This is a genomic window from Streptomyces sp. NPDC056361 (assembly GCF_042262805.1).
Classification (GTDB): domain Bacteria; phylum Actinomycetota; class Actinomycetes; order Streptomycetales; family Streptomycetaceae; genus Streptomyces.
In genome coordinates this window covers 53,770-109,935 of sequence record NZ_JBHJQI010000005.1, presented here as the reverse complement: position 1 = coordinate 109,935, position 56,166 = coordinate 53,770, and the positions used below count along the sequence as shown (strand labels likewise).

Genomic DNA, 56,166 nt, shown 5'->3' with positions numbered 1-56,166 from the left:
GCCGGGGTGACCATCGCAAGAATCGCTCGTTCTGCTGAACGTGAGCACCCAGGATCTCGTTCCCTCGCCCGTGGGCCCCGTCGACGTCGAGCAGGCCGAGGCCGCGCTCGTCGAGCGCTATCCGCGTCTCGTGCGCATCGCCTACCTCGTGTTGCCGCCGTCGCTGGGCCGCAACCGCCGGGTGCTGACCGCGCACGCGCTCGTCCAGCGCTCGCTGCCGCGCCGCCGCGTGCCGGGCCCCGCCTCCGTGCCCGGGCCGCGGCGGGCCGAGGACGCGGTCGATCCCGGGTACGCGTACGTACGGGGCGAGGTGCTCCGGCAGGCGCTCGTCGCCGGACTGCCGCTGCGGCGGCTCGCGCTGCCGCGCCGGGCGCAGTTCCCGCCGCTGCTCCCGCACGTGTGGGGCCTGCGGCTCTTCCCCCGGGTCGGCGGCGCCGACGAACTCGCCCTGGACCAGCACCTGTCCCGCCTCTCCGGCCCCGGCCGCGCGGCCTACGTCCTGCGCGGTCTGGAACGCCAGGGCGATCCCGAGGTCCTGCGCGTCCTCGCCTCGGTCGGCGTCGACGACCCCAAGGCCGCCCTGGCCGAGGCGGATGCCCTGGACGCGCTGGAGGCCCTGGACGCGCCGGACTCCGCGGCCGACGTCCCTGCCGGTCCTCCCGGGCCGACCGGAACCGTCACCCCCGGTGGATCCGGCGAGCGGGTCGGCGAACAGGCCGGCCCCGGACGGGGCCGCGGCCGGGACCGAACCGGCGGGCCTGGCGGGCACCAAGGGCACGCCGGGCCTGGCGGGCGCGGCGAGGGAAACCCACTCCGGGCGGGCCTCGACGGCGGAGCGGACCCGGACGCCGGCGGTGCGGGTCCCCACGGGGCCGGTGACACTGCTCCCTTCGGCGCCGGTGACACCGCTTCCTTCGGGGCCGGCGGTGCCGGCTCTCGCGGGTCCCGTGGCGTCGCCGGTGGTGCGGCGGCCGGGCCGTTCGGGGGCGGGCGGGGCGGGCGGGTGAGCGGGGCGGCGCTGCTGGAGTCGGACGAGTTCGATCCGTGCGCGCTGCAGGCGCGGCCGACGGATCTGATGCGGCGGCGGCAGCACGGGCGGGCGGCGCTGGTGGCGGTGGCGGCGCTGGCGGTCTGCGGGATGCTGCTGGGGCTGCCCGGGGACGGGTGGGGAAGAAACGGTGCTGCGGCACCGTCGTACGCGCGCAATCCGGCGGCCGAGGCGGCGCTCGACCCGGGGGCGGTGAAGCGGGTGGATCCGGCCGCGTGGCCGGGTTCGACGCGGCAGGACTTCTCGGTGTGGCCCGCGCGCGGTGGCCTGCTCGGGGACGGGGCGCTGGTGCGGCGGGCGCTCGCCGTGTGGGCGCGGCCCGGGCTCTCGGTGCGGTCGTCGGCGACGCCGGGGACGCCGGTGGGGCCGCCGATGGGGCCGCCGCAACTGCTGTTCGCGGGGGTGGTGGACGGGGCCCGGGTGGTGCTCTTCCACGACGGGCTGCGGGTGGTGCGCTACGCGGAGCCGATGCGGGAGGGGGCGGGGGCCGCGCTGGACTTCGCGCGGACGGACGGGGCCGACACGGTCGGTTCGGCGGCGCTCGTCCTGTCCAGGGCCTCGGGCAACGTCCGCTATCTGACGGCCCCCTGGGTGCGGGAGGCGGCGGTGCGCGATCTGCTGGCGCCCGCGAAGGAGCCGTGGCCGCTGGCCCGGGACACGTACGGGGTGACGGAGCCGGTGCCGAGTCCGGCGGAGGCGAAGGGCTGCGTCCGCTGGAACACCCTCCAGGTGCGGGACGGTTCGGGGGTGCGGCTCCTGTCGGACCTCGGCGAACTGGCGCCCGCGCGGCTCCTGTGGGGCCCGCCGGCGGCGCCGGTGGACGCGACGGGCCGCGAGGCGCGGGAGGCGTGGGCGCGGACGGCGTGCCAGCTGACGGCGGTGCGGGCGCACGGGGTGCGGTCGGTGAACGCCTGGCGGTTCGCGCGGCAGCAGCTGCCCGAGGGCGCCGGGCGGGGCACCTGGCTGTGCACGCGCGCGGAGACCTGGCGGGGTACGGGCGCCCGGGCCCTCGCCCAGTTCCTGGTCCCGTCGGCGAAGGTGCCGGCGGCGCTCGCGGCGCGTTCCGAGGGGTCGCCCGCGTGCGGGGTGCGGGATCCGCGGGTCCTGGCGGGCGTGTTGTGGCAGGCGCCGCGCGGCGGCTGGTACGTCCTCGCGGCGGGCAGTCCGGAGTTCACCGCCCTGGAGCTGTCGGGCGGGGTGAAGGGGCGTTCGGCCGGCCCGGTGCTCGCGGTGCGGGCGAAGGCGGGGGCTCGGGCGGATCTGGACGGGACGCTGGGGGACGGCACGCGGCGCGCCGCCCTGCGGTGACCCGGCCGTCCTGGGCGGAGCCCCGACCGAGGGCGCGCGCGGGCCGGGGCCGAGGGCACGCGCGCGAGTCGAGACCGTGGCAGGGGGCACGCGCGGGGCGGGGGCCGGAAAAAGGCGGTGCAGGGGCCTGTTGCCCGGACCTACCCCTCAGTACATTGACGTCATGTCTAATACGCAGCCTGCCCCGGTGGCGTCGGAACACGTCGAGCTCAAGGCCCGAAAGGTCTCCTTCGACTGGGAGGAGACCCCGCTCCACTGGGTCCCCGGCGACCCCTTCACCACGCACACCATCAACGTGCTGCACCTGCTGCTCCCGGCCGGTGAGCGCTGGTTCGTGCACGTCTACAAGCAGGTGCTGCCGTACGTCACCGACGACCGGCTGCGCGAGGACGTCATCGGCTTCATCGGCCAGGAGGCCGTCCACTCCCAGGCCCACGACGACGTCCTCCCCCACCTGCGGAAGCTGGGCCTCGACCCCACGCCGTACACCGCGCAGGTCGACTGGTTCTTCGAGAAGCTGCTCGGGGACCGGACGCTGCCGCCCGGCCGGCCGCGCCGCTGGTGGCTGATGGAGCGGGTCGCGATGATCGCCGCGATCGAGCACTACACCGCGTTCCTGGGCAACTGGGTGCTCAACGCCGACGAGCTCGACCGGGTCGGCGCCGACCCCGTGATGCTGGACCTGCTGCGCTGGCACGGGGCGGAGGAGGTCGAGCACCGCTCGGTCGCCTTCGAACTGTTCATGCACCTCGACGGCGGCTACCGGCGCCGCGCCCGCACCTGGGCGCTCGCCTTCTCCGCGCTGGTCTTCCTGTGGCAGCGGGGCATCCGCTTCTTCATGGAGAACGACCCGAGCCTGCTCGACCCGAAGGCCTCCTTCGCGGACTTCGTGCGCAGGGGCCGCAAGGGCGTGCTGCCCTCGGCCCCCGACATGCTGCGCTCCGTCCCCCGCTACCTCTCCCGCGCCTACCACCCCTCGCAGGAGGGCGACACCGCGCAGGCGATGGCCTACCTGGCCTCCTCCCCCGGCGCCAACGGAGGTCGCTGATGCCCCGGTTCACCACCGTCGTCCTGGCCGTGGGGGCCGCGCTGCTCGTCCGCCGCGCCGTCCGCAGCCGCATGTCCACGGCACCGCTCTGGCCGATGCCCGCCCTCGACGAGCCCGTCTCCGGGTACGGCCGGGGCAGCACCGTCCCCCGCAAGGTGCTCGTGACCGGCCGGGCCACGCCGGCCGAGGGGGTCGTCGAACTGCGCCTGGAGGGTGCGGGACTGCCCGGCTGGCAGCCCGGCGCGCACATCGACCTCGTCCTGCCATCGGGCCTCGTGCGGCAGTACTCGCTCTGCGGCGACCCGGCCGACGCCGGCGCGTACACGGTGGCGACCCGCCTCGTCGACGAGGGGCAGGGCGGCCGGGGCGGCTCGCGCGAGGTCCACGAGCAGCTCCACGAGGGCGTGGAGGTCGAGATCCGGGGACCCCGCAACCGCTTCCCGCTGGTCGACGCCCCCGCGTACGTCTTCGTCGCCGGCGGCATCGGCGTCACCCCGGTCCTGCCGATGGTGCGCGCCGCCGAGGCGGCCGGGGCGGACTGGCGGCTCGTGTACTGCGGGCGGAGCCGGGCCACCATGCCGTACCTGGAGGAGGTCGAGCGGTTCGGCACGGACCGCGTGACGGTCGTCGCCGAGGACGAGTCCGGCTTCCCCGACCTGGGTGTGCTCGGCGGGCTGCCCGAGGGGACCGTCGTCTACTGCTGCGGCCCCGACGGGCTGATGGACGCGGTGGCCGCGGCGATGCCGGAGGGCCGGGCGGCGCGCTTCGAGCGCTTCTCTGCGGCGGCCACGACCGGCGGCACGGCCTTCGAGGTCGAACTCCGCCGGTCCGGACGCACGTTGACGGTGGCGGCCGACCGGTCGGTCCTGGAGGCGGTCCGCGAGGAGCTGCCGGGGATCACGTACTCCTGCCGGCAGGGCTTCTGCGGGACCTGCCGGCAGCGGGTCCTGGAGGGCGAGATCGAGCACCGGGACGAGCTGCTCACGGATGCCGAGCGGGACGACTCGATGCTGATCTGCGTCTCGCGCTGCGCGGGGAAGCGGCTCGTCCTGGACCTCTGAGCGGGGTGCTACGGGAGGATCAGCCAGTCGAAGGCGAGCGCGGCGGCCAGGCCTCCCACCAGAAGCCATGTGGCCAGCCGCGTACGGCCGTTGCGGGAGAGTTCGATCACGACGCCGCACAGGATCATCGCGAGGCCGTACACGCCGACGACCAGGACGGACGTACGGCTCGCGAGGCGGATCACCAGGACCACGGCGAGGGTGACGAGCAGGACGGACGCGGCGGCGACGCGGAGTCGCCGCGCCTGCTTGGGGGTGAGGCCCTCTCCGGGGACCGCTTCGTCGCCGTCCTCGCCGTCCTCGTCGACCTCGTCGGCCTCTTCGTCTTCGGCGGACTCGTCGAGTGCGTCGGCCCGGTCCGCCTCGTCGGCCTCCTCGGCGGCGTCCTCGGCGATGTCGTCGACGTCGGCGTTCCCGCCGCTGTCGTCGACGTCGTCGGGCTCGGGGGCCTCGTCGGTCTCCGTGGCCTTGGCCGCCTTGGTGTCCTGGTCGGAAGCGCTCATGAAGCAGGAGCGTAACGGACCCCGTTAGGCTGTTCGTATGACGACCGGGGTACGCCGCAGGATGGGCGTCGAGGAGCGCAAGCAGCAGCTGATCGGGGTGGCACTCGAACTCTTCAGCCACCGCTCTCCCGACGAGGTGTCCATCGACGAGATCGCCGCGGCCGCGGGGATCTCGCGGCCGTTGGTCTACCACTACTTCCCCGGCAAGCAGAGCCTGTACGAGGCGGCGCTGCGGCGGGCGGCCGACGAGCTCGCGGCCCGGTTCGTGGAGCCCCCGCGGGGCCCGCTGGGGGCGCGACTGCTGCGGGTGATGGGTCGGTTCTTCGACTTCGTGGACGAGCACGGGCCGGGGTTCGCGGCGCTGATGCGGGGCGGCCCCGCGGTGGGTTCGTCGACGACGAACGCGATGATCGACGAGGTGCGGCAGGCCGCGTACGAGCAGATCCTCGCGCACCTGGAGGTCGAGAAGCCGTCGGCGCGCCTGGAGTTGGTCGTCCGGTCCTGGGTGTCGCTCGCCGAGTCGACGGCGCTGCTGTGGCTGGACGGCCGCCGCGTCCCGCGCGCGGAGCTGGAGTTGCAGCTCGTGCACGACTTCGCGGCGCTCGCCGCGGTGAGTGCCGCGTACGACCCGGACATGGCGGGGATCCTGGTCGGGATCCTGGCCGACGAGCCGGCCGACGGCCCCTTCGCGGACCTGGTGGCCCGGCTCGTCGCGCTGGTGCCCTCCGTCGGGGCGGCTCCGGTCGTGCCCGATCAGCGACTGCGGTAGGACGGGTCGAGGTCGCGGACCTCGACGATGAGGCGGACGGCTTCCGTCTCCTTGAGGTAGGTCGGCAGCAGTGCGAGGACGGCCTCCGAGAGCCGCGCCTTGAGCGCGTCCGGACGGCCGGGCAGCAGGCCGATCTCGACGTGCACGACGACGTCGTCGGCGGCCCCGTCGCCGACGACCAGTTCCTCGACCTCCCGGAAGCGGGTCTTGCAGGCCTCGACGGTGGTGTCGACGGTCTCGGCGACGAGCGGGTGCAGGGCGAGCGCGAAGCCGCGCCGGTCGAGGGGTGCGGAGTAGTCGACGATGATCTGCGGCATGAGGGTCACTCCAGGCCAGAGGGTTACGGATGTCGGATGACTGGCCACACCCTTACGGTGATCGCCATGACGACACAAGTGGCCTTCCGGCGGGCGGACGCACGCGACCTGGACGTTCTGGTGGGGCTGTTCGACGGGGTGGCGCGCTGGATGGTGCGGAACGGGATCGACCAGTGGAAACCGGGCGGGAAGGGCGCGGAGCACTTCCGGGCGCGGATCGCCGGGGGCGAGGTGTGGCTGGCGTCCCACGGGGACCGGGTGGTCGGCGCGTACGAGCTGTGGTGGGAGGACCCGGAGGTCTGGGGGCCGCAGCCGCCGGTGGCGGGGTACGTGCACCGGCTGATGACCGACCGGGAGGCGGCGCCCGCGGGCGCGGGACGGGAGCTGCTCGCGCACGCGGAGGAGCGGATCGCGGCCTCGGGACGGACGCTGGCCCGGCTGGACTGCGAGGCGCGCAACCCGCGCCTGGGGACGTACTACGAGGGCGCCGGGTACGCGGCCGTCGGCCCGCACCTGGAGAAGGTCGGCGCCGACGGCCGCCGGTACGCGGTGACGCTGATGGAGAAGGCCCTGGCGTGACGGGAGTGTCACGCCAGGGCCCTGGTCGGCCGGAGGTCAGCTCGCGGCCTTGAACACCGCCACCGAGCGCGCCGGGACCGTGAAGGCGCCCGAGGCGGTCTCGTAGGAGGCGGACTTCACGACGGTGTCGGATCCGGCGGCCTGGACGGGGTGCAGGGCGTAGCCCTTGCCGGCCAGGTCGGCGACCTTCTGCGTGGTGCTCCGCGGGGTCGCGTTGAGGACGACGACGAGGTCGCCGAGGCGCATGGTGATCACGCCCGGGGTCTCGTCGGTGCCGGAGAGCGGGAAGCTCAGGGCCGACTGGACCTGTCCGGCCGTGGCCAGCGAGAACACCGGCTCGGTGGTGCGGATCTCCTGCAGGTCCCGGTAGGCGGCGGAGGTGCCGTCGATCTGCTCGCAGCCGACCGTCAGGGCCGGGTTCACGAGCAGCGGCTTGCCGTAGGACCACTTGGCCTTGTTGTCGGCGGCCGGCGGCAGGCCGCGGCCGAAGCCGTTGCCGTCGCGGCAGTCCCAGTGGATGGCGTTGAACCAGTCGCCGCTGTCGAAGGAGTTGCGGTCGAGGGACTTGGAGCGCAGCAGGTCCGAGCCGGCCTGGGAGAGCGCCGGTCCCTGCGAGAGGGTGGCCGTCGCCATGGCGAGGACCTGCATGCGGGCGCGGTCGGCCGGGGAGGTGCCCGCCGGGAGCTTGAACGCGAGCGCGTCGTACAGGCTCTCGTTGTCGTGGGCGTCGACGTAGGCGAGGGCGTCGCCGGGTGCGGCGGCGTAGCCGGCCGGGGCGCCGTTGTAGTCGACGTCGGAGCCCTTGACCGTGCGCCCGGAGGTGTCGGTGAAGGTGTAGGCGGCGAGGTTGCCGCTCAGGCCGACCTTGATGAGGTCCTGGTAGTGCAGGAGGCGGGCCTTCTGCTGCTCCGGGGTGCCGTTGGCGGTGGAGGTGTTGGGGTCGGTGTAGAGGCCGGAGGCGAAGCCCTGGATGCCGGGGTCCCCGTCGAAGGGGCCGCCGCCGCGGACGGCGTCGCGGGCCCGGTCGGAGAAGGTGGCGATGCCGGTGCCGGCCATGTTCCGCTGGGTGGCCTGGACGAAGCGGGCGTCGTCGGCGACCTCGCCGAAGTTCCAGCCCTCGCCGTAGAGGACGATCGCCTTGCCGTCGACGCCGTCCTTCTCGACGGTCAGGGCGTCGAGGGCCTTGCGGACGGCGAGGATGTTCTCCTTCGGGTGGTGGCCCATGAGGTCGAAGCGGAAGCCGTCCACCTTGTAGTCGCGCGCCCAGGTGACGACCGAGTCGACGACGAGCTTGCCCATCATGGCGTTCTCGGTGGCGGTGTTGGCGCAGCAGGTGGAGGTGGCGACGGAGCCGTCGGCCTGGAGGCGCTGGTAGTAGCCGGGCACGATCTTGTCGAGGACGGACTTGTCGGACTGTCCGGCGGCGACGGTGTGGTTGTAGACGACGTCCATGACCGTGCGCAGGCCGTCGCCGTTGAGGGCCTGGACCATCTGCCGGAACTCGACCGTGCGGCGGGTGCCTTCGGGGTCGGTGGCGTAGGAGCCCTCGGGGACGGTGTAGTGCAGCGGGTCGTAGCCCCAGTTGTAGGCGTCCTTCGCCGCTGCGGCGGTGACGCAGGCCTGCTGCTCCTCGGAGTCGGGGGCGTAGACCTTCAGGTCGCAGGCGGGTTCGGTCCGGTCCGACTTCTTCTCGGGGACGGTGCCGAGGTCGAAGGCGGGCAGGAGGTGGACGTAGGAGGTGCCGGAGGCGGCGAGGGCCTTGAGGTGCCGCGAGCCCTTGCTGTCCTTGTCGGTGAAGGCGAGGTAGGTGCCGCGGTGGTCGGCCTTCGCCGTGGTGTCCGCGACGGAGAAGTCGCGGATGTGGAGTTCCTGGATCTGGGCGTCCCGCAGCGGGACGGCTGCGGGCTTCCTCAGGTCCCGCCAGCCCTGGGGGGCGAGCTTCGGGTCGGTGAGGTCGACGGCGAGGCTGCGGGCGGAGTCGGTGGTGAGGGCGGTGGAGTAGGGGTCGGTGACCTTGTTGACGACGACCTCGCGGACGCTCGGGGCCCAGACCTTCACCACGTACCGGTACGGCTTCCCCGTCCAGGACTTCGGGCCGGTGGCGGACCAGACGCCGGAGGTGTCGTCGCGCCGCATGGGCACGGTCTTTCCGTCGAGTTCGAGGGCCACGGTCTGCGCGGTGGGGGCCCAGAGGGAGAGGGTGGTGCGGCCGCCGGTGAAGACCGGGCCGAGGTGCGCCTTCGTGGCCTCGGCCGCGTAGAGGTCGTCGAGGACGCCGGCGGTCTGGACGCCGGTGGCGGCGAGGAGGGCGCCGTTGGCGGCGCGCTGGGTGGCGATCAGCTGGCCGCGCAGGGAGGCGCGGACGCGGTCGGCGTCACGCGGGTCGACGGTGAAGGCCGGGTACGCCGCGAGGTGCGGGTACTTCGCCTTCTGGGCGTCGCTGAGGGAGGAGGGGGTGAGCCGGAGCCACTGGCCCTCGGTGTTCAGGGCGCCGTCGGTGACGGTGAGGCCGCCGTCCTTCGCGTACACCAGCTGCTGGCTGGTGGCGTCGGTGGGCTTGACCTTCCAGACGACGGTGTTCCGGTCGATCCACTGGGCCTCGGACGTGCCGAGGTCGAGGGCGGGGGCGCCGCCGACGGTCGGGAGCAGGTACTTCTGCTGTGCGGAGAGCGCCCAGATCTCGTGGCCGTAGGTGGCGAGGTCGAGGGACTGGTCGGTGGGCAGGTCCTTCTGGTCGCCCTTGTGGAGGATGTACGAGAGGGAGGTGGCTCCGTCGGTGAGGGGCACCTCGTACACCGCGCCGTACGCGTCGAAGCGCACCGGCATGAGCGGCTTGGACCAGTCGGTGGGCTGGGCGGCGCCGGTCCAGGTGTGCAGGCCCCAGCCGTCGTAGTTCCCGTCGGGCCGCTGGTAGTGGATGACGGCCTTGGTCTTGTCCGGGGTGGCGGGGGCCGGGTTCGTGTCCGACTGGCCGTCGGCGCCCTGCGTGATCCAGACCTCGCCGGTCCGGCCGAGGTTGATGCTGCGCTGCGGGCCGTCGGCGGCGCCGTCCTTCTCGACGGTGTAGGCGACGGTGGAGGCGCCTTCGGGGACCTTGACCCAGGCGAAGGCGCCGTGGGCGTCGCGGCCGGTGAACGCGGCCTCCTGGCCGGCGGCCTTCAGCTTCCAGCCGTCGTAGTTCCCGTCCTCGCGGCGGTAGTGGACGACGGCGTGGGTCCGGTCGACGGCGACCGGCTTCTCGGGCGCCGGGGGCGCTCCGGCCGTGGTGGCGGCGGTGGCGGCGGCGGTGCGTCCGGCGGAGTCGACGACGACGGCCTTGTAGCGCAGGGCGGTGCCGGCGGGGGCGGTCACGTGCTGGGTGACCTTGTAGGGGGCGTGGTCGGCGGTGCCGAGGGTCTGCCAGCGGCCGTTGCCGACCTGGGCGGCGAAGACGACCCGGTTCAGCTGTCCGCCGGTGACGTCGGCGGTGAGCTCGACGGTGCCGGTGGCTCCGGCGGCCGGTGCCTTGAGGCCCACGGCCGGCTCGGCGGCGGGGGCGGGGAGGGCCTTGTCCGCCTTGAGGACCAGGGAGGAGAGGGCCGGGACGGTGACGGTGATCTTGCCGTCCTGCGCGGCGACCGCGCCCTGACCCCCGTACAGGGCACGGAAGTTCGCGGAGTCGACGGGGAGGGTGACGGTCTTCGCGGTGGTGGCGCCGTTGGTGGCGACGAGGTACTCGGTGCGCGTCCTGGCGTCGGTGCGGGAGAAGGCGTAGACGGAGCCTTCGGCGTACCGCTCCTGCTGGACGCCGTCGCGGAGGGCCGGGTTCTCTCGGGTGAGCTTCGAGAGCGCGGCGATCGACCGGTACACCGGGTGGGTGGTGTCGTAGGCGTCGGTGGCGTGGGTGCGGTCGGTGCCGATCTGGTCGTCGTCGAGGTAGTCGGCGGTCTGGGAGGCGAAGAGGGGCTGGCGGGCGTCCTTGTCGCCGCCGGCGCCGGTGAAGCCCTGCTCGTCGCCGGAGTAGATCACCGGGTTGCCGCGGGTGAGGAACATCAGCTCGTTGGCGAGCCGGCTGCGGTCGAGGAGTTCGGCGTCGGTGGCGTTCGGGTTGTCCTGCTTGAGGAAGGTGCCGAACCGGCCCATGTCGTGGTTGCCGAGGAAGGTGACCTGCTCGTAGGCGTTGGCCTTGTCGGTGGTGTAGCGGTAGTCCTCGGCGAAGACCTTGGCGAGCCGGTCGGCGCCGGCGCCCTGGGAGGCGAAGGCGCGGGCCGCGTCCTGGAAGGGGAAGTCGAGGGTGGCGTCGAGCCGGCCGCGGGTGACGTAGGGGGCGGTGACGGTGGTGTCGGCGGAGTAGACCTCGCCGAACATGAAGAAGTCCTCGCGGCCCTGCTTCCGGGCGTACGCGTCGAGGGCGGTGGCCCACTGGGTCCAGAAGTCCAGGTCGACGTGTTTGACGGTGTCGATGCGGAAGCCGTCGATGTCGAAGTCGCGGACCCACTTCTCGTAGATCCTCTTCATGCCCTCGACGACCTCGGGGCGCTCGGTCCACAGGTCGTCGAGGCCGACGAAGTCGCCGTACTCGGCGGACTCGCCGACCCAGGTGGAGTCGCCCCGGTTGTGGTACATCGTCGGGTCGTTGAGCCAGGACGGGACCTTGGTGTTCGCCTTCTCGACGGGGGTGTACGGGAAGGAGTCGGCGTCGACCCCGCCGATCGCGGTCCGGTCGTCGAAGGGGCGGCCGTCCTTGTCGAGGTACGGGTAGGCACCCTTGGGGCGGTAGCCGTACTTCTGCTCGGCGTAGTCGACGGTGTCGGCGGTGTGGTTGGCGATGACGTCGAAGAAGACCTTCATGCCCTTGGCGTGGGCGGCGGCGATCAGCTTCTCCAGGTCCTCGTTGGTCCCGAAGTGCGGGTCGACCTGGGTGAAGTCGGTGATCCAGTAGCCGTGGTAGCCGGCCGACGCGTCCTTGCCGGTGCCCTGCACGGGCCGGTTCTTGAAGATGGGCGCCATCCAGATGGCGGTGGTGCCGAGGCCCTTGATGTAGTCGAGGCGCCGGGTGAGGCCCTTGAGGTCGCCGCCCTGGTAGAAGCCCTTGTCGGTGGGGTCGAAGCCGGTCTGCGTACGGCTGCCGGTGAGGCCGCCCCGGTCGTTGGAGGCGTCGCCGTTGGCGAAGCGGTCCGGCAGGACGAAGTAGAACTGCTCGCGGGTGAGGTCCTGGCGGGACGGCTGGGCCGCGAGCGAGCGGTCGGACGGCGGGGCGGGGGGCCGGGGCGCGGCGGCGGCGGGGACGGCGGGCACGAGGGCCGCGCACAGGGCGGCTGCCAGTGCGACCGCCGTTCTCTTGCGTGTCACGGGGGTGCTCCCTGGAGGTACGGGAAGAGAGGGCCGCCCCGGCGGGGCGGCCCTGGTGCGTGCGGGGAGGCTCAGCTGCGGAAGGTGTCGTTCAGGACGACCTGGCCCGAGGCGGGGACGGTCGCGGTGCGGTTGGCGCCGGACTCCCAGGTGACGTTGCCGGCCGCGTCCTTGCGGACGTACTTGTACTCGAAGGACGTTCCGGCGGGCAGGGAGACCGTCAGCTTCCACACGGGGTAGGCGGCCGGGTCGAGCTTGAGGGCGGAGGCCGGGGCCCAGTTGCCGAGCTCGGCGCGGTTGCCGGTGACGTAGATGTTCTGGCCGACGACCGTGGTGGCGTTGACGTTGAACGACGCGCCCGCGGTGGCGGGCGGCGGGGTCGTCGGCGGCGTGGTGGGGGTGGTCCCGCCGCAGTTGGTGGCGTTCACGTGCAGGGCGACCGCGGTGTCGGCGGCGAGGGTGGCCGTGAACTGGCCGGAGGCGTTGACCGTCACGGCCGTGTTGCTCTGCACGTCGCAGTAGGCGCCGGCGGGCAGGGAGGTCTGGAAGGTGCGGGTGAGCGCCGAGGACTCGTGGTTGATCGCCACGTAGGCCTTGGAGCCGCGGCCGAACGCGATGGCGTTGCCGCCGTTGTCCCACCAGCCGGTGACGGCCTGGCCGCGCGCGGTGTTGCGGAAGGCGACCATGGAGGAGATCTCGCGCCAGGCGTGCTGGCACTTCCAGCCGTCGGTGTAACAGGCGTTCACCTGGCCGCCGTTGGGCGGGCCGGCGTCCTTGTCGGTCCACTCGTAGCCGGAGTGGACGTCCGGGGAGCCGTAGGGCCAGGCGAGCATGAAGACGGAGGCGAGGGTGTAGTCGGCGCCGTCCTTGTAGGACAGGGTGTCGCCGCCGCGCTCGGTGTCGTGGTTGTCGACGAAGACGCCGGACTGGGCGGAGGGCATGTAGCCCCAGGCCTCGCCGAAGTTCTTGAGGTAGGAGAGCTTCTCGTTCTGCAGGACGCGCTTGAGGTCGCGGGCGTAGCGGAACTCCTGGACGTCGCCGGTGCCGAGGTACTCGCTCGGGGAGACGGCCTCGCCGGCGCCGTGGATGGCCTCCTGCTTCCAGTAGGCGTTCGGGTTCGTCAGCCGGGACTTGATGTTGGCGAGGTCGGCGGCCGGCATGTGCTTGGCGGCGTCGATGCGGAGTCCGTCGACGCCGAGCGAGAGGAGGTCGTTGAGGTAGCCGGCTATCTTGCCGCGGACGTAGTCCTCGCCCGTGTCGAGGTCGGGGAGCTGGACCAGTTCGCAGTTCTGGACGTTGGCGCGGTCCTGGTAGTTGGTGATCGAGGAGCGGCAGTCGTCCATGTCGGAGCCGGAGTAGAGGCCCGGGTAGTCGTACTTGGAGAACGGGGTCCCGCCCGTTCCCGTACCGGAGCCGTTCGCCATGTGGTTGACGACGGAGTCGGCGACGACCTTCACACCGGCCGCGTGGCAGGTGTCGATCATGCTCTTGAAGGCGGTGCGGTCGCCGAGGCGTCCGGCGATCTTGTAGCTGACCGGCTGGTACGAGGTCCACCACTGGCCGCCCTGGAGGTGTTCCTGGGGCGGGGAGACCTGGACGTATCCGTATCCGGCGGGGCCGAGGCGGTCGGTGCACTCACGGGCCACCGAGGCGAAGTTCCATTCGAACATCACCGCGGTGACGTCCTTCTCGCCGGGCGGGGTGGCCTGCGCCGGGGCGTTTCCCGTGACGGCCACAGCGGCAGCTCCCGCCACGAGGGCGAGTGCAGCGGCCACGGTTCTTCTGGCCATGCTTCCTCCTGTACGACATCAGTGTCGCAAGAAGTTGCCGAAAACTTCAGCAACTGTTTTCAGCCGTGACCGTACGAGTGCCCCGGCGCCCGGTCAACCCTCCGGACACCACTGCGCAAGTTGTTACGAAAGGCCTTGCAGACCCCTGGGAGGCTGCGCCGTGGAGCCGCGCACCACCAGCTCCGGCTGGAACACGAACTCCGTGCGCTGCACCGGATTTCCCTCGATCTCCTCCAGGAGCGCGCCGACGGCGGCCGTCGCCATCGCCTGCACCGGCTGGCGCACGGTGGACAGCGGCGGGCTGGTGAAGGCGATCAGCGGGGAGTCGTCGAAGCCCACGACGGAGACGTCGTCGGGCACTTCGAGCCCCCGGGCGCGGACCGCGCGGATCACGCCGAGCGCCATCAGGTCGGAGGCGCAGACGATGCCCGTGCACCCCTCGCGCAGCAGGATCTCGGCGGCCGCGTGGCCGCCCTCGACGCCGAAGAGCGTGGGCCTGATGAACCGTTCGGCGTCCGCCCGCTCGACGCCGAGGAGCTCGTACAGCTCGGCGGCGAAGCCCTCGGCCTTGCGGCGCGAGGGCACGTAGCGGGTGGGGCCGATGGCGAGCCCGATCCTCTCGTGCCCCAGCTCGACCAGGTGCCGGACGGCCATCCGGGCCGCGGCCCGGTCGTCGGGCGAGACGAAGTTGGCGTCGATGTGCTCGTTGTAGCCGTTGATGAGGACGTACGGCACGCCCCGGGCGCTCAGCCGCGCGTAGCGGGCCGGGTCGGCGGTGGCGTCCGCGTGCAGCCCGGAGAGGAAGACGATGCCGGCCACCCCGCGCTCCACGAGCTGCTCGACGAGCTCGTCCTCGGTGGCGCCGCCGGGCATCTGGGTGCAGAGCACCGGCGTGTAGCCGTGCCCGGCGAGGACCTGTTCGACGACCTGCGCGAAGGCCGGGAAGATCGGGTTGGTCAGCTCGGGCACCACGAGCCCGACGAGGCCCGCGCTGCGGCGTTTGAGCCGTACGGGACGCTCGTAGCCGAGCACGTCGAGCGCCGCGAGCACCTTGTGCCGGGTCGCGCCGGCCACCCCCGCCTTGCCGTTGAGGACGCGGCTGACGGTGGCCTCGCTGACGCCGGACTGGGCCGCGATGTCCGCGAGCCGCGGGGCGCCGTTCCCGGCACCCCGCGGCAGGGGGATCGTCACACCGCCCACCAGACGGTGGTGTCGGCGGGCACTTCCGCCTCGTCGTCGACGATCCGGACGTCCTCGTTGGAGAGGAGGTACCGGCCGGGCAGCGGGACGGAGATGGCCCGGCCGGTGGTGTTGGCGGTGCAGACGAAGCCGTCGCGGCGGAAGGAGAGCACACCCTCGGGTGCCTCCAGCCACTCGACGTCCTCGCCCGCACCGAGTTCGGGGCGCTCGCGGCGCACGGCGAGCGCGCTGCGGTACAGCTCCAGGGTGGAGCCGGGGTCGCCGGTCTGCGCCTCGACGCTCAGCCCGCCCCAGGTGGCGGGCTGCGGCAGCCAGGAGCCGCCGGCGCCGAAGCCGTACGAGGAGCCCTCGGCGGTCCACGGGATCGGCACCCGGCAGCCGTCGCGGAAGCCGTCCTGGCCGCTGGCGCGCCAGAAGGACGGGTCCTGGCGGACCTCGTCGGGCAGGTCGGTGACGTCGGGCAGGCCGAGCTCCTCGCCCTGGTAGACGTACGCCGAGCCGGGCAGCGCCAGCATCAGCAGGGTCGCGGCGCGGGCGCGGCGCAGGCCGAGTTCGCGGTCGCCGGCCTCGCGGAGCTGGGTGCCGAGGCCCGCCGGGTTGGCGAAGCGGGTGGCGTGCCGGGTGACGTCGTGGTTGGACAGCACCCAGGTGGTGGGGGCGCCGACCGGGCGCATCGCGTCGAGCGAGGCGTCGATGACCGCGCGGAGCTCCGCCGCGTCCCAGTGGGTGCCCAGGTACTGGAAGTTGAAGGCCTGGTGCATCTCGTCGGGGCGCACGTAGTTCGCGGTGCGGTCGACGGTCGGGGTCCACGCCTCGGCGACGAGGACGCGCTCCCCGTCGTACTCGGCGAGGACCTTGCGCCAGGTGCGGTAGATCTCGTGGACGCCGTCCTGGTCGAAGAAGGGCATGACGTCGTTGCCGAGCAGCTTGAGCTGGTCGTGGGCGCCGATGTCGGGCAGACCCGGGGCCTTGACCAGGCCGTGGGCGACGTCGACTCGGAAGCCGTCGACGCCCATGTCGAGCCAGAAGCGCAGGATGGAGCGGAACTCGTCGCGGACGGCCGGGTGCTCCCAGTTGAAGTCGGGCTGCTCCGGGGCGAAGAGGTGGAGGTACCACTCGCCGGGGGTGCCGTCCGCGTTCTCCGTGCGGGTCCAGGCCGGGCCGCCGAAGATGGACTCCCAGTCGTTCGGCGGGAGTTCGCCGTTCTCGCCCTGGCCGGCACGGAAGTGGTAGCGCTCGCGCAGCGGAGAACCGGGGCCCTCGCGCAGCGCCCGCTGGAACCACTCGTGCTGGTCGGAGGAGTGGTTGGGCACCAGGTCGACGATGATCCGCAGGCCCAGTTCGTGGGCCTCGCGGATCACCGCGTCGGCGTCGAGGAGCGAGCCGAACATCGGGTCGATGGCCCGGTAGTCGGCGACGTCGTAGCCGGCGTCGGCCTGCGGCGAGGCGTAGAACGGGGAGAGCCAGACGGCGTCGACGCCCAGTTCCTTGAGGTACGGCAGCCGGCTGCGGACGCCCTCCAGGTCACCCATGCCGTCACCGTTGCCGTCGGCGAAGCTGCGCGGGTAGACCTGGTAGATCACGGCGTCTCTCCACCAGCCCGTGTGCGTGCCGGTGGTGGGGGCGTCGGCCGGGGTGGCGAGATGCTGGGTCATGTCTTCCCTGGGAGGTAAGGAGGTGCGTTCGGGCGGGGTGCTCAGGGCCGTCAGCCCTTGACGGCACCGGCCGACATGCCGGTGACCAGGTGCCGCTGGGCGAAGAGGAACACCAGGGCGGCGGGGACGGCGATCAGCACGGAGGCCGCGGCCATCGGGCCCCACTGCGCCCCGTACTGGTTGACGAACTTCTGCAGTCCGCCGGCGAGCGTCAGGTTCTCGTCGCCGACCATGAAGGCGGAGGCGTAGGCCACCTCGCCCCAGGCGGTGATGAAGGAGTAGAAGGCGGTGACGGCGATGCCCGGCTTGGCGAGCGGCAGGATCAGCCGCCAGAAGGTGCCGAACGGGGTGAGGCCGTCGACGTATCCCGACTCGTCGATCTCGCGCGGGATGGTGTCGAAGAAGCCCTTCATCATCCACGCGCAGAACGGGACGGCGATCGTCAGGTACGTGACGACCAGGCCGACCGGCTGGTTGAGCAGCCCCATCGACGCCATGATGTTGTAGATCGGCACGATGAGGACGGCGACCGGGAACATCTGGGTGATGAGCAGCGTCCACATCAGTCCGCGCTTGCCGGGGAAGCGGAAGCGGCTGACGGCGTAGCCCGTGGTGGCGGAGACGAAGACGCCGATGACGGTGGTGAGGCCGGCGACGAGCAGCGAGTTGCCGAACCAGGTGAGGAACGGGGTGTCCCGCAGCAGGTTCGTGTAGTTCTCGAGCGTCGTCTCCTTGAAGAAGTCCGTGGTGATCGCGTACTTCGCGGGCTTCAGCGAGGTCAGCAGCACCCAGAGGACCGGGAAGACGGCGATCACGGACGCCGCGATCAGCGTGGCGTGCAGCGCGACCGAGGCCAGCGGCGAACGGCGGCCGCGGATCGGGGTGTTGGCGGGCGCGGCGTGACGGGCGGGGGTCGTGGTGGTCACCAGACTTCTCCCTGCTTGCGGAGGACTCGCCGGTAGACCGCGGCGAAGAGCATCAGGAGGACCAGGATGAGCACGCCCCACGTGGACGACTGGGCGAAGTCGCGCGGACTGACCTCGAAGGAGAACTTGTAGGCCTGGGTGACGAGGATCTGGGTGGCCTCGCCGGGCCCGCCCCTGGTGAGCAGGAAGATCACCGGGAACATGTTGAAGGTCCAGATGGTCGAGAGCAGGATCACCGTCGTCGACACCGAGCTGAGCCCGGGCATGGTGATGTGCCGGAACCGCTGCCAGGCGTTGGCGCCGTCCATCTCGGCGGCCTCGTACAGCTCGCCGGGGATGGACTGGAGCCCGCCGAGGAGGGCGACCATCATGAACGGCACGCCGAGCCAGACGTTGACGAGGATGACCGACAACTTGGCCCAGGTGGGGTCGTTCAGCCACGGCACGGCGTCGATGCCGCCGCCCGCGAGGATCTTGTTGAGGAGGCCGTTGTCCTGGTTGTAGAGGAAGCGCCAGGCGAAGACGGAGACGAAGCCGGGCACGGCCCACGGCAGGATCAGCATCAGCCGGTAGGCGCCGCGGCCGGCGATCTTGCGGTTGAGGATGTTGGCGAGGGCCAGGCCGAGGGCGAAGGTCACCGAGACGCAGGACACCGTCCACACCAGCGTCCAGCCCAGGGTGGAGAGGAACTGGCCGCCCGTCAGCGCGTCCGCGTAGTTGTCCAGGCCGACGAACTCGTAGCTGGCCGGGATGTGGTTGACGCCGATGGAACGCTCGACGTTGCGCTCGTTGGCGTCGGTCAGCGACAGGAAGATGCCGCGGACCAGCGGATAGCCGATGATCACGGCGATCACGACGGTCACCGGGGCGACCATCGCCCAGGCGTACCAGTGGGTGGCGAGGGAGCGCTTCGCCGCGCCCCGGGGCTTACCAGTTCCGCGGCTCCGGCCGCGGGCGCTGTCGCCCGCGGCCTTCACCACCGACTGGCTGGGGGTGTCCACAGCCATCAGCCGGCCTGCCTTCCTTCCTCTTTCCTGCTACTTCCAGTCCTTCAGGAGCTTGCGGTAGCCGTCACCGGTCGCCTTGGCACCCGCCTCGGGGGTGGTCTGGCCGGTCAGGACCTTGGTGTACTCGGTGACGAGCGGCGCGAAGAGGCTGCCGGTCTCCGGGATCCAGGGGCGCTCGACGGCCTTGTCGACGACCGGCTTGAAGAAGGTGATCATCTCGTTGGTCGCGACGTCCGACTTGATGTAGACGGACTGGCGGGTCGGGAGGAGGCTGAGCTCCTTCGCGATCGTCGCCTGGGTCTCGGCCGAGGTCATGTACTCGGCGAAGGCGTAGGACGCGTCGAGGTTCTTCGAGCCCGCGTAGACGGCGAGGTTGTGGCCGCCCTGCGGGGCGCCCTGGCCGGCGGAACCGGCCGGGACCGGGGCGATGCCCAGGTTGGCCTTGTCCGTGAACTCCTTGCCGGCGTAGGTGTCGGCGACGGCCCACGGGCCGTTGATCATCATGGCGACCTTGCCGTCCTTGAAGGCCGTCTGCATGTTGTTCCAGCCGTCGGTCGCGTCCGTCTTGGCCGCGCCGGAGTCCACCAGGTCCTTGACGGTCTTGAAGGCCTTCACGCCGGCGGGGCTGTCGACGGTGACGGTCTTCTTGTCGGCGTCGACGAGGTCGCCGCCCTCGCCGTACAGGAAGGAGAGGAACCAGTAGGCGTCGTCGCCGCGCAGGTAGAGGCCGGTCTTGCCGGTCTTCTGCTTGATCTTGGCGGAGACGGTCTTGAGCTCGTCGATGGTCTTGGGGACCTCGACGCCGGCGTCCTTGAAGATCTTCTTGTTGTAGAAGATGCCCATGGAGTCGATGACCTGCGGGACGGCGTAGGTCTTGCCCTTGTACTGGGTGGAGGCCGACGCCTGCTTGAGGAAGTCGTCCGCGTCCTTGAGGGCGGGGGTGCCGTCGAGGGGGGCCAGGTAGCCGAGGTCGGCGAACTCGGGGGTCCAGGCGACCTCGGAGCGGATGACGTCGGGGGCACCGGAGCCGGACTGCGCGGCGTTCTTGAACTTGTTCTGCGCGTCACCGAAGGGCACGTTGACGTACTTGACGGTGACCTTGGGGTGCTTCTTCTTGAAGTCCTCGGCGACCTTCTTGAAGACCTTGTCCTCGGAGCCGACCGTGGACGTGTCCCACCAGGTCACGGTGCCGGAGAGCTCGCCCGAGCCCTTCGCGCCCCCGTCGTTCGAACCGCCGTCACTACCGCACGCCGCCAGGGTCACGCCCAGGGCCGCGACCAGCGCGGTGGCCGCTATGCCACGCCGCATGTGAACTCCTTCGATGATCCCGGGGAGACGAGGGGCTGGAACCTTCCTCATGCGACCGCTCCCTCGCGGCGCTCCGGGTTGCCAGGAACGTAACAGGGATGAAAACGAGCCGAAAGACCTTGCGGGGAATTTCTGCAAGGACCGGCGATCGTTACATCCACGTGTCCCTAAGGTTGCCTACGAGCCGCTTGACAGGGTCTGTTTCGGGCATCTCGCACACGGAAAAGCCCCGCAGGCCCCCGTCACCACCACGAAAGAGCCCCGCAAGCACTGCAAGACCTTGCGCAACGGCTCGAACCTTGCGGTCCCCTCCCGGCGCCGGCGAACCGGTGGGAAATACGCGCTGTGACCGGTACAGTCCCTTCTCATGACCGCGCGGCTCTCCGACATCGCAGCCCAGGCGGGGGTCAGTGAAGCCACAGTCAGCCGCGTGCTCAACGGCAAGGCCGGCGTGGCGGCGGCCACCCGCGAGTCCGTCCTCGCCGCTCTCGACGTGCTCGGCTACGAGCGTCCCGTACGCCTCCGCCAGCGCAGCGCGGGCCTCGTCGGCCTCATCACCCCCGAGCTGGACAACCCGATCTTCCCCGCGCTCGCGCAGGTCATCGGGCAGGCCCTGACCCGGCAGGGATACACGCCGGTCCTCGCCACCCAGACCCCCGGCGGGTCCACCGAGGACGAGCTCACCGACATGCTGGTGGAGCGCGGCGTCGCCGGCATCATCTTCGTCTCCGGACTGCACGCCGACACCACCGCCGACATGACGCGCTACGACCAGCTGCGCGGCAAGGGCGTCCCGTACGTCCTCCTCAACGGCTTCTCCCCCAAGGTCCAGGCGCCCTTCGTGTCGCCCGACGACCGGGCCGCGATGGTGCTGGCCGTGACGCACCTGGCCGCCCTCGGGCACACCCGGATCGGGCTCGCCGTCGGACCGAAGCGGTTCGTGCCGGTGCTGCGCAAGATAGAGGGCTTCCAGAAGGGCATGGAGGAGCGGCTCGGCCTCGGCCCCGACGAGTCCGAGGCGCTGATCCAGCACTCGCTCTACACCCTGGAGGGCGGCCAGGCGGCCGCCGCGGCACTGATCTCCCGCGGCTGCACGGCGATCGTGTGCGCGAGCGACATGATGGCGCTCGGCGCGATCCGGGCCGCCCGGCAGCAGGGGCTCGACGTGCCGCGGGACGTCTCCGTCGTCGGCTTCGACGACTCTCCGCTCATAGCGTTCACCGACCCGCCGCTGACCACCATCCGCCAGCCCGTGCAGGCGATGGGGCAGGCCGCGGTCCGCGCGCTGCTCGAAGAGGTCGGCGGCACTCCGGCACCGCATTCCGAGTTCGTCTTCATGCCTGAGCTGGTGGTTCGCGGTTCAACGGCCTCCGCTCCGTCCCCCGCGCGCACTCCTTCCTGAGACGGAGGGGGTGCGCCCGGAACCCGACCGGGGGATGATCGGTCGGGGGGTGGGGATCTGGCAGACTCTCTCCCTATGGGTGAAACGACCGTGAAGAGTTTGGACGACCGGACGACCCCGTCGTCACCCACAGTGGCCGACGGCAGGCTCGCACGCCTGCGTGCGCGCGCGCCCCGGCGCCCCACGATCTGGTTCGAGATCCTGCTCATCGCGGTGAGCTACTGGACGTACTCCCTCATCCGCAACGCGGTGCCGGAGCAGAAGGCCCAGGCGCTCAAGAACGCCGACTGGATCTGGCAGGCGGAGGAGTCCCTCGGGCTCGCCTTCGAGCACGCCGTGAACCACGCCGTGAACTCGGTGACGTGGCTCATCGTGTCGATGAACTACTACTACGCCACGCTGCACTTCGTCGTGACCATCGGTGTGCTGGTGTGGCTGTACCGCTGGCACCCGGGCCGCTACTCCGCGTTCCGCACCGTCCTGTTCGCCACCACCGGTGTGGCCCTGGTCGGCTACTACCTGTATCCGCTCGCGCCGCCGCGGCTCATGAACGGCCAGGACTTCATCGACACGGTGCTCGTCCACCACACCTGGGGCTCGATGGCCTCGGGCAACCTCAAGCACGTGTCGAACCAGTACGCGGCGATGCCGTCGATGCACATCGGCTGGTCGCTCTGGTGCGGAGTGACGATCTTCCTGCTGGCCAAGGCGCCCTGGGCGAAGATCCTCGGTCTGCTCTACCCGGCGGCCACCCTCGTCGTGATCGTCTCCACCGCCAACCACTTCTGGCTGGACGCGGTCGGCGGCATGATCTGCCTGGCCTTCGGCTTCGGCGTCTCCTACTGCTGGTACGGCTCCCGACCGCACCGGCTGCCCCGCCTCGTCGAGCCCGCCGGCGCCGTCGCCCGCGGCGGCCCGCGCCCGGCGGCAGAGACCGACCGGGCGACCGACGCGGAACGGCCGGTCGGCTCCTCCAAGTAACGGCCGCGGTCGGCTCCCCACATGAGGCCGCCGGTGGGCGGGCCTATCCTGAGGCTGTAGACCTCGGGCCCCCACGGCTCCGGCGGCCCCGCACGCGCTCCTCACCCCGAGCGGGAGGCACAGGATGCGATCCCACCGGACATGGGCCGCCGCTCTCGCCTCCGCGGCCCTCGTGACGCTCGGCGCCTCCACCGCCACCGCCGCGCCGGCCGTCCCCGGGCCGGGAGTCCTCGTCGCGGGGTACGCGGCCGCCGAGACCCCCCAGGACCTGGCGGAGCAGCGGTTCCTGGAGCGGAACGAGGTCCTCGAAGGCGCCGCCGCCCATGCCAACGCCCTCATCGGACTCCCCCGGGACGTGCCGGTGACGGCCCTGAGCTGCGGCGAGATCAACGCCTTCTGGGATCCGGAGAGCCAGGGCATCGGCTTCTGCTACGAGCTGGTGGGGTACTACCGGGGCGTCTTCGACGAGCTGAACACGGCCGGCACCGAGGCCCAGCGGAACCGGGCCACCGAGGACGACCTCATCGGCATCTCCAACAGCGTCGTCTTCCACGAGCTCGCGCACGCCCTCATCGACGTCTACGACCTGCCGACCACCGGCCGGGAGGAGGACGCGGCCGACCAGCTCGCCACCCTCCTCCTCGCGGGCGACTCCGTGCACCAGGAGTACGCGGTGAGCGCCATCGAGGCCTGGGGAGCCCTCGCCGCCGCGGAGGGCGACATCGGCGACCGGCTCCCGGACGAGCACTCGCTCGACGCCCAGCGGTACTACAACGCCATCTGCTGGCTGTACGGCTCCGACCCGGCCGGCTTCCAGGGCGCCGTACGGACCGACGCCAACCCCGACGGGCCCCTGCCGGAGAGCCGGGCCGCGCAGTGCCCCGCCGAGTTCGAGCAGATCGACCGGGCGTGGAGCACCCTGCTCCAGCCCTATCTGAAGGGCTGACGATCCGAAGGGCCGACGCGCGGCGCCCGCACCCCTACGCTCCGTAGAACAGCTCCTCCACGACGGCCCGGGCGCGGCGGGTGATGCGGCGGTAGTCGTCGACCATCTCGCCGACGTGGCCGGGGCCGTATCCCAGGTACCGGCCCACCGCGGCGAGTTCGCGCGGGTCGGAGGGGAAGGTGTCGCCGGCCCGGCCGCGCACCAGCATCACCGCGTTGCGGACGCGGGTCGCGAGCACCCAGGCCTCGTCCAGGGTCTGCGCCTCCTCCGTCGGGATCAGGCCGGCCGCGTGCGCCGCCCGGAGGGCCTCGCGGGTGCGGGTCGTCCGCAGCCCGGGCTCCGCCCAGCCGTGCCGCATCTGGAGGAGCTGGACCGTCCACTCGACGTCGCTCAGGCCGCCGCGCCCGAGTTTGGCGTGGAGCGTCGGGTCGGCGCCGCGCGGCAGCCGCTCGGACTCCATGCGGGCCTTGAGGCGGCGGATCTCGCGGACCGCGTCCTCGCCGAGGCCCTCGGCGGGATAGCGCAGCGGGTCGACGAGCTCGACGAACCGGTCGGCCAGGTCCTGGTCGCCCGCCATGGGCGCGGCGCGCAGCAGGGCCTGGCTCTCCCAGACCAGGGACCAGCGGCGGTAGTAGGCCTCGTACGACTTGAGGGTGCGGACCATGGGACCGCTCTTGCCCTCCGGCCGCAGGTCCGCGTCGATCAGCAGCGGCGGGTCGGCGGTGGGGAGCTGGAGGAGCCGGCGCATCTCGGCGACCACCCGGTTCGCGGCGCGGGCCGCCTCCTGCTCGTCGACGCCCTCGCGCGGCTCGTGGACGAACAGGACGTCGGCGTCGGAGCCGTATCCCAGCTCGTGGCCGCCGAAGCGGCCCATGCCGATGACCGCGAACCGGGTCGGCAGCATGTCGCCCCACTCGGCGCGGACGGCGGCGCGCAGGGCGCCGGCGATGGTGGCCGCGTTGAGGTCGGTAACGGCCTCGCCGACCCGGTCGACCAGCGCGCCCGGGTCGGGTTCGCGGGGGTTGTCCTCGGTGCCGTACGAGCCGATGAGGTCGGCCGCCGCGGTGCGGAAGAGCTCCCTGCGGCGCACCCCGCGGGCCGCGGCGACGGCCTGTTCGGCGTCCTCCGCGCGGCCCACCGCCGCCAGGACCTCCTGCTCCAGGTGGTCACGGCCGCGCGGCTTGAGCCCCTCCGGGTCGCCGAGGAGCGCGACCGCCTCGGGGGCGCGGAGCAGCAGGTCGGGGGCGAGGCGGCCGGCGGAGAGCACCCGGGCGAGGTTCTCGGCCGCGGCGCCCTCGTCGCGGAGGAGCCGCAGGTACCAGGGGGTCTTGCCGAGGGCGTCCGAGACCTTGCGGAAGCCGAGCAGGCCGGCGTCCGGGTCGGCCGAGTCGGCGAACCAGCCGAGCAGCACCGGGAGCAGCGTCCGCTGGATCGCGGCCTTGCGGCTCACCCCGGAGGCCAGCGCCTCCAGGTGGCGCAGGGCGGCGGCGGGGTCGTCGTAGCCGAGCGCTTCGAGGCGCTGTCCGGCCGCCTTGGGGCTGAGCCGGATCTCGCCGGGGGCGAGCTGGGCGACCGCGTCGAGCAGCGGGCGGTAGAAGAGCTTCTCGTGCAGCCGGCGGACCACGGCCGCGTGCCGCTTCCACTCCTTGTTGAGCTCGGCGACGGGGTCGGTGCGCAGGCCGAGCGAGCGGCCGAGGCGGCGCAGGTCTGCCTCGTCCTCGGGGACGAGGTGGGTGCGGCGCAGCCGGTACAGCTGGATGCGGTGCTCCATCGCCCGCAGGAAGCGGTACGCCTCGTCGAGCTGGGCGGCGTCGGCGCGGCCGACGTAGCCGCCCGCGGCGAGCGCGGCCAGCGCGTCGAGGGTGGTGCCGCTGTGCAGTCCGGCGTCGCTGCGGCCGTGCACCAGCTGGAGGAGCTGGACGGCGAACTCGACGTCCCGCAGGCCGCCGGGACCGAGCTTGAGCTCGCGCTCGACCTGGGCGGCGGGGATGTTGTCGACGACCCGGCGGCGCATCTTCTGCACGTCGGGCACGAAGTTCTCGCGCTCGGCGGCCTGCCAGACGAGCGGCGAGACGGCGTCGATGTACTGCGAGCCGAGCTCCGGGTCGCCGGCCACCGCGCGGGCCTTGAGGAGGGCCTGGAACTCCCAGGTCTTCGCCCAGCGCTGGTAGTAGGCGAGGTGGGAGGAGAGGGTGCGGACGAGGGGGCCGTTGCGGCCCTCGGGGCGGAGGTTGGCGTCGACCGGCCAGATGGTGCCCTCGACCGTGGTCTCCGAGCAGATCCGCATGAGGTGCGAGGCGAGCCGGGTCGCCGCCTGGATCGCCTTCCCCTCGTCCGCGCCCTCGGCCGGCTCCCCGACGAAGATCACGTCCACGTCGGAGACGTAGTTGAGCTCGTGCCCGCCGCACTTGCCCATCGCGATGACGGCGAGCCGGCACATGGCGGCGTCGACGGGGGCGGCGGTACGGGCGATGGCGAGCGCGGCGCGCAGGGTGGCCGTCGCCAGGTCGGCGAGCTCGGCGGCGGCCTGGGCGACGTCGGTGGTGCCGCACACGTCGCGGGCGGCGATGGCGAGCAGGCAGCGGCGGTAGGCGACCCGCAGCGAGACCGCGTCGGTGGCCTCGGCGAGGCCCTGCTCGAACTCGGCGACGCCCGGGTGCAGGTCGGCGGCCTCGTAGGTGACGAGGGACTCCCAGTCGCGGGGGTGCCGGGCCAGGTGGTCGGCGAGGGCCTCGGAGGCGCCGAGGACGCCGAGGAGCCGGTCCCGGAACGGCTTGGCGGAGAGCAGCGTGGCCGTGAACGTCTGCCGCTCGGTCTCGGGCTGCGCCTCGGCCAGGCGGACCAGGCCGCGCAGGGCGAGGTCCGGATCGGCGGTGGCGCCGAGGGCGTCCAGGAGGACGGAGTCGTCCCGCAGCTCGGACAGCTCGGGCACGTCGAGGAGTCGTTCGGCCCCCGAGGGGTCGGTGAACCCGTGCCGCAGCAGACGTGAGAACGTACTGCTCCTGCGTCCCGGCACCGTCATTCCGCCGCTCCCTCCGAGCAGGTAGCCCCAAGGGCCGAGCCTATCCGGCGCGGGGGCCGCGGGCGCCCCCGCCCGGCGGTCACGTCGTGCCGGACGGCTGCTCGATCCGGCGCGTACGTGGCGCATCACACGCCCCCTTGCACGTGAGATCCGGCACAAAGATCCCTTTCGGGGCGAATAAACCGTAAATCTAGAAAATCCGTCTTGCGGTGCACGGGACGCCCCCGCACCGCAGGGAGCGGCCCGGCACCTGTCACGCCGCACCCGCGCCGCAGCACCTCGCTCCGCCCTGCTCCACCCTGCCCCGCCCCGCCCGTCAGTGAAAGCGCCGCCGAACATGTCTGTCCGCCTCCGCCGTCCCTCCCGTCGCAGAATCGTTTCTGCGACCGTCGCGACCCTCCTGGTCGGCGGCACGTTCGCCGGGCTCCTCTCGGTGACGGCGGCTAAGCCGGCGGCACCCCCCGTGCCGCCGCCGGCCCACGAGGCCAAGGCACCGGCGAAGGCCCCGGCCAAGGCCGCAAGGACCCCGCACGCCGCCACCTCCGTGATGCAGATCGTGGCGCACCCGGACGACGACCTGTTCTTCATGAACCCGGACGTCTCGCAGTCGCTGCGCTCCGGCAGCCCCCTGACCTCCGTCTACCTGACCGCCGGCGAGTCGGACGGCGTCAACGCCCGCCCGAGCGACGCCGCCGGAGCCGCGCCCGACAAGGCGGGCTACGCCGAGGCCCGGCAGAACGGCATACGCGCCGCGTACGCCGAGATGGCGACCGGCAGCCGGACCGGCGTCTGGGACCGGGTCGCCCTTCCCACCGCCGGCGGCGCCGCGGCCGAGATGGACACCCTGCGAGCGAAGCCCCAGGTCAAGCTGGTGTGGCTGCAGCTGCGCGAGGCCGGCTCGATCAGCGGCGACCGCCCGCAGAGCCTCAACGGCCTCTGGCACGACCGGATCCCCGCACTTGCCTCCCAGCGCGCGACCGGCACCCCCGTCGCGGCCGACTTCACCTACACGAAGGACCAGGTCGTCGCGACCCTCACCGGGCTGCTCGAACACTTCCGACCGACCTTCGTCCGCATGCAGGACCCGACCCCCGGCACCTGGTCGGCGGCGAAGCCCGGGTCGGGGACGGCGACCGCGGTCTCCGGGTCGGGAACGGCCACCACGGTCTCCGGGTCGGGGACGACAGCCGATTCCGGGGCGGACTCGGGATCCGCTTCGGACTCGGAATCCGCTTCGGGCTCGGGGTCCGCGGCCGGCTCGGGGGCAGGGGCCGGCTCGGGATCCGCGGCCGGATCGCCGTCCGGGGCGGTGAAGCTCCGGGACCATCAGGACCACCTCTACGGGGCGCGGTTCGTCCAGGCCGCCCTGGCCCGGTACGCGGAGGTGCCCGGGCATCCGCACGTGGGCGTGCAGAACTACCTGGGCTACCCGACCAGCTCGCTGCCGCACACGCTCGACCCCGAGACGGCGGGCGCGAAGCTGCGGACCCTGAAGACGTACGCCTGGACGGACGGGGTCAACGACTGCGGCACCGCCGCGGGCTGCGGTGACCTGAAGGTGGCGGCGCGGCCCGGCGGGCGGGGCTGGACGCAGACCGTCAGGTACGCCCGCTCCACCTCCACCTCCTGGGTGCAGCGGGACGGCACCGGCGCGCTCCACGCCTTCTCCGTCCTCGACGGACGGCTCGCCGAGTGGCGGAAGCCGGCCGGCACCGAGGCGTGGCACGGGCCGGAGCTGCTGCCCGGCGGCGGCCTCGACAGCGGCGTCACCTCCGTCGCCCTGCCCGACGGCCGCACGGCGGTCTTCGGCACCCGTACGACGCTCGGCGCCGACGCCTCCGCGTACGGCCGCGAGGTCGTGACCACCGCGCAGACCACGCCCGGCGGCGCGTTCGGCCCGTGGCGCTCGCTCGGCACGCCCGAGCGGGACGACGCCGGCGGCACCTCGGACATCAGCGCGCCCGCCGTGACCGTGGACGACGAGGGCCTGGCGACCGTGCTCCTGCGGGACAGCGGCCACCGCCTCACGGCCCGCGAGCAGCGCGCCGACGGCGACTGGGGGCCGTGGCGGACGCTCGGCGGCGCGGAGGTGTTCGGCGACCCGGTGTCGGCGACCGACGGCACCGGCCGCGGCTACGTCTTCGCCAGCACCCCGAAGACCGTCCTGACCTGGGCCCAGCAGCGCCCCGGCGGCCCCCTGGCCGGTCCGGTGCGGACGGGTCTGCCGCCGACCACGCTGGCGCTGAGCGCGAGCCCCGCGCCGGACGGCGACGGGGTGCGGCTCTGGTTCCGCAAGCCGTCCTCCGGCGACCTGCGCAGCGCCGACTTCTCGGGCGCGGGCCCGGTGTCCCCCGTCACCGAACTGCCCGGCACCGGCGTCGCGGGCTTCGGCCCGGTCAGCGGCGGCGACGGCCTCCTCGCCGTCCGGTCCCGGACGGGCTTCCTGGCGACGGCCCCGCACGGCCGGACGGCCGGGGCGCCGCCGTCGTGGACCCTGGAGAAGTTCCTCTTCGCCGGCGCTCCGGACGCGGGGACGGACGGGGTCGCGGCGATCGGCCTCGACGGCCGGCTGCACTGGACTCCCGCTCCGCGCTGACCCGTTCCGGGTGCACGGGGCCTTCCCGTGCGGGAGGGTGTCCCCCATGAACTGGACACTGGAAGTGGTCCCGGTACCCGTCACCGACATGGACAGGGCCAAGGAGTTCTACGGCGAGAGGTGCGGCTTCAAGATCGACCTCGACGACGAGGTCGCGCCCGGCATGCGGATCGTCCAGGCGACCCCGCCGGGCTCCCGCTGCTCGATCGCCATGCTTAGCGGCATGCCGCCGATGCCCGGCACGAAGGAGATGACCCCCGGCACCCTGCACGGCCTCCAGCTCTGCGTGACGGACATCGAGGCCGCGCGGGCGGAGCTGGTCGAGCGGGGCGTCGACGTCTCCCCGGTGATGCACGTCGGTGCGACGGGCTGGGAGGACGGCAAGGGCGACACCTGGAACTCGTTCATGACCTTCGAGGACCCGGACGGCAACGGCTGGGTCGTCCAGGAGGCCCCCTCGGAGCTGTCCGAGCGCTGACGGCGGCGCCGCGGCGCCGTCAGAGCGCCAGGTAGAAGTGGCGGAGCTTCTCGTCCTCCGCCACGCACCGCATCCCGGCGGCCTCCATCACCCGGTGCGAGGCCGGGTTGGTCAGGTCGGCGTCCCCCTTCACCCCGGCGGCGCCGGCCACCCGGGCCACCTCCAGGAGGGCCCGCAGCGCCTCGGAGGCGTAGCCGTTCCCGCGGACCTGCGGCAGCAGCCCGTATCCGACGGTCGCGACCCCGATCTCGTCCGGCGGTCCGTGGAAGCCGATGCCTCCGACGGTGACGCCGTCGAGCCGTATCTCGTACGTCCGGAACACGCCCGGGTCGCCGCGCTCGGCGAAGCCCCTCAGGAAACCGTCGGCCGAGCGGACGTCCCCGGCGCCGGGGTAGCCCTCCGCCCACCGGTCGTCGGGGCCGGGTTCCCGGCCGACGACGCGTTCGGCCCGGTCGACGGTCATGGGACGCAGCACGAGCCGCTCGGTGGCGACGTTCTCGATCTTCACTGCGGCAGTGTGGGGCGTACCCCGCCGCCCGGGCAACGGAATTCCCGCGCCCGCCGCCCGGCGCTACCCGCGTGCCGCCCAGCGCCGCAGCCGCGCGGTGGCGCCGCGCTTGCGGGAGCGCACCGAACCGATCTCCCCGGAGACCGCCGCGAGCGCCGTGACCGGCGTCCATCTGCGCCGTCCCCCGGGCGAGGTCCACCGCACGGCCGGGAGGTCCGTCACCCCGGTGACGGCCTCCCGCGGTATCACCCGCGTCCACACGTACCCGCGGACCACGAGCCGCCGCGCCTCGCAGCGGACGCCCGCGCGGTACCCGCGCACGGCGAGGACCCCGCACCCCGCGACCACCACCAGCGCCGCCGCCCGCTGCCACCCCGCTCCGGCCTCCGCGCCGTACCAGAGGGCGCCGAGCCCGACCGCGAGGCCGGGCACGGCGTTCGCCGCCCGGTTGACCGGCGCCGGCACGAGCTCCGTGCCGGGAGGACGTCGGGAACCGGCCATCTCGCCTACAGCACCGGCAGGTTCTTGCGGAGCTCGAAGGCCGTGACCTCGGAGCGGTACTCCTCCCACTCCTGCTTCTTGTTGCGGAGGAAGAAGTCGAAGACGTGCTCGCCGAGGGTCTCGGCGACCAGTTCGCTCTTCTCCATGAGGGCGATGGCCTCGCCGAGGTTCTGCGGGAGGGGCTCGATGCCCATCGCGCGGCGCTCGGAGTCGGAGAGGGCCCAGACGTCGTCGTCGGCGCCGGCGGGGAGCTCGTAGCCCTCCTCGATGCCCTTGAGGCCGGCGGCCAGGAGGACGGCGTAGGTGAGGTAGGGGTTGGCGCCGGAGTCGATGGAGCGGACCTCGACGCGGGAGGAGCCGGTCTTGCCGGGCTTGTACATGGGGACGCGGATGAGGGCGGAGCGGTTGTTGTGGCCCCAGCAGATGTACGAGGGGGCTTCGCCGCCGGAACCGGCCGTGCGGGAGGAGCCGCCCCAGATGCGCTTGTAGGAGTTGACCCACTGGTTGGTGACGGCGGAGATCTCGCCGGCGTGGCGCAGCAGGCCGGCGATGAAGGAGCGGCCGACCTTGGAGAGCTGGTACTCGGCGCCCGACTCGTAGAAGGCGTTCCGGTCGCCCTCGAAGAGGGAGAGGTGGGTGTGCATGCCCGAGCCGGGGTAGTCGGAGAACGGCTTCGGCATGAACGTGGCCTGCACGCCCTGTTCGAGCGCCACCTGCTTCATGACCAGGCGGAAGGTCATGATGTTGTCGGCGGTGGAGAGGGCGTCGGCGTAGCGGAGGTCGATCTCCTGCTGGCCGGGCGCGCCCTCGTGGTGGGAGAACTCCACCGAGATGCCCATCGATTCGAGCATGGTGATGGCCTGGCGGCGGAAGTCCATGCCGACGTTCTGCGGGGTGTGGTCGAAGTAGCCCGAGTTGTCGGCCGGGGTGGGCCGGGTGCCGTCGAGCGGCTTGTCCTTCAGGAGGAAGAACTCGATCTCGGGGTGGGTGTAGAAGGTGAAGCCGAGGTCGGAGGTCTTGGCCAGGGCCCGCTTGAGGACGTAGCGCGGGTCGGCGAAGGACGGCGAGCCGTCCGGCATGAGGATGTCGCAGAACATGCGGGCCGTGCCCGGGGCCTCGGCGCGCCACGGCAGGATCTGGAAGGTGCCCGGGTCCGGCTTGGCGATCATGTCCGATTCGTAGACGCGGGCGAAGCCCTCGATCGCGGAGCCGTCGAAGCCGATGCCCTCGTCGAAGGCCTGCTCAAGTTCCGCGGGGGCCACGGCCACCGACTTGAGGAAGCCGAGCACGTCGGTGAACCACAGACGTACGAAGCGGATGTCGCGCTCCTCGAGCGTACGGAGCACGAATTCCTGCTGCTTGTCCATTTCCACACCCATCCTCGCTGGTCAGGCCGCCTGCTCCCACCGCCTCGGGTACATCGGGGGGCACCTGAGCATCCCACCACATGGTTTCGCGCACGTTGCACACCCATAGTGCCTGCTCGGGTGTGACACAGGTAACGGGGAGCGGCCGATTCCGGGTGCCTGTTAGCCCGTCCGGCGCCTGCCCTCCGATCACCGGGTGGCACCCCGTTCGGCCCACGGGGGGCCCGCGCACACTACGATCTGCGCCCATGGGGGCCCCACGGCTCGTACGCCTGTCCGGAGACGCGCGTCCCATGGCACTGGCGAGTGCCGTGGCGACGCTCCTCGCCGCGCTCTTCCTCTGCCTGGGGACGGGCCCGGAACGCCAGGAGGCCCACCACGAGGGGGACACGTCCCTGCGGGCGGTGACCGTCGTGGGCGAGTACGTCTGCCCGTACGACCGCGGTGGCTGCTCCCTCTTCCCCTCCCTCTCCCCCGCGGTGCTCAGCGCGCCCCCGCTCGACCCGCCGCTGCACGCGGAGGGCGGGACCCCGCGGCTCGCGCCGCCGTCGGACGACGGCCTCGCGCGCCGCTCGGGCGCCCAGCCGCGCGCCCCGGACCTGCACGTCCTTCAAGTTCTCCGGACGTAGCGGCGGCGGGCTCCCGCCCCGCTGCGTCCACCCCCGAACTCCACCCCCACCCCTGAAGAAGGACGACACCACCATGGCCGCCAACCGCTCCGCCAACGCCGACCGCCGCGCCCGAATAGAGGAGATGCGCCGCGCCGAGCAGTCCCGTGAGCGCCGCAACCGCCTGATCACCATCGGCGTCTCCGGCATCGTCGTCCTGGGCCTCGTCGGCTTCGGCACCTTCGTGCTGATGAAGAAGTCCGACGAGCAGGACGCGAAGGACGCCGCCGCCAAGGCGCCCATCACGGCCGAGAAGTCCTGGGACGTGAAGAAGCTCGGCCGCAACCACGTCGAGACGGCCGTGAAGTACGACATGAAGCCGCCGGTCGGCGGCGACCACAACCCGGTCTGGATGAACTGCGACGGCGTGGTCTACAAGGAGAAGATCGCCGAGGTGAACGCCGTGCACTCGCTGGAGCACGGCGCCGTCTGGGTGACGTACAACAAGTCGGCCTCCCAGGCCGACGTGAAGCAGCTGGCCGACAAGGTCGGCAAGACGAAGTACACGCTGATGAGCCCCGTGGACGACCAGGCCGGGGCGATCATGCTGTCCGCCTGGGGCAAGCAGGTGACCGTGGACGGCGCCGACGACCCGCGGGTCGACGCGTTCTTCACGAAGTACGTGCAGGGTCCGCAGACCCCGGAGCCGGGCGCGGCCTGCACCGGCGGGATCGGCGCGGAGGGCCAGGGCGCCGGGGGGATGGGCCAGTGAGGCTCAACCGCACGCAGGGCGCCGCGGTCTCCGCCGTCGTCCTCGCGCTGCTCTTCGCCGGCGGGGCGGTGACCGTCGCCTCCGCCGACCGCGAGGAGGCCCCCCGCACCCCCGCCTCCGCCTCGGCGGACGCCGGCTTCGCTCGGGACATGTCCGTCCACCACCAGCAGGCCGTCGAGATGTCGTTCATCGTCCGGGACCGGACGAAGGACGAGGAGGTCCGCAGGCTGGCGTACGACATCGCCAACACGCAGGCCAACCAGCGGGGCATGATGCTCGGCTGGCTGGACATGTGGGGCCTGCCCAAGGTCGAGTCCGGCGTCGAGCCGATGACCTGGATGGGCATGGGCGGGTCCGGCGACACCGGTCCGCTGGACGGGGCGCTGATGCCCGGCATGGCGACCAACGCCCAGCTGGACGAGTTGCGCAAGGCCAGTGGCCGGGAGGCCGAGGTCCTGTACCTGAAGCTCATGACCGAGCACCACAGGGGCGGGGTCCACATGGCCGAGGGCTGCGTGCAGAAGTGCACCGTGGACATCGAGCGCGGGCTCGCGCAGGGCATGGTCGACGCCCAGAAGTCCGAGATGGCGCTGATGGCCGACATGCTGAGGAAGCGCGGGGCCTGACCCCGGTCCGGGACCGGCCCCGGACGGTTCCACGGCCTTCGCGGCCCCTCACGGCCCCCGTGACCCCCTGTGGTCGCGGGGGCCGTGGCACGGGTGCCCCCGCGGGCCGTGGGGCCCGGCCCGGAGCCGACGAGTCGCGCGGGGCGGGCCGCGCGCCGACAATGATGGGGCTCGGGGAGTTCGTACGACGACGTTCGACGAAAGGTACGCACCCCATGACCACGGCGAAGGACATCATGCACACCGGGGCCCGGTGGATCCCGGAACACGAGACGCTCGACCGGGCGGCGCAGCTGATGCGGGACCTGAACGTGGGCGCGCTGCCCGTCGCCGACGCGAACGAACGGCTCTGCGGCATCGTCACGGACCGCGACATCGTGATCCGCTGCGTGGCCATGGGCCACGATCCGTCGAAGATCACCTGTGGTGAGATCACCCAGGGCACGCCCCGCTGGATCGAGTCCGGTGCGGACGTGGGTGCCGTCCTGGAGGAGATGCAGAGCCACCAGATCCGGCGCCTGCCCGTCATCGAGGACAAGCGGCTCGTCGGCATGATCAGCGAGGCCGACCTGGCCCAGCACCTGTCGGACGAGGAACTGAAGGCGTTCTGCGCGAGCGTCTACGCCGGTTCCTGACGCTTTCCCAGGACCGCCCGGGCCACCGCGTCCGGGCGGTCCCGCATGACCAGATGGCCCGAGGGTTCGACCGCCTCGTAGCGGGCGCCGAGCCGTCGGGCCAGTGCGCGCTGGCGGCGCTCCCAGCGGGCGGAGCCGTCGGGGGCGGCGAGCACCGTGACGGGGAGGCCGGGGTCCAGCGGCCGGCTCTCCCTGAGGGCGAGGAGCCCGGCGGCGACGGCGCCGTAGTGGGCGTTCTCCAGGAGGGTGCCGCGCAGGACGCGCGAGGTGCCGTAGACGCGGCGGATCAGCGCGGTGGGCGTCGGGTCGTGCCGGACGGCCAGCCGGCGGACGGCCGGGCCGAGCGCGGCCGGGAGCCCGGCGGCGCAGAGGACGGCTCCGAGGGCGCGGGATCCGGCGGTCGTCCGCGAGGGGCGGGGACGCTCCTCCACCGAGGGGTCGACGAGGACGAGGCGGGTCGTGCGGTCCGGGTGGAGCCGGGCGAAGGCCTCCGCGTGGAACCCGGCGATGGAGTGCCCGACGACGGTGGCGGGGCCCGGGTGGCCGAGCCCGTCGAGCACCGCCGCGATCCGGTGCGCCTCGCCCGCCGCCGTCGGCGGTGCCTGCGCGGGGGCGGAGAGGCCGTGGCCGGGGCGGTCGAAGCGGACGACCGTGCGGTGCGGGGTGAGGAGCGGGACGACCGGGTCCCAGTCGAACCAGCTCAGGCCGAGGCCGGCGGACAGCACGCACACGGGCCCGGAGCCCTCGGCGACGACGTGGTGGGCCACTCCCCCGATCCGCACGAACGTCATCGCTCCTCCCGGGCCAGGGAGTACGCGAGGACGGCGAGCCAGACCGCCACCAGGAGGACCTGGAGCCGCTGGCCCGCGCCGAGCGACCAGACGCCCCTGCCGGCCTCGAAGGCGGCGACGGCGGCGAGCGTCCACGCGGTGGCGGCCAGCTCCAGGACGACGAGGGCGGGGCCGGTACGGGCCAGCGCCCGCCAGTGGCCGTAGCGGCGGGCGGCCGCGGTCAGGGCGACCATCGCGGCGAGCGCGCCGGTCATGGCGAGGCTCGAACTGACCGCATGGGCCGTATGGGTGGCGGGTACGAGACCGGCGGTCTCCCGGGCCGCGCACTCCGGGTCGGCGGTGGGGGTGCAGCTGAGCGGCAGCCGCGAGTCGGCGACGGTGGCGGCCCCGAACACGGCGAGCGCGATCCAGCCGCCCAGGGCCCACCGCTCGCGCGGCGGGTGCCCGCGCCGCACCGCCGCGGCGAGGCCGGTCGCCGCGCCCGCCAGGACGAGGAGGCCCGCGGTCAGGTCGGTGGCGCGGAAGAGGCCGCCGAGGGGCTGGTCGGCGGCGGCGAGTTCGGAGACGTACGTGCGGACCGGGTCGAGCCCGGTCCGCACGAGGACTTCGAGGACCCAGGCGGTGTACGCGAGCGCGCCGAGGGCCAGCAGGACGGCGGCCGCGCGCGTGGCACTCCGGGGCATGGTCGGTCGAACGCTAGGGCGTGGCGGAAGGTTCCCGGTGGTCGGGGTGGATCCATTCGGGTTTGCGGTACTTGAGGAGCGCCCCGGGGATCAGCAGGCCGAGGACGAGCAGGCCGCCGCCGACGATCAGCAGGTAGCGCCAGAGCGGCTGGTCGCCGAACTGGTCGGGCGGGACGAAGCCGATGACGAGCGCGGCGACCGAGGCGACGAAGCCGATGCCGGCGACCCACCCGACCGCGGGGACGCGGAAGCCCCGTTCGACCTCCGGCTGGGTCCTGCGGAGCTTGACGACGGCCGCGAACATCAGCAGGTAGGCGATGAGGTAGATCTGCACGGTGATGACGGAGAACATCCAGTACGCGCTGGAGACGTTGTCGCTGAAGGCGTAGAGGACGCCGATGAGGGTGGTGACGACGCCCTGCGCGACCATGATGTTCATGGGCGCGCCGCCCTTGTTGAACTTCTGGAACGCGGGCGGCAGGTAGCCCTCCTGCCGGGAGAGCAGGACGAGGCCCTTGGCGGGTCCGGAGAGCCAGGTGAGCATGCCGCCGAGCGCGGCGCAGACCAGCATGAGGCCGACGACCTTGGTCATCCAGCCGATGGAGAAGTGGTCGAAGAAGGCCTGGAAGGCCTGCATCAGACCGGCGGTGAGGCTGAGTTGCTCCGCCGGCATGACCCAGGCGATGGCCAGGGCCGGAAGGATGAAGATCAGCAGGACGAGGCCGGTCGCCAGGAACATCGACTTCGGGTACTCGCGCTTGGGTTCGCGCAGCGAGGAGACGTGCACGCCGTTCATCTCCATGCCCGCGTAGGACAGGAAGTTGTTGACGATGAGGACCAGGCTGGCGAGGCCGGTCCACGGCGGCAGCCAGTGGTCGGCGCTCATGGGCTGCGCGGAGGGGTTGCCCTGGCCGAGGAAGACGAGGCCGAGGACGACCAGGAGCACGCCGGGGATGAGGGTGCCGATGATCAGCCCGAAGGACGAGAGGCCGGCGATGGCCCTCGTGCCGCGCGAGGAGACCCAGACGCCGGTCCAGTAGACGACGACGATGACGATCGCGACGTACAGCCCGTTCTCGGCGAGCGAGGGGTCGATGACGTACGCGAAGGTCGAGGCGACGTACGCGAGGAGGCTCGGGTAGTACGCGATGGTCATGGCGAACTGGCACCAGACCGCCAGGAAGCCGAGCGGCTTGCCGAGCGCCTCGCTGACCCACCGGTAGATGCCGCCGCTCCAGCCCGAGGCGAGCTCGGCGCCGACGAGGGCGGTGGGCAGCAGGAAGACGAGGGCGGGGAGCAGGTAGAGGAAGATCGCGGCGAGTCCGTAGATGGCCATGGACGGCGAGGGCCGCAGGCTCGCGACGGACGCGGTGGTCATGAAGGCGAGGGTCAGCCAGGAGATGAACTGGCGCTTCGTGCCGTCGTCCTGGACGACGCTGCCGTCCGTCACGGTGGCCGGTGCCGACTCCGCCGGCTCGTCAGTGGTCGTCATGGGCCCATGATCAGCGGGGCGGGGCGGCCCCGCACGTCGGCGCGGGGCGGGACCGCCGGTGCGCGCCGCGGGAGGTGACGGACGGGTGCCGATTCCCCCGCCGACCGGAAAGCCGCTGGCCAGAGCCCGTTCGCCGGTCTAACGTCGACGCTTCGGATACCTCGGAGGACCTCGCATGACCACGCCCGCAGACACGCCCGACTCACCGCCCTGGGCCCCGCCCGGGCCGCGCCCGCCCGCCGGGCCGGAGGCGCCCCGCGCGGAGGTGCCCGACTCGGAGGTGCCCGGCTCGGAGGCGACCCCTGCCGGGGAGAGCCGCGCGGAGGCGGCGCCGGCCGTGACGGCCCACGGGGCGGGGGTGCCGCAGGGGCCCGAGGCGGCCGTCGGGTCGGGGATGCCGCCCGGGCCCGCGATGGCGTATCCGGCGCAGGCACAGGCGCCGGCCCCGTTCCCGGGTTCGCCCTACGGGCCGGGGGTGCCGCAGGGGCCGGGTGTGCCGGGGGTGGGTCCGTACGGCGTGCCGGCCGCGCGGACCGGGCTCGGGGTGGGGGCGCTCGTCATCGGTGTCGTGGGGCTGCTGTTCGGGATCGTGCCGTTCCTGTTCTGGCTCGGCGGGTTCATGGGCGTCCTGGCGCTGGTCCTGGGCATCGTCGGTTACGGCCGGGCGAACCGGGGCGAGGCGACCGACCGGGGGCAGGCGGTCGCGGGCATCGTGCTCGGCGCGGTGACGATCGTCGTGGCGGCGGCCTGGCTGGTGGTGCTGATCGTGGCGGCGCAGGCCGTGGAGCGCATCGACGAGCGGGTGCGCGAGAAGGAGGGCGCGTCCGCCGAGCCGTTCGCGCCGGACGGCACGGCGCGGCCCGAGCCCTCGCCCGAGCCGACGGAGACGGAGACGACTCCGTCGACGCTCGCGTTCGGCCGGACCCACACCTACGAGGACGGAGTGAAGGTCACCGTCTCCGTGCCGAAGCCGTACCGGCCCGACGGGTTCGCCGCCGGGTACGAGAAGGGCGACACCGCGCTCCGGGTGACGATCACGATCGTCAACGGCAGCGACGAGGCCCTCGACGTGACCACCGCGCTGCCGGACGCGCGCGACGCGGAGGGCGCGCGGGCGAGCACGATCTTCGACGGCAGCAGGGCGACCGAGATGTTCCGGGGCACGGTCCTCCCGGGCAAGCAGGTCAAGGCCGGGTACGCGTTCGCGCTGCCGGCGGACGCGGACGGCGAGCTGCAGATCGAGCTGGCGCCGAAGCTCCTCGCGTACGAGCCGGTGATCTGGACCGGTCCGGTGAAGTAGGCGCGGACCGAGCCGGATCACAGGACATAGCGTCGGTCTGACGATTACACTGGGCGGGTGCCTCAACTACGCCTCGCCCTGAATCAGATCGACTCGACCGTCGGAGACATCGCCGGGAACGCCGAGGCGATCGTGCACTGGACCCGGCACGCCGCCGGACAGGGCGCGCATCTCGTCGCGTTCCCCGAGATGGCGCTGACCGGATACCCCGTCGAGGACCTCGCCCTGCGCGGCTCCTTCGTCGAGGCGTCCCGGGAGGCCCTGCGCGGGCTCGCCCGGCGCCTCTCCGACGAGGGCTTCGGGGAGCTGCCGGTCGTCGTCGGCTACCTCGACCGCTCCGAGCGGGCCGAGCCGAGGCTCGGCCGCCCGGCCGGGTCGCCGGAGAACGCCGCCGCCGTGCTGTACCGCGGCGAGGTGGTGCTGCGTTTCGCCAAGCACCACCTCCCCAACTACGGCGTCTTCGACGAGTACCGCTACTTCGTGCCGGGCGACACCCTGCCGGTCGTCCGCGTGCACGGTGTCGACGTGGCCCTGGCGATCTGCGAGGACCTCTGGCAGGAGGGCGGCCGGGTGCCGGCGGCGCGCTCCGCGCGGGCCGGGCTGCTGCTGTCGGTGAACGCCTCGCCGTACGAGCGGAACAAGGACGACACGCGGCTCGAACTGGTCCGCAAGCGGGCCAGGGAGGCCGGGTGCGTGACCGCGTACCTGGCGATGACGGGCGGTCAGGACGAGCTGGTGTTCGACGGCGACTCGATCGTCGTGGACGCGGAGGGCGAGGTGATCGCGCGGGCCCCGCAGTTCGTCGAGGGCAGCGTCGTCCTCGACCTGGAGCTGCCGGCGGCCGAGGCCGACGCGCCCGAGGGCCCGGTCGACGACGGGCTGCGGATCGACCGGGTGGTGCTCTCCGACAAGCCGCTGCCCGCGTACGAGCCGGAGTTGACGGGCGGGTACGCGCACCGGCTCGACGACGACGAGGAGGTGTACTCGGCGCTGGTCATCGGGGTCCGCGCGTACGCCGCGAAGAACGGTTTCCGTTCGGTCCTGATCGGCCTGTCGGGCGGCATCGACTCGGCGCTCGTCGCCTCCATCGCCTGCGACGCGCTCGGCGCGGAGAACGTGTACGGCGTGTCGATGCCCTCGAAGTACTCCTCCGACCACTCGCGCGGCGACGCGGCCGAGCTGGCGCGCCGGACCGGGCTCAACTACCGCACCGTACCCATCGAGCCGATGTTCGACGCCTACATGGGGTCGCTGGGTCTCACCGGCCTCGCGGAGGAGAACCTCCAGTCCCGGCTGCGCGGCACGACCCTGATGGCGCTCTCCAACCAGGAGGGCCACATCGTCCTCGCGCCGGGCAACAAGTCCGAGCTGGCGGTGGGCTACTCGACGCTGTACGGCGACTCCGTCGGCGCGTTCGGGCCCATCAAGGACGTCTACAAGTCGGACGTCTTCCGGCTGGCGCGCTGGCGCAACCGGGCGGCGGAGGACCGCGGCCAGACCCCGCCGATCCCGGAGAGCTCGATCACCAAGCCGCCCAGCGCCGAACTGCGCCCCGGCCAGGTCGACACGGACTCGCTGCCGGACTACGAGGTCCTGGACGCGGTCCTCGCCCTGTACGTCGACCAGGACCTGGGCCGGGACGCGATCGTGGCCGCCGGGTTCGACGAGGAGCTGGTGACGCGGACGCTGCGGATGGTGGACACGGCGGAGTACAAGCGGCGCCAGTACCCGCCGGGCACCAAGATCTCGGCGAAGGGCTTCGGCAAGGACCGCCGGCTGCCGATCACGAACCGCTGGCGGGAGACGCCGGCGTCCGGCTGACCGCCGCGCCCTGCCGGAGGGTCAGAGCTTCACGCGGGCGGCGATCGGAAGGTGGTCGCTGTTCGTCTCCGGCAGGGCCCAGGAGGACATCGGCTCCACCCCCTTCACCATGATCTGGTCGATCCTGGCCATCGGGAAGGACGCCGGCCAGCTGAAGCCGAAGCCGTCGCCGGCCGCGCCCTGGGTGGAGCGCAGCTGCGAGGTGACGGCGTTGAGCGCGCGGTCGTTCATGGTGCCGTTGAGGTCGCCGAGGAGGACGATCCGCTCGTGCCGGTCGCGGGAGATGGCCTCGCCGAGCGCGTTGGCGCTGGTGTCGCGCTGGTTGGCGGTGAAGCCGGCGTTCAGCTTGACCCGCACGGACGGCAGGTGGGCGACGTACACGGCGACGTCGCCCTTGGGGGTCACGACGGTGGCCCGCATGGCGCGGGTCCACCCCATCCGGATGTCGACGGGCTGCGCGGCGCGCAGCGGCAGCTTGCTCCAGAGCCCGACGGTGCCCTGGACGGAGTGGTACGGGTACGCCTCCGCGAGGCCCCGCTCGTACGTCGGGACCATGTCGCCCTTGAGCTCCTCCAGGGCCAGTACGTCGGCGCCCGAGCCGGCGAGCTCGCGGGCGGTGCCCTCGGGGTCCGGGTTGTCGGCGTTCACGTTGTGGGTGGCGACGGTCAGGTCGCCGCCGGAGGCCGACTTGTCGGCGACGAGGCCGCCGAAGAGGTTCAGCCACACCACCGCGGGGAGCAGCAGGGCGATCAGGGCGGTGGCGGAGCGGCGCACGAGGGCGAGGACGAGCAGCAGCGGCAGGAAGAGGCCGAGCCAGGGCAGGAAGGTCTCGGTGAGGCTGCCGAGGTTGCCGATCCTGTTGGGGATGTCGGAGTGGAACACCATCAGGAGCGTGAGCGCCACCGCCGCGAGGGCGAGCACGATGCCGCGGCGCCAGATCCCCGGGTCGCGGCGGACCCGGTCGAGGGCGGCCCCCAGACGGGACCCGGAGCGCCCGTTCCCGGCGCCGCCGTGTTCGGTCTCCGTCATGTCCACCCGCGCCATCGCACTGTCCTCACTGCTGCCTTGCCGTCTTGCGTGACCCGGTGTCGACACTAGGCGATCCCGGGTCCGTCGTACTCCCCCAGGGACGACAGAGCCGCGTGGCGGGTTCCTGCAGGTGGCGCGGGCGCCGCCCCTGTGACAGAACGCGCACATTCGTACGGCTCGGCGGCTTCGCACGGCTCGGCACGTTCGTACCGCGGCGGCGGCTTCGTGCCGGGTCGGCGGCTTCGTACCGCTTCGGGTCAGGCGCGGGGGCGCAGGCCCTCCATGACGGCGTCGACGACCCGTTCGGCGAGGCCGGGCTCCAGGGTGGCGCCGGGGCGGATGACGGTACGCAGCAGCAGGGGGCCGGTGAGGAGGTCGTTGACGAACTCGACGTCGAGGTCCGCGCGGATCTCCCCCCGCTCCATGCCGCGCCGCACGGCGTCGAGGCCGATCCGGCGGCGGGGTTCGATCACGGTGTGGTGGTACGCGTCCCACAGCTTGGGGTAGCCCTGCATCTGCGAGAACACGTGGTGCAGCACGGCGGAGCTGCGCTTGGCGAGGCCGCGCTGCCGCAGCGACTCCAGGAGCGCGACGAGGTCGTCCCGCACCGAGGTGCCGGGCAGCACCGGGTCCGGGGGCTCCACGGAGCGGACCAGGTCGACGAAGAGCTCCTCCTTGCCCGCCCAGCGGCGGTAGATCGTGGCCTTGCCGACGCCGGCGGTGCGGGCGATCCGCTCGACGGACAGGTCGGCGAGCGGAACGCCCTCGTCGAGCAGCCCGGCCGCCGCGTCGAAGATCGCCTGCTCCACCGCCTCGCTCCGCGGCCGCCCCCGCCGGGCGGGGGCGGGCTCGCGCCCGGCCTCGGAGGCGGCGTGCGCGGCCGGCGTCCCGGAGCCGTCCGCGGCTCCGGCCGGGGAGCCCGCTGGCGTCTCGGGGCCCGCCCCGGCCGGGGAGCCCGCGGGCGGGCGCCCGTCGTCGTGGGGGTCGGGGGCCCCGCCGTCCTGCAGCGACACGTGCGCTCCGCCTCTCGTCCGGTCGGTGGCCGGGTGGTTCACCGTCGGGCCGATTCTCCCGCCTCGCCGCCGGGCGCGGGCATCGAGGCCCGCCGGGTGTCGTCGGGGGTTCCGGCGCCGGGGGCCGTGCCGGGGCCCGTCGGCGTGCGGCCCGGGAGGAAGGCGGCGACGACGACGGCGCCGGCCAGGGCGATGACGGCCGAGGCGACGGCGGTGACGTGCATGGCGCCGAGGAAGGCGTCGTACGCGGGGGCGACCAGGTCCCGGCCCGCGGGGCCGAGCTTCTCCGCGACGGCGAGCGTGGCCTCGACGGACTCGCCCGCCGTGTCGCGCAGGGCGGCCGGGACGCCGCCGAGGTGCCCCTCGATCTCGCCGCGGTAGGTGGAGGAGAGCACCGAGCCGAGGACGGCCACGCCGAGGGCGCCGCCGACCTGCCGGAAGGTGTTGTTGATCGCCGAGCCGGAGCCCGCCTTCTCGCGGGGCAGCGCCTGCATGATCGAGACGGTGACCGGCGGCATGATGTGGGCCATGCCCGCGCCCTGGAGGAAGAACACGACCTCCAGGACCCAGACCGGGGTCGTGGCGTCGAAGAGGGCGAAGGCGGCGAGGCCGAGGGCGACCAGCAGCATGCCGCCGGTGCACACCGCCTTGGCGCCGAAGCGCTCGACGACGAGCCGGGCCCGGGGCGCGAACACCATCTGCGCGACGGCGAGCGGCAGGATGAGCAGCCCGGACTGCAGCGCGCTGTAGCCGCGGACGCTCTGCAGGTAGAAGGCGGAGAAGAAGGTCACGCCCATGAGGGCGAAGAAGACGAGCGCGATGGCGGCGACGGCCGCGGAGAACGCCGGCTTCCTGAAGTGGGTCATGTCGATGGCCGGGTGGTCGCTGCGCTTCTCGTGGAGCACGAAGCCGGCGAGGACCGCGAGGCCGCCGAGGACCGGGGCGAGGACGGTGGCGTCGGTGAAGTCGGCGAGTTCGCCGCCGTGGATGATCCCGTACACGAGGAGGACGAGTCCGACGACGGACAGCAGCACGCCGGGCACGTCGACGCGGCCGGGGTTCGGGTCCCGGGAGTCGGGCACGAGCCAGAGCATGAGGGCGAGGGCCAGCAGGACGACGGGCACGTTGACGAGGAAGATCGATCCCCACCAGAAGTGTTCGAGGAGGATGCCGCCGGTGATCGGGCCGATCGCGATGGCGAGGCCGACGCTGCCGGCCCAGATGCCGATGGCCTTGGGCTGCTCGTCGCGCTCGAAGACGTTCATGAGGACGGCGAGGGTGGCCGGCATGACGAACGCGGCGCCGAGGCCCATCACGGCCCGGTAGGCGATGAGCTCGCCCGGGGAGCCGGAGAAGGCGGCGAGGGCGGAGCCGATGCCGAAGACGGTGATGCCGAAGAGCAGCACCTTCTTGCGGCCGATGCGGTCGCCGAGGAGGCCGGAGGTGAAGAGGAGTCCGGCGAAGACCAGCGTGTAGGAGTTGATCGACCACTCCAGCTCGCTCTGGGTGGCGCCGATGCCGGTGGGCGCGGGGGCGGCGATCGTCTTGACCGCCACGTTCAGGATCGAGTTGTCGAGGACGACGATGAGCAGGCTCAGCATGAGGACGCCGAGGACGGCCCAGCGGCGCCGGTGGACGGCCTCGGGGACGCGGGGCGTGGCGGAGGCGGGGGACTGCGGTGACATGCTCACCACCCTAGGCCTAATTTCGATACGAGACCGTCTCGTATCGAAAATCTGACCGAGGCTTTACGTTGCCGCGGTGTGAACAGCGCCACGCGCGCCCACTTCCCCGCCCGCCCGGCGAAGTGCCACCATGGATGTGGTCCGGGGACGCCGTGAGGGCGCCTCGAGATGACACAACAAGGAGCCGTTCACCATGACGCTTCAGGCTGCCCCGAAGACGTCCGCCGACAGCAGCAAGGCGCTGTACGGAGGCAAGGGCACTCGCCGCATCACCGTCCACGACATCGCCGCCGCCAAGGTCCGCGGCGAGAGGTGGCCCATGCTCACCGCCTACGACGCGATGACCGCCTCCGTCTTCGACGAGGCCGGCATCCCGGTGATCCTCGTCGGCGACTCGATGGGCAACTGTCACCTCGGCTACGACACCACCGTGCCCGTCACGATGGACGAGATGACGATCCTGTCCGCCGCCGTCGTCCGGGGCACCCGGCGCGCCCTCGTCGTCGGCGACCTCCCCTTCGGCTCGTACCAGGAAGGGCCCGTCCAGGCCCTGCGCAGCGCCACCCGGCTGATCAAGGACGCGGGCGTCCACGCGGTCAAGCTGGAGGGCGGCGAGCGCTCGCTGCCCCAGACCGAGCTGCTCGTCCAGGCCGGCATCCCCGTCATGTCCCACCTGGGCCTCACCCCGCAGTCCGTGAACACCATGGGCTACCGGGTGCAGGGCCGCAGCGACGAGGCCGCCCACCGGCTGCTCAGCGACGCCAAGGCGGCGCAGGACGCGGGCGCGTTCGCGGTCGTCCTGGAGCTCGTACCGGCCGAACTGGCCGCCGAGGTCACCCGCTCGCTGCACATCCCGACCATCGGGATCGGCGCCGGCTCCGGCACCGACGCCCAGGTCCTCGTCTGGACCGACATGGCCGGCCTGACCGGCGGCAAGGTCCCGCGCTTCACCAAGCAGTACGCGAACCTCCGCGAGACGCTCGGCGACGCCGCCCGCGCCTTCGCCGAGGACGTCTCCGGCGGGGCGTTCCCCGCCGAGGAGCACACGTTCCACTAGTCCGCCCCCGGACCGTCCGGTCCGTGACGGCACAGGACCGGACGTACCGGTACGAGCCACTGCGGCACCACCTACAGCCCGCCGACATCCCCCATCGGCGGGCTGTAGGCCTTCTGTAGGAGGATTGTCGGTGGCGCCTGGTCTAGTAACGACCATGACGCGATCACACATCAACGCCGTCGAGGTCCGGGGCCTCGTGAAGCACTTCGGCGAGACGAAGGCCCTCGACGGGGTCGACCTCGACGTACGGGAGGGTACGGTCCTCGGAGTCCTCGGCCCCAACGGCGCCGGGAAGACCACCCTCGTCCGCTGTCTGTCCACCCTCCTCGCCCCGGACGCCGGGACCGCCACCGTCGCCGGCTTCGACGTGGTGAAGCAGCCCCGCCAGCTCCGTCGCACCATCGGCCTCACCGGCCAGTACGCCTCGGTCGACGAGAAGCTGTCCGGCTTCGAGAACCTCTACATGATCGGGCGCCTGCTCGACCTCTCCCGCAAGGACGCCCGGAGCCGCGCCGACGAGCTCCTGGAGCGCTTCTCCCTCACCGAGGCCGCCAAGCGGGCCGCCATGACCTACTCCGGCGGCATGCGCCGCCGGCTCGACCTCGCCGCCTCGATGATCGGCAAGCCCGCCGTCCTCTACCTGGACGAGCCGACGACCGGTCTCGACCCCCGCACCCGCAACGAGGTCTGGGACGAGGTCCAGCGGATGGTCTCCGAAGGCGTCACCGTCCTCCTCACCACCCAGTACATGGAGGAGGCGGAGCAGCTCGCCAACGAGCTGACCGTCATCGACCGCGGCCGGGTCATCGCCAAGGGCAAGGTCGACGAACTGAAGGCCAAGGTCGGCGGCCGCACCCTGAAGATCCGCGCCGTGGACCCCGCCGAACTGCCGGCCATGGCGTCCGCGCTGCGCGAGACCGGCCTCGACGGCGTCGCCGGCTCGACCGTCGTGCCGGACGAGGACGCGCTGTACGTGCCGATCCTCACCGACCAGCAGCTGACCGCCGTCGTGGGCCTGCTCGGCGCGCGCGGCTTCGGCATCGCCCACATCGGCACCCATCTGCCCAGCCTGGACGAGGTGTTCCTCGCGATCACCGGCCAGAAGACCGTGTCCGACGCGCTTCCCGAGGAGGTCGCCGCATGAGCGCCACCACCACGACCACCGAGCTGTCCAAGTCCCCCGTCGGCACCCCCGAGACCGGCCCGTCGCCGGTGCGCGCGGCCGGCGGCGAGGGCCGGATCGGCCTGCGGGCCAACATCCGCCACATCGGCGCGCTGGCCCGCCGCAACGCCCTCCAGATCAAGCAGGACCCGGAGTCGATGTTCGACGCCGTCCTGATGCCGATCATCTTCATCCTGCTGTTCGTGTACGTCTTCGGCGGCGCCATCGCCGGCAAGGGCAACAACGACGCGTACGTGAACTACGTGACCCCCGGCCTGATGGCGATGATGGGCATGAACATCGCCATGGGTGTCGGCGTCGGCATCAACGACGACTTCAAGAAGGGGGTGATGGACCGGTTCCGGACGATGCCGATCGCCCGCTCCTCCGTCCTCATCGCCAAGATCGTCGTCGAGGTCGGCCGGATGATGATCGCCACCGCGATCCTCCTCGGCACGGGCTTCCTCCTGGGCCTGGACATCAAGACCTCGTTCGTCGAGCTGCTCGCCGCCATCGGCCTGTCCGTGGTGTTCGGCGCCTCGCTGATGTGGATCTTCATCCTGCTCGGCCTGACCATGAAGACGGCCCAGGCCGTCCAGGGCATGGCCATGCTCGTCCTGATGCCGCTCCAGTTCGGCTCCTCGATCTTCGCCCCGCCGACCTCGATGCCCGGCTGGCTGGAGACCTTCACCGACTACAACCCGCTGTCGAACCTCGCGGACGCGGCGCGCGGCCTCATGAACGGTGGTCCGATCGCCCACTCCGTGTGGATGACCCTCGGCTGGGCCCTGGCGATCACGGTCGTCACGGCGCCGCTGGCGGTCTCCAAGTTCCGCAAGAAGACCTGACACCGGAGCGGGGGCTCAGGACTCGGCGCGCTCTCTGATCGCGTCGGCGGCGCGACCGAGCACGGCGGCGGCCTCTTCCAGTGAGAGGCCGTCGCCTTCGGCGTGCGCCACGGCGAACTCGTCCTCGCCGATCACGGACCTGGCCAGCTCCGTCGCCCGGTCCAGGTTCTCCCGCTCCAGCGGCGGCGGCCGGTGCTCCGCGGGCAGCAGGCCGTCCCGGGCGCCCAGCAGCACCGCCCCGGCCCGCGCCGCCTCCGGATCGCCCGGCCCGGCCAGCGCCCAGGCGGCGCTGACCAGATGGACCGCCGGCATCTGCGGGGCGACCATCATCGACAGCGACCCCAGGGACCGCTCGTACGCCTCCACGGAGAGGTCGAGCGCCGACGCGTACCGCTCGTCGAGGTTCTCCAGCCAGCCCAGGATGCCGAGCGTGAAGCCCTCGAAGATGGAGAGGGTCGTGGAGTCGAACTCGCTCCGCAGCAACTGGAGATGCTCCCGGGCCTCGGCGATCCGGCCGGAGCGTCCGAGCGCCAGGGCGAGGAACACCCGGGCACCGAGCACGGGTTCGTGCCCCCGCCCGTACCCGCCGTCCACGATCTCCCGCAGGATCGCCTCGCCCTCGTCGGGCCGTCCCGTCTCCACGAGCATGTCCGCGTACCTGGCCCGCAGCAGGGCCATCTGCGACTGGGCGCCGATCCGCTCCGCGTAGCCGATCGCGGCGGCGAAGTCCTCCGCCGCGCCGTGGAATTCGAGCCGTCGCTCACGGGACTCGGCACGGGAGGAGAGCGCCTCGGCCGCGCCCCAGGCGTCGCCGAGGCGGACGAAGATCTCCAGGCTCTCGTCGGCGTCCGCGCCCGCCCTGTCGGCCCAGTCGGACCGGTTGGCGAACATGTTGGCGCGCAGCTGGAGCGCGTTGGCCAGCTCCCAGTCGTAGCCGTGGCGGCGGCAGGCCTCGACGGTCGCGTCGAGGAGCTCACGCAGCTTGCCCGCCTCGCCGATGAGCAGGACCGCGAAGACGGCGAACGAACCGGGCAGCCGGCAGGTCTGCGGCAGGCCCGGCTCGTAGACCGCGGTCATCTCGCGCAGCCGCCGCACCCCCTCGGGGGTCGTCCAGCGCCCGGTCTCGTGGTCCATGTTCAGGAGCTCCACCAGCCGCACCCCCCGCCGGGCCTCCCAGCGCTGCTCCTCGGAGAGCGGCGGCGGCAGGGCCGTGCACGGCTCGTGCAGGGCCGCGACGGGGGCCGCGGGCGCCGCGAACGGGTCGGGCCCCAGGGCGGCGGCCGTCCGCGCCCAGTGCAGCGCGTCGACGCGCAGGTCGCGCATCTGCCAGTACCAGAGCAACGAGTGGACGAGGACGAGCGCCTCGTCCTCGTCGCGGGCGGCGACGGCCCGGCGCAGCGCCGTGCGGAGGTTGCCGTACTCGGCCCCGAAACGGGCGATGGCCTCCACCTGTCCCGCCCCCCGCAGCTCGGGGTCGGTCCGCCGGGCCAGCTCCCGGTAGTACGTCAGGTGGCGGCGCTCGACGGCCGCCCGCTCCGCCGCCTCGTCCAGGCGCTCCGCCGCGTACTCGGCGACGGTCTCCAGGAGCCGGTAGCGCATGCCGGTCTCGGCGGGCGCGGAGACGACGAGGGACTTGTCGACGAGGGAGCCGAGCACGTCGAGGACGTCGGCGGGGGCGAGGGCGAGGGCGTCGTCGGGGATTCCGGCGGGAGCGGGGATGCCGGCGGGAGCGGGGGCGTCGGCGGGGATTCCGGCGGGAGCCGGGGCGTCGACGGAAGCCGGGGCGTCGGCCTCGGTGCCTCCGCAGACCGCTTCCGCCGCCTCCAGGTCGCTGCCGCCGGTGAACACCGACAGGCGGCGCAGGACGGCCCGTTCGGGGGCGTCCAGGAGGTCCCAGGACCAGTCGACGACCGCGCGGAGGGTCTGCTGGCGGGGCAGGACGGTCCGGGCGCCCGAGGTCAGCAGCCGGAACCGGTCGTCGAGCCGGTCCGCGATCTGACGCAGGGCCAGCATCCGCAGCCGGGCCGCGGCGAGCTCGATCGCCAGCGGGAGCCCGTCCAGGCGCCGGACGATCTCGGCCGCCGCCTCCGGGTCCTCCTCGGTCCGGAAGCCGGGGCGGACCGCGGCGCCCCGCTCCCCGAACAGCCGCAGCGCGGTCTCCGCCGGCAGCGGCCCGAGCGGGCGCAGCACCTCCCCCGGCACGCCCAGCGGTTCCCGGCTCGTCGCGAGGACCCGGAGTCCGGGGCAGCGGGCGAGCAGGGTCTCGGCCAGCTCGGCTGCGGCGGCCACCACGTGCTCGCAGTTGTCGAGGAGCAGCAGCATCCGGCGTCCCGCGCAGTGCTCGACGAGCCGGGTGAACGGGTCGTCCCCCGCCCGCAGTTCCTCGGCGCCGGCGCCGCGCAGCACGGTCTCACGGGCCCCGACGGCGGCGAGGACGGCCTCGGTCACGGCCTCCGGATCTCGTACGGGCGCGAGCTCGGCCACCCAGACCCCGTCCGGCCACGCCTCGGCCCCCCGCTCGGCCGCCTCCTGCGACAGCCGCGTCTTCCCGGCCCCGCCGGTGCCGAGCAGCGTGACGAGCCGGGCCCCGCGCAGGTCTTCCTGGAGCGCGGAGATCTCCTCGTCCCGCCCGACGAAGCTGGTCAGCCGGGCCCGGAGGTTGCCGGGCCGCTCGAAGCCCCTCGGAGCGCCGGGCGCGGCGCCGGCGCCGGAACCCCCGCCGGGACCGACTCCGGTGCCAGTGCCGGGACCGGGACCGGGCTGAGAGTGGGCGTCCCCGGCGGCGGACTCCCGTCCCGGCCCGGGGGTCGGCGCCGGCTTCGTCCCCGGTGCGGGCTCGGGGGCCGGCACCGGGGTCGCGGCCGGCTCCCGAGCCGATGCCCGGGTCGGTGCCTGAACCGCCCGAGCCGGGTCCCGACCCGGTTCCGGGGACAGCAGTTCCGCCTGGAGGGCCCGGAGGGCGGGCGACGGGTCCGTGCCGAGGCGGTTGGCGAGGGCGCGGCGGACGGACTCGTACGCGGCGAGCGCCTCGGCGGACCGGCCGGTGTCCCGGAGGGCGCGGATCCGCAGGGCCTGGAGGAGCTCGTCCAGCGGGTGCGCGGCGCAGAGCGCGGTGAGCTCGGGAAGGGCGGCGGACGCCCCGCCGAGGGCGAGGGCCGCGTCGAGGCGGGCGCGGCGGGCGTCGAGCCTGCGGGCCTCCCAGCGGGCGGCCTCGGCGTCCCGGTCCGGCAGGTCGGCGAGGGCGGGCCCGCGCCAGAGTCCGAGGGCCTCGTCGAGGACGGCGGCGGCCCGGTCCGGGTCGCCGGCGCCGAGCGCGGCCACGCCCTCGGCCGCGAGGCGTTCGAAGCGCCGGGTGTCCACGTCCTCGGGCCGGGCGTCGAGCCGGTAGCCGCCCTCCGCGGAGACGACCCGGTCCCGGCCGACGGCCTTGCGCAGCCGCCCGACGAGGGCCTGGAGCGCGGCGACGGCGTCGGCGGGCGGCTCGTCGCCGTGCCACACCTCGTCGACGAGGTCCGGCACGGGCACGGTCCGACCTGCGCGCAGGGCGAGCACGGTCAGCAGCGCGCGGACCCGCGGGCCGCCGACGGTCACGTCGGTGCCGTCGGGCGCGTGGGCGAGGGTCGGGCCGAGCAGCGAGTAGCGCACGGGCCCATTGTCCGTGAGACGGTCCCCGGCCGAGGAACTCGCCCCGGCACCCGGTACGTTTCCCGCACATCAGCCCTCCGTCCCTGGGAGTTCCCGCGATGACCACGGCCACCACCCGGCGCCACGAACGGCGGATCAGCCCCGTCTTCCTGGCGATCCTCGCCGTCATGGCCGTCACCGGCTGGGCGGTGTGGACGGACTTCGCCGCCTTGCCGGGCCTGGCGGTCTTCCTCTTCGTGACCTCGGCGTGGGTGGTGTCGCTCTGTCTCCACGAGTACGCGCACGCCCGTACGGCGCTGCACGGCGGGGACATCACGGTCGGCGCGAAGGGGTATCTGACCCTCAACCCGCTCGCCTACACGCACGCGGTGCTGAGCGTCGTCCTGCCGGTGCTGTTCGTGATCATGGGCGGGATCGGTCTGCCGGGCGGTGCGGTCTTCATCGAGCAGGGCCGGATCAAGGGCCGCTGGAAGCACAGCCTGATCTCGGCGGCGGGCCCGCTGGCGAACGTCCTGTTCGCGCTGGTCTGCACGGCCCCGTTCTGGCTGGACGCGCTCGACGGCGTGCCGGTCGCCTTCCGGTACGCGCTGGCGTTCCTGGCGTTCCTCCAGGTGACGGCGGCGCTCCTCAACCTCCTGCCGGTGCCGGGGCTCGACGGCTACGGGGTGGTGGAGCCCTGGCTCTCGTACAAGGTGAAGCGGCAGATCGAGCCGTACGCGCCGTACGGCTTCTTCATCGTGATCGCGCTGCTGTTCGTGCCGGCGGTCAACGGTGCCTTCTTCGACGCGGTCGACGCGCTGATGCGGGCCCTCGGGGTGTCGGAGGGATACCGGGGCTGCGGTTCGCAGCTGTTCCGGTTCTGGCAGGGGACCCCGGAGTTCTGCCCGCTCTAGCCCTGCGCGGCTGCCTGCTTCTCCGCCTTGGCGCGGCGGACGTAGTACCAGGCCATGTTGGAGGACAGGCCCGCGAGGAGGACCCAGATCACGCCCAGGAAGTTGCCCTGGACGAAGGAGACGACGGCCGCGGCGACGGCCAGGGCGCAGACCACGAGGGCGTAGAGGGCGAGGCGGGGCATGGGGGACGGCTCCTGTCCGGGTACGGCTGATGGTGCCCGTCCAGTGTCCCCCATGCCCGGAAGCGTCCGGTCTCCGGCTCCGCCCTCCGCGCGGGAGGGGTCGGCTCAGACGTCGGTGACCCGCAGGCCCGCGTGGGCCTTGTAGCGGCGGTTGACCGAGATGAGGTTGGCGACGAGCGACTCGACCTGGTGGGCGTTGCGCAGCCGGCCCGCGAAGACGCCCCGCATGCCGGGGATGCGGCCGGCGAGGGCCTGGACGATCTCGACGTCGGCGCGCTCCTCGCCGAGGACCATCACGTCCGTGTCGATCTCCTCGACGGAGGCGTCCTGGAGGAGGACGGCCGACAGGTGGTGGAAGGCGGCGGCGACCCGGGACTCCGGGAGCAGCGCGGCGGCCTGCTCGGCGGCGGATCCTTCCTCGGGCTTCAGGGCGTAGGCGCCCTTCTTGTCGAAGCCGAGCGGGTTGACGCAGTCCACGACGAGCTTGCCCGCGAGTTCCGCGCGCAGGGACTCCAGGGTCTTGGCGTGGCCGTCCCACGGCACGGCGACGATCACGATGTCGCTGCGGCGGGCGACCTCCGCGTTGTCGGCGCCCTCGACGCCGTGGCCGATCTCCACGGCCGCGTCGCGCGCCCGGTCGGCGGCCCGGGAGCCGATGAGCACCTGCTGGCCGGCCTTGGCGAGCCGGTAGGCGAGGCCGCGGCCCTGGTCGCCGGTGCCGCCGAGCACGCCGACGACGAGACCGGAGACGTCGGGGAGGTCCCACGGGTCCTTGGGGGCGGGCTTGCTGTCAGTCGTAGTCATGGCCCCGACATTACCGACCGGTCGGGTCCGTGGACCTCCCGTACGGGTGGAACGTCGGCAACCGGCCGCGCGGCGGGCCCCGCTGCGGCAGGATGCGGGCCCATGGATGCCGTACGGGTCGCGTTGCTGCGGGAAGTGCTCGCCGGGACGGAGTGGCCGGGCGAGGCCCGCCGGTTCGCGGGGGCGCTCCGGTCGTCGGTCGTCCCGCACCGGGGCGGACTGCTCCTGGTGGGCACGGAGGAGTACGAGCCCTGGCACCTGGCGGCGCACCTGGTCGACGAGGCCGCCTGGTCGGGGCTGCCCGAGCTGGCTCCGACGCTGGTGCGGCACCGGGTGCGGCCGGGCGATCCGGTGCACCTGGCGGTCGGGCTCGGGCGGCTGGAGGCGGCGGGGCGCGGGGCGACGCTGCTGATGGTGGCGCCGGAGCGGCCGGACGCGGGCCTGCTCCAGCGGGTGCACGACGCCCGGCGGGCGGGGGCCACGGTGCTCTCGCTCGACGGCGGCGACGCGGAGGTGCGGGGCCTGGCCCACGAGACGCTCACGGTGGCGGGGGACGCGGGCGTGGACCTGGACACGGTCCAGCACCTGGTGAGCGCGGCGGCCGGCGAGAACAGCCTGCCGTCGCCGCGCGGCAGCCGCCGTCTCCGCGACCGCCTCTCCGGCCTCGCGGACCGTCTGACGGCCCCGCCGCCGGCCCGCTGGTAGGACCCGGGCGGCGCGTCCGCGGCCTACCGGCTCCGGGCGGCGCGGCCGGGGCCCACCGGTCCCGACCGCGGCCTGGACACGGCTCCGGGCGGCGCCGTCCGAAATTCGTTTGCTCCCGGCACCCCCCGGCCGGAGCATGGCCCCTCGTGTCCTCCCCCCTCTTCTCCAAGCTCTCCGGCCTGCTGCCCGACACGGCGCCGTGGCGGTCGTCCCGCGACTTCCGGCTCCTGTGGGTGCAGGGGCTCGTCACGTACTTCAGCAGCGCGCTGGCGATGGTCGCGCTGCCGCTGCAGATCAAGGAGCTGACGGGGTCGCCGCTCGCGGTCGGCGCGATGGGCGCGGTCGAGCTGGTGCCGCTGGTGGTGTTCGGCCTGTACGGCGGGGCGCTCGCGGACGCGGTGGACCGGCGGAAGGTGATCGTGGCGACGGAGGCGGGGCTCGGGCTGCTCGCCGGCCTCCTGCTGGTCAACGCGCTGCTGCCGGAGCCGATGCTGTGGCCGCTGTACGTCGTGGCCGCCGGGGTGTCGGCGCTCGCCGGGCTCCAGCGGCCGGCGCTCGACTCGCTGCTGGCCCGGATCGTGCCGCACGAGCAGCAGACGGCGGCGGCCGCGCTGAACTCGCTGCGCTGGCAGATGGGGTCGATCGCGGGTCCGGCCATCGCGGGTCTGGTCGTGGCGTACGCGGGGCACGCGCCCGCGTACGGGGTGACGATCGCCGGCTTCGCGGTCTCGGTGCTGATGTGCCGCCGCCTCTCCCCCGCGCCCGCGGCGCACGACGCGGAGAAGCCCTCGCTGCGGGGCATCGCGGAGGGGGCGCGGTACGCCTGGTCGCGGCCGGTTCTCCTCGGCACGTACGCGATCGACCTGGCGGCGATGTTCTTCGCCTTCCCGAACACGATCTTCCCGTTCCTCGCGGACGAGCTGGACGCCGACTGGTCGCTCGGTCTGATGTACGCGGCGGGCTCGGTGGGCTCGCTGGTGCTCGGGCTGACCAGCGGCTGGACGTCGAAGGTGCGGCGGCACGGCCTCCTGGTGGCCGGCGGCGCGGCCGGCTGGGGTCTGGCCATCGCGGCGGCCGGCTGGTTCGGGAACGTCTGGCTGGTGCTGCTCTGCCTGGCCTTCGCCGGCGCGGGCGACATGCTGAGCGGGCTCGGCCGGGCCACGATCTGGAACCAGACGATCCCGGAGGAGCTGCGCGGCCGGCTCGCCGGCATCGAGGTGCTGTCCTACAGCGTCGGCCCGCAGCTGGGCCAGGTCCGGGCGGGCGTGATGGCCGGCTGGACCGGCACCCGCGCGGCCGTCTGGTCGGGCGGTGTCGCGTGCGTCGCCTCGGTGGGGCTGCTGTGCCTGGCGCTGCCGAAGCTCCTGACGTACGACTCCGACACGGACGAGGACTCGCTGCGCCGCAAGGCCCAGCAGGAGCGGGAGCGGCAGGAGCAGGAGCGGCGGGACGGTGTCCGGCAGGAGACCGCCGGGTCCGCCTGAGCGGTCCCGGCGGCTCCCGACCGGTCACTCGTCCGGCGTCCGGTCCTTCCCGGCCTCGTCGTGCCAGCGCGGGTCGGTCTCCCACTCCAGGTTCCGCTCACGGGCGGTCTCCATGGCGTGGGAGGCCTCCTCACGGCTGGTGTACGGGCCGAACCGGTTCTTGGCGGGGCACTCGGGGCCCTCCTCGACCTTCTTGTGCTCCAGGCAGTAGTACCACTCGCCCGGTTTGCCCACGGTGCGCTTCTTGAACAGGGCCATCGTCGTCGGCTCCTTCCTCCGAGACCATGCTGCCCCAGACCCGGTCGTTAGACTCGCTGGCATGTCTGGCCAGTCGCTTCTCGTACCGGGGGAGCTCTCCCCCCACCGCTCCGTCCCGGGCTCCATCCGCCGCCCCGAGTACGTCGGGAAGCCCGCACCGGCCCCGTACACCGGGCCCGAGGTGCAGGATTCCGACACCATCGAACGGATGCGGATCGCCGGCCGCATCGCCGCCCGGGCGATGGAGGAGGCCGCCAAGCACATCGCTCCGGGTGTCACCACCGACGAGCTCGACCGGGTCGCGCACGAGTACATGTGCGACCACGGCGCCTATCCCTCGACCCTCGGCTACCGCGGCTTCCCGAAGTCGCTGTGCGCCTCGATCAACGAGGTCATCTGCCACGGCATCCCGGACTCCACGGTGCTGCGGGACGGCGACATCGTGAACCTGGACGTCACGGCGTTCGTCAACGGCGTCCACGGCGACAACAACGCCACCTACCTCTGCGGCGACGTCGACGAGGAGTCGCGGCTGCTCGTGGAGCGGACCCGCGAGTCCCTGAACCGGGCGATCAAGGCGGTGCGGCCGGGCCGCCAGATCAACATCATCGGGCGGGTGATCGAGTCGTACGCCAAGCGCTTCGGCTACGGCGTCGTGCGCGACTTCACCGGGCACGGCATCAACTCGTCGTTCCACTCCGGCCTGATCGTCCCGCACTACGACTCCCCCCACCACACCACCGAGATCAAGACCGGCATGACGTTCACGATCGAACCGATGCTGACGCTCGGCACCCACGACTACGACATGTGGGACGACGGCTGGACCGTGGTGACCAAGGACCGGAAGCGGACCGCGCAGTTCGAGCACACGCTCGTGGTGACCGAGACCGGGGCCGAAATCCTTACGTTGCCCTGATCTCCCGAACGGGTAGCGTTTTACCGACAGGACGTCGGGAACCAGTTGACTTAGGTAACCCTAACTCGGCAGGATCGTCACTGGTTCCCGTCCCATCGGTCTC

Annotated in this window: 46 protein-coding genes; 23 read left to right on the top strand and 23 right to left on the bottom strand. The window is 72.8% G+C overall.

The features are described 5' to 3' along the window. The first annotated feature begins 40 nt into the window (after positions 1 to 40). From ACFCY7_RS03065 to ACFCY7_RS03055, 3 genes are all read left to right on the top strand, one after another. Entirely contained in the window at positions 41 to 2,356 is a 2,316-nt protein-coding gene (locus ACFCY7_RS03065; RefSeq protein WP_376480783.1) for a hypothetical protein, read from the top strand. A gap of 163 nt (positions 2,357 to 2,519) precedes the next feature. Then, positions 2,520 to 3,404 carry a metal-dependent hydrolase gene (locus ACFCY7_RS03060; protein WP_376480781.1) on the top strand — a complete coding sequence of 295 codons (885 nt, stop codon included), beginning with the start codon at positions 2,520 to 2,522 and terminating at the stop codon, positions 3,402 to 3,404. Continuing rightward, positions 3,404 to 4,465 carry a PDR/VanB family oxidoreductase gene (locus ACFCY7_RS03055; RefSeq protein WP_376480779.1) on the top strand — a complete coding sequence of 354 codons (1,062 nt, stop codon included), beginning with the start codon at positions 3,404 to 3,406 and terminating at the stop codon, positions 4,463 to 4,465. The genes ACFCY7_RS03060 and ACFCY7_RS03055 overlap by 1 nt, the downstream gene beginning before the upstream one ends. 8 nt (positions 4,466 to 4,473) lie before the next feature. Here the strand turns inward: ACFCY7_RS03055 and ACFCY7_RS03050 are convergent, their stop codons facing one another. Continuing rightward, complete coding sequence (locus ACFCY7_RS03050; RefSeq protein WP_376480777.1) at positions 4,474 to 4,968, bottom strand: hypothetical protein; 495 nt, start codon at positions 4,966 to 4,968, stop codon at positions 4,474 to 4,476. A gap of 37 nt (positions 4,969 to 5,005) precedes the next feature. Here ACFCY7_RS03050 and ACFCY7_RS03045 point away from each other — a divergent pair, with 37 nt between their 5' ends. Next, positions 5,006 to 5,737 (top strand): TetR/AcrR family transcriptional regulator, encoded by a 732-nt coding sequence (locus ACFCY7_RS03045; RefSeq protein WP_376480775.1) that lies wholly within the window; start codon positions 5,006 to 5,008, stop codon positions 5,735 to 5,737. Here ACFCY7_RS03045 and ACFCY7_RS03040 read toward each other — a convergent pair. After that, complete coding sequence (locus ACFCY7_RS03040; protein ID WP_376480773.1) at positions 5,722 to 6,054, bottom strand: 5-carboxymethyl-2-hydroxymuconate Delta-isomerase; 333 nt, start codon at positions 6,052 to 6,054, stop codon at positions 5,722 to 5,724. The genes ACFCY7_RS03045 and ACFCY7_RS03040 overlap by 16 nt on opposite strands. 66 nt (positions 6,055 to 6,120) lie before the next feature. Here ACFCY7_RS03040 and ACFCY7_RS03035 point away from each other — a divergent pair, with 66 nt between their 5' ends. Then, the gene (locus ACFCY7_RS03035; protein ID WP_376480771.1) at positions 6,121 to 6,633 is read left to right on the top strand and encodes a GNAT family N-acetyltransferase; all 513 of its coding nucleotides are present in this window, start codon (positions 6,121 to 6,123) and stop codon (positions 6,631 to 6,633) included. 36 nt (positions 6,634 to 6,669) lie between these two features. Here ACFCY7_RS03035 and pulA read toward each other — a convergent pair whose 3' ends face one another. From pulA to ACFCY7_RS03000, 7 genes are all read right to left on the bottom strand, one after another. Continuing rightward, complete coding sequence (gene pulA, locus ACFCY7_RS03030; protein ID WP_376480769.1) at positions 6,670 to 11,964, bottom strand: pullulanase-type alpha-1,6-glucosidase; 5,295 nt, start codon at positions 11,962 to 11,964, stop codon at positions 6,670 to 6,672. 71 nt (positions 11,965 to 12,035) lie between these two features. Continuing rightward, complete coding sequence (locus tag ACFCY7_RS03025; protein ID WP_376480767.1) at positions 12,036 to 13,754, bottom strand: carbohydrate-binding module family 20 domain-containing protein; 1,719 nt, start codon at positions 13,752 to 13,754, stop codon at positions 12,036 to 12,038. Positions 13,755 to 13,877: 123 nt separating this feature from the next. Then, entirely contained in the window at positions 13,878 to 14,954 is a 1,077-nt protein-coding gene (locus ACFCY7_RS03020; RefSeq protein ID WP_376480765.1) for a LacI family DNA-binding transcriptional regulator, read from the bottom strand. Beyond that, positions 14,942 to 16,609, bottom strand: coding sequence for an alpha-amylase family glycosyl hydrolase (locus ACFCY7_RS03015; protein ID WP_376480763.1), 1,668 nt, complete (start codon positions 16,607 to 16,609; stop codon positions 14,942 to 14,944). The genes ACFCY7_RS03020 and ACFCY7_RS03015 overlap by 13 nt, the downstream gene beginning before the upstream one ends. Before the next feature lie 50 nt (positions 16,610 to 16,659). After that, positions 16,660 to 17,538, bottom strand: coding sequence for a sugar ABC transporter permease (locus tag ACFCY7_RS03010; RefSeq protein ID WP_376480801.1), 879 nt, complete (start codon positions 17,536 to 17,538; stop codon positions 16,660 to 16,662). After that, a complete protein-coding gene (locus ACFCY7_RS03005) occupies positions 17,532 to 18,542 on the bottom strand; it encodes a carbohydrate ABC transporter permease (protein WP_376480761.1) in 1,011 nt (336 codons plus the stop codon). Before ACFCY7_RS03005 ends, ACFCY7_RS03010 begins: the two co-directional genes overlap by 7 nt. A 30-nt stretch (positions 18,543 to 18,572) precedes the next feature. After that, positions 18,573 to 19,850: an extracellular solute-binding protein gene (locus tag ACFCY7_RS03000; protein WP_376480759.1), complete on the bottom strand. Its 1,278-nt coding sequence runs from the start codon at positions 19,848 to 19,850 to the stop codon at positions 18,573 to 18,575. A 367-nt stretch (positions 19,851 to 20,217) separates the two neighbouring features. On the opposite strand from ACFCY7_RS03000, the gene ACFCY7_RS02995 reads away from it, so the two are divergent. From ACFCY7_RS02995 to ACFCY7_RS02985, 3 genes are all read left to right on the top strand, one after another. Next, a complete protein-coding gene (locus tag ACFCY7_RS02995; protein ID WP_376480757.1) occupies positions 20,218 to 21,252 on the top strand; it encodes a LacI family DNA-binding transcriptional regulator in 1,035 nt (344 codons plus the stop codon). A gap of 75 nt (positions 21,253 to 21,327) precedes the next feature. Further along, positions 21,328 to 22,233: a phosphatase PAP2 family protein gene (locus ACFCY7_RS02990; RefSeq protein WP_376480755.1), complete on the top strand. Its 906-nt coding sequence runs from the start codon at positions 21,328 to 21,330 to the stop codon at positions 22,231 to 22,233. A gap of 124 nt (positions 22,234 to 22,357) precedes the next feature. Further along, entirely contained in the window at positions 22,358 to 23,179 is an 822-nt protein-coding gene (locus ACFCY7_RS02985; protein WP_376480753.1) for a DUF4344 domain-containing metallopeptidase, read from the top strand. 34 nt (positions 23,180 to 23,213) lie between these two features. Here ACFCY7_RS02985 and ACFCY7_RS02980 read toward each other — a convergent pair whose 3' ends face one another. Further along, positions 23,214 to 26,201 carry a bifunctional [glutamine synthetase] adenylyltransferase/[glutamine synthetase]-adenylyl-L-tyrosine phosphorylase gene (locus ACFCY7_RS02980; protein ID WP_376480751.1) on the bottom strand — a complete coding sequence of 996 codons (2,988 nt, stop codon included), beginning with the start codon at positions 26,199 to 26,201 and terminating at the stop codon, positions 23,214 to 23,216. A 337-nt stretch (positions 26,202 to 26,538) separates the two neighbouring features. On the opposite strand from ACFCY7_RS02980, the gene ACFCY7_RS02975 reads away from it, so the two are divergent. Both ACFCY7_RS02975 and ACFCY7_RS02970 read left to right on the top strand, forming a co-directional pair. Beyond that, positions 26,539 to 28,797 (top strand): PIG-L family deacetylase, encoded by a 2,259-nt coding sequence (locus ACFCY7_RS02975; protein ID WP_376480749.1) that lies wholly within the window; start codon positions 26,539 to 26,541, stop codon positions 28,795 to 28,797. A 46-nt stretch (positions 28,798 to 28,843) separates the two neighbouring features. Continuing rightward, complete coding sequence (locus ACFCY7_RS02970) at positions 28,844 to 29,275, top strand: VOC family protein (RefSeq protein ID WP_376480747.1); 432 nt, start codon at positions 28,844 to 28,846, stop codon at positions 29,273 to 29,275. A 19-nt stretch (positions 29,276 to 29,294) separates the two neighbouring features. Here ACFCY7_RS02970 and ACFCY7_RS02965 read toward each other — a convergent pair whose 3' ends face one another. The 3 genes from ACFCY7_RS02965 to ACFCY7_RS02955 form a co-directional block, all read right to left on the bottom strand. Further along, complete coding sequence (locus ACFCY7_RS02965) at positions 29,295 to 29,783, bottom strand: GNAT family N-acetyltransferase (RefSeq protein ID WP_376480745.1); 489 nt, start codon at positions 29,781 to 29,783, stop codon at positions 29,295 to 29,297. Between the two features lie 63 nt (positions 29,784 to 29,846). Next, a complete protein-coding gene (locus ACFCY7_RS02960; RefSeq protein WP_376480743.1) occupies positions 29,847 to 30,284 on the bottom strand; it encodes a hypothetical protein in 438 nt (145 codons plus the stop codon). A 5-nt stretch (positions 30,285 to 30,289) separates the two neighbouring features. Beyond that, complete coding sequence (locus tag ACFCY7_RS02955; protein WP_190102476.1) at positions 30,290 to 31,651, bottom strand: glutamine synthetase family protein; 1,362 nt, start codon at positions 31,649 to 31,651, stop codon at positions 30,290 to 30,292. 293 nt (positions 31,652 to 31,944) lie between these two features. On the opposite strand from ACFCY7_RS02955, the gene ACFCY7_RS02950 reads away from it, so the two are divergent. The 4 genes from ACFCY7_RS02950 (at position 31,945) to ACFCY7_RS02935 (ending at position 34,292) form a co-directional block, all read left to right on the top strand. After that, positions 31,945 to 32,280, top strand: a complete 336-nt coding sequence (locus ACFCY7_RS02950) for a hypothetical protein (RefSeq protein ID WP_376480740.1) — start codon at positions 31,945 to 31,947, stop codon at positions 32,278 to 32,280. 73 nt (positions 32,281 to 32,353) lie between these two features. Continuing rightward, a complete protein-coding gene (locus tag ACFCY7_RS02945; protein ID WP_376480738.1) occupies positions 32,354 to 33,031 on the top strand; it encodes a DUF3105 domain-containing protein in 678 nt (225 codons plus the stop codon). Continuing rightward, positions 33,028 to 33,657: a DUF305 domain-containing protein gene (locus ACFCY7_RS02940; protein ID WP_376480736.1), complete on the top strand. Its 630-nt coding sequence runs from the start codon at positions 33,028 to 33,030 to the stop codon at positions 33,655 to 33,657. The genes ACFCY7_RS02945 and ACFCY7_RS02940 overlap by 4 nt, the downstream gene beginning before the upstream one ends. Before the next feature lie 215 nt (positions 33,658 to 33,872). Next, positions 33,873 to 34,292 (top strand): CBS domain-containing protein, encoded by a 420-nt coding sequence (locus ACFCY7_RS02935; protein ID WP_376480734.1) that lies wholly within the window; start codon positions 33,873 to 33,875, stop codon positions 34,290 to 34,292. Here the strand turns inward: ACFCY7_RS02935 and ACFCY7_RS02930 are convergent. The 3 genes from ACFCY7_RS02930 to ACFCY7_RS02920 are packed head-to-tail and all read right to left on the bottom strand — an operon-like array spanning position 34,277 to position 37,258. Next, positions 34,277 to 35,083 (bottom strand): alpha/beta fold hydrolase, encoded by an 807-nt coding sequence (locus tag ACFCY7_RS02930; RefSeq protein ID WP_376480732.1) that lies wholly within the window; start codon positions 35,081 to 35,083, stop codon positions 34,277 to 34,279. The genes ACFCY7_RS02935 and ACFCY7_RS02930 overlap by 16 nt on opposite strands. Further along, a complete protein-coding gene (locus ACFCY7_RS02925; protein ID WP_376480730.1) occupies positions 35,080 to 35,766 on the bottom strand; it encodes a DUF998 domain-containing protein in 687 nt (228 codons plus the stop codon). Before ACFCY7_RS02925 ends, ACFCY7_RS02930 begins: the two co-directional genes overlap by 4 nt. Positions 35,767 to 35,779: 13 nt before the next feature. After that, the gene (locus ACFCY7_RS02920; protein WP_376480728.1) at positions 35,780 to 37,258 is read right to left on the bottom strand and encodes an APC family permease; all 1,479 of its coding nucleotides are present in this window, start codon (positions 37,256 to 37,258) and stop codon (positions 35,780 to 35,782) included. Positions 37,259 to 37,433: 175 nt separating this feature from the next. On the opposite strand from ACFCY7_RS02920, the gene ACFCY7_RS02915 reads away from it, so the two are divergent. Next, entirely contained in the window at positions 37,434 to 38,558 is a 1,125-nt protein-coding gene (locus ACFCY7_RS02915) for a DUF4190 domain-containing protein (protein ID WP_376480726.1), read from the top strand. A 57-nt stretch (positions 38,559 to 38,615) separates the two neighbouring features. Then, the gene (locus tag ACFCY7_RS02910; protein ID WP_376480724.1) at positions 38,616 to 40,379 is read left to right on the top strand and encodes an NAD+ synthase; all 1,764 of its coding nucleotides are present in this window, start codon (positions 38,616 to 38,618) and stop codon (positions 40,377 to 40,379) included. 21 nt (positions 40,380 to 40,400) lie between these two features. On the opposite strand, the gene ACFCY7_RS02905 is transcribed toward ACFCY7_RS02910, so the two are convergent. The 3 genes from ACFCY7_RS02905 to ACFCY7_RS02895 form a co-directional block, all read right to left on the bottom strand. Continuing rightward, positions 40,401 to 41,423: an endonuclease/exonuclease/phosphatase family protein gene (locus tag ACFCY7_RS02905; RefSeq protein WP_376480722.1), complete on the bottom strand. Its 1,023-nt coding sequence runs from the start codon at positions 41,421 to 41,423 to the stop codon at positions 40,401 to 40,403. Positions 41,424 to 41,665: 242 nt separating this feature from the next. Continuing rightward, entirely contained in the window at positions 41,666 to 42,421 is a 756-nt protein-coding gene (locus ACFCY7_RS02900; RefSeq protein ID WP_376480719.1) for a TetR/AcrR family transcriptional regulator C-terminal ligand-binding domain-containing protein, read from the bottom strand. Positions 42,422 to 42,459: 38 nt separating this feature from the next. Next, on the bottom strand, positions 42,460 to 44,106 hold the full coding sequence (locus ACFCY7_RS02895; RefSeq protein WP_376480717.1) for an MFS transporter: 1,647 nt from the start codon (positions 44,104 to 44,106) through the stop codon (positions 42,460 to 42,462). Positions 44,107 to 44,299: 193 nt separating this feature from the next. Here ACFCY7_RS02895 and panB point away from each other — a divergent pair, with 193 nt between their 5' ends. The 3 genes from panB (at position 44,300) to ACFCY7_RS02880 (ending at position 47,173) form a co-directional block, all read left to right on the top strand. Next, the gene (gene panB, locus ACFCY7_RS02890) at positions 44,300 to 45,163 is read left to right on the top strand and encodes a 3-methyl-2-oxobutanoate hydroxymethyltransferase (protein WP_376480715.1); all 864 of its coding nucleotides are present in this window, start codon (positions 44,300 to 44,302) and stop codon (positions 45,161 to 45,163) included. A gap of 154 nt (positions 45,164 to 45,317) precedes the next feature. Beyond that, complete coding sequence (locus tag ACFCY7_RS02885) at positions 45,318 to 46,307, top strand: ATP-binding cassette domain-containing protein (RefSeq protein WP_376480713.1); 990 nt, start codon at positions 45,318 to 45,320, stop codon at positions 46,305 to 46,307. Next, a complete protein-coding gene (locus ACFCY7_RS02880; protein WP_376480712.1) occupies positions 46,304 to 47,173 on the top strand; it encodes an ABC transporter permease in 870 nt (289 codons plus the stop codon). Before ACFCY7_RS02885 ends, ACFCY7_RS02880 begins: the two co-directional genes overlap by 4 nt. Before the next feature lie 15 nt (positions 47,174 to 47,188). On the opposite strand, the gene ACFCY7_RS02875 is transcribed toward ACFCY7_RS02880, so the two are convergent. Next, a complete protein-coding gene (locus ACFCY7_RS02875; protein ID WP_376480710.1) occupies positions 47,189 to 50,818 on the bottom strand; it encodes a BTAD domain-containing putative transcriptional regulator in 3,630 nt (1,209 codons plus the stop codon). Positions 50,819 to 50,916: 98 nt separating this feature from the next. Between ACFCY7_RS02875 and ACFCY7_RS02870 the strand changes: the two genes are divergently transcribed. Beyond that, a complete protein-coding gene (locus ACFCY7_RS02870; protein ID WP_376480708.1) occupies positions 50,917 to 51,711 on the top strand; it encodes a site-2 protease family protein in 795 nt (264 codons plus the stop codon). On the opposite strand, the gene ACFCY7_RS02865 is transcribed toward ACFCY7_RS02870, so the two are convergent. Together ACFCY7_RS02865 and npdG are read right to left on the bottom strand one after the other, a co-directional pair. Continuing rightward, positions 51,708 to 51,947: a hypothetical protein gene (locus tag ACFCY7_RS02865; protein ID WP_376480706.1), complete on the bottom strand. Its 240-nt coding sequence runs from the start codon at positions 51,945 to 51,947 to the stop codon at positions 51,708 to 51,710. The genes ACFCY7_RS02870 and ACFCY7_RS02865 overlap by 4 nt on opposite strands. 51 nt (positions 51,948 to 51,998) lie before the next feature. Then, a complete protein-coding gene (gene npdG, locus ACFCY7_RS02860; protein ID WP_376480704.1) occupies positions 51,999 to 52,697 on the bottom strand; it encodes an NADPH-dependent F420 reductase in 699 nt (232 codons plus the stop codon). A 102-nt stretch (positions 52,698 to 52,799) separates the two neighbouring features. Between npdG and ACFCY7_RS02855 the strand changes: the two genes are divergently transcribed. Beyond that, a complete protein-coding gene (locus ACFCY7_RS02855; RefSeq protein ID WP_376480702.1) occupies positions 52,800 to 53,402 on the top strand; it encodes a hypothetical protein in 603 nt (200 codons plus the stop codon). A gap of 146 nt (positions 53,403 to 53,548) precedes the next feature. Continuing rightward, the gene (locus tag ACFCY7_RS02850; RefSeq protein WP_376480700.1) at positions 53,549 to 54,886 is read left to right on the top strand and encodes an MFS transporter; all 1,338 of its coding nucleotides are present in this window, start codon (positions 53,549 to 53,551) and stop codon (positions 54,884 to 54,886) included. A 24-nt stretch (positions 54,887 to 54,910) separates the two neighbouring features. On the opposite strand, the gene ACFCY7_RS02845 is transcribed toward ACFCY7_RS02850, so the two are convergent. Beyond that, positions 54,911 to 55,144 carry a hypothetical protein gene (locus tag ACFCY7_RS02845; protein ID WP_376480699.1) on the bottom strand — a complete coding sequence of 78 codons (234 nt, stop codon included), beginning with the start codon at positions 55,142 to 55,144 and terminating at the stop codon, positions 54,911 to 54,913. 61 nt (positions 55,145 to 55,205) lie between these two features. Here ACFCY7_RS02845 and map point away from each other — a divergent pair, with 61 nt between their 5' ends. Beyond that, on the top strand, positions 55,206 to 56,063 hold the full coding sequence (gene map, locus ACFCY7_RS02840) for a type I methionyl aminopeptidase (RefSeq protein ID WP_376480697.1): 858 nt from the start codon (positions 55,206 to 55,208) through the stop codon (positions 56,061 to 56,063). The last annotated feature ends 103 nt before the right edge of the window (positions 56,064 to 56,166 follow it).

What these genes read in the sequence shown, in the direction of transcription:
- ACFCY7_RS02990 (WP_376480755.1), top strand. Translation starts at nt 21,328, where the DNA reads ATGGGTGAAACGACCGTGAAGAGTTTGGACGACCGGACGACCCCGTCG.
- ACFCY7_RS02920 (WP_376480728.1), bottom strand. Translation starts at nt 37,258, where the DNA reads ATGACGACCACTGACGAGCCGGCGGAGTCGGCACCGGCCACCGTGACG.
- ACFCY7_RS03040 (WP_376480773.1), bottom strand. Translation starts at nt 6,054, where the DNA reads ATGCCGCAGATCATCGTCGACTACTCCGCACCCCTCGACCGGCGCGGC.
- ACFCY7_RS02995 (WP_376480757.1), top strand. Translation starts at nt 20,218, where the DNA reads ATGACCGCGCGGCTCTCCGACATCGCAGCCCAGGCGGGGGTCAGTGAA.
- ACFCY7_RS03055 (WP_376480779.1), top strand. Translation starts at nt 3,404, where the DNA reads ATGCCCCGGTTCACCACCGTCGTCCTGGCCGTGGGGGCCGCGCTGCTC.
- ACFCY7_RS02955 (WP_190102476.1), bottom strand. Translation starts at nt 31,651, where the DNA reads ATGGACAAGCAGCAGGAATTCGTGCTCCGTACGCTCGAGGAGCGCGAC.
- ACFCY7_RS02845 (WP_376480699.1), bottom strand. Translation starts at nt 55,144, where the DNA reads ATGGCCCTGTTCAAGAAGCGCACCGTGGGCAAACCGGGCGAGTGGTAC.
- ACFCY7_RS02905 (WP_376480722.1), bottom strand. Translation starts at nt 41,423, where the DNA reads ATGGCGCGGGTGGACATGACGGAGACCGAACACGGCGGCGCCGGGAAC.
- ACFCY7_RS02925 (WP_376480730.1), bottom strand. Translation starts at nt 35,766, where the DNA reads ATGCCCCGGAGTGCCACGCGCGCGGCCGCCGTCCTGCTGGCCCTCGGC.
- ACFCY7_RS02945 (WP_376480738.1), top strand. Translation starts at nt 32,354, where the DNA reads ATGGCCGCCAACCGCTCCGCCAACGCCGACCGCCGCGCCCGAATAGAG.
- ACFCY7_RS02855 (WP_376480702.1), top strand. Translation starts at nt 52,800, where the DNA reads ATGGATGCCGTACGGGTCGCGTTGCTGCGGGAAGTGCTCGCCGGGACG.
- ACFCY7_RS02975 (WP_376480749.1), top strand. Translation starts at nt 26,539, where the DNA reads ATGTCTGTCCGCCTCCGCCGTCCCTCCCGTCGCAGAATCGTTTCTGCG.
- ACFCY7_RS02915 (WP_376480726.1), top strand. Translation starts at nt 37,434, where the DNA reads ATGACCACGCCCGCAGACACGCCCGACTCACCGCCCTGGGCCCCGCCC.
- npdG (WP_376480704.1), bottom strand. Translation starts at nt 52,697, where the DNA reads ATGACTACGACTGACAGCAAGCCCGCCCCCAAGGACCCGTGGGACCTC.
- ACFCY7_RS02950 (WP_376480740.1), top strand. Translation starts at nt 31,945, where the DNA reads ATGGCACTGGCGAGTGCCGTGGCGACGCTCCTCGCCGCGCTCTTCCTC.
- ACFCY7_RS02935 (WP_376480734.1), top strand. Translation starts at nt 33,873, where the DNA reads ATGACCACGGCGAAGGACATCATGCACACCGGGGCCCGGTGGATCCCG.
- ACFCY7_RS03000 (WP_376480759.1), bottom strand. Translation starts at nt 19,850, where the DNA reads ATGCGGCGTGGCATAGCGGCCACCGCGCTGGTCGCGGCCCTGGGCGTG.
- ACFCY7_RS02880 (WP_376480712.1), top strand. Translation starts at nt 46,304, where the DNA reads ATGAGCGCCACCACCACGACCACCGAGCTGTCCAAGTCCCCCGTCGGC.
- ACFCY7_RS02870 (WP_376480708.1), top strand. Translation starts at nt 50,917, where the DNA reads ATGACCACGGCCACCACCCGGCGCCACGAACGGCGGATCAGCCCCGTC.
- ACFCY7_RS02960 (WP_376480743.1), bottom strand. Translation starts at nt 30,284, where the DNA reads ATGGCCGGTTCCCGACGTCCTCCCGGCACGGAGCTCGTGCCGGCGCCG.
- ACFCY7_RS02980 (WP_376480751.1), bottom strand. Translation starts at nt 26,201, where the DNA reads ATGACGGTGCCGGGACGCAGGAGCAGTACGTTCTCACGTCTGCTGCGG.
- ACFCY7_RS03015 (WP_376480763.1), bottom strand. Translation starts at nt 16,609, where the DNA reads ATGACCCAGCATCTCGCCACCCCGGCCGACGCCCCCACCACCGGCACG.
- ACFCY7_RS03050 (WP_376480777.1), bottom strand. Translation starts at nt 4,968, where the DNA reads ATGAGCGCTTCCGACCAGGACACCAAGGCGGCCAAGGCCACGGAGACC.
- ACFCY7_RS03005 (WP_376480761.1), bottom strand. Translation starts at nt 18,542, where the DNA reads ATGGCTGTGGACACCCCCAGCCAGTCGGTGGTGAAGGCCGCGGGCGAC.
- ACFCY7_RS02895 (WP_376480717.1), bottom strand. Translation starts at nt 44,106, where the DNA reads ATGTCACCGCAGTCCCCCGCCTCCGCCACGCCCCGCGTCCCCGAGGCC.
- ACFCY7_RS02930 (WP_376480732.1), bottom strand. Translation starts at nt 35,083, where the DNA reads ATGACGTTCGTGCGGATCGGGGGAGTGGCCCACCACGTCGTCGCCGAG.
- ACFCY7_RS02985 (WP_376480753.1), top strand. Translation starts at nt 22,358, where the DNA reads ATGCGATCCCACCGGACATGGGCCGCCGCTCTCGCCTCCGCGGCCCTC.
- ACFCY7_RS02970 (WP_376480747.1), top strand. Translation starts at nt 28,844, where the DNA reads ATGAACTGGACACTGGAAGTGGTCCCGGTACCCGTCACCGACATGGAC.
- ACFCY7_RS03025 (WP_376480767.1), bottom strand. Translation starts at nt 13,754, where the DNA reads ATGGCCAGAAGAACCGTGGCCGCTGCACTCGCCCTCGTGGCGGGAGCT.
- ACFCY7_RS02865 (WP_376480706.1), bottom strand. Translation starts at nt 51,947, where the DNA reads ATGGGGGACACTGGACGGGCACCATCAGCCGTACCCGGACAGGAGCCG.
- map (WP_376480697.1), top strand. Translation starts at nt 55,206, where the DNA reads ATGTCTGGCCAGTCGCTTCTCGTACCGGGGGAGCTCTCCCCCCACCGC.
- ACFCY7_RS03045 (WP_376480775.1), top strand. Translation starts at nt 5,006, where the DNA reads ATGACGACCGGGGTACGCCGCAGGATGGGCGTCGAGGAGCGCAAGCAG.
- ACFCY7_RS03060 (WP_376480781.1), top strand. Translation starts at nt 2,520, where the DNA reads ATGTCTAATACGCAGCCTGCCCCGGTGGCGTCGGAACACGTCGAGCTC.
- panB (WP_376480715.1), top strand. Translation starts at nt 44,300, where the DNA reads ATGACGCTTCAGGCTGCCCCGAAGACGTCCGCCGACAGCAGCAAGGCG.
- ACFCY7_RS03035 (WP_376480771.1), top strand. Translation starts at nt 6,121, where the DNA reads ATGACGACACAAGTGGCCTTCCGGCGGGCGGACGCACGCGACCTGGAC.
- ACFCY7_RS02885 (WP_376480713.1), top strand. Translation starts at nt 45,318, where the DNA reads ATGACGCGATCACACATCAACGCCGTCGAGGTCCGGGGCCTCGTGAAG.